This window comes from Mesorhizobium sp. WSM1293, assembly GCF_000513875.1.
Classification (GTDB): domain Bacteria; phylum Pseudomonadota; class Alphaproteobacteria; order Rhizobiales; family Rhizobiaceae; genus Mesorhizobium; species Mesorhizobium ciceri.
Window position 1 is genome coordinate 344,342 of sequence record NZ_AZUV01000005.1, and the last position, 57,671, is coordinate 402,012.

Consider the following 57,671-nt stretch of genomic DNA (forward strand, 5'->3'; position numbering starts at 1 on the left):
AGCGCCGGATGAAGACCGATTGAATGAGGACACGATCTGCGAGTCGGGCTGGACGCCATCATTGGCGGCCGTGACCTGCTTGGAGGTCACCGCGAGGAAATTCGAGCCGGAGAAGGTGGCCGCATCGGCAAAGGACTTCATCTGCGTTTGAAGCGCCTTGATCTCGGTCTGGGTCTTCGCCTTGGCGGCATCCGTCTGGCCGACCATGGACAACACCTTGGTCTTGATCTGGCCGATCGTCGTCAGCACGTTGGTGATGCCGGTGTAGGCGGCATCGACTTTCGAGGCGCCGAGGCCGAGTGCATCCTGCACCGTCGACAGGGCCGAATTGTCCGAGCGCATGGTGGTGGCGATCGACCAATAGGCGGCGTTGTCCGAAGCCTGCGAGACCCGATAGCCGGTCGATATGCGGGCCTGTGTCTGTTCGAGCGACTTGTTGGTGGCGCTGAGGCTTTGAAGTGCGGTTAACGCCGAGGCGTTGGTCATGATGCTCGCCAAGAAAGTCGCTCCTTCTCAAAAGCCGACATGCTCAGACATGCCGGATGGGCCTGTTCAACGATTGGCATCGTGCCGGTCGGACCGATTCGCCAACTGTCGTAAGCTATTGGTTAACCATAACTAGCGCGGCATGGTTAACAGCCTGTTAAAAGCTGGCTTTTGAGAGTTAAGGATCGAGGATTGTGCGGGGCTGGAGCAAACGCAAATAGGGCCGCGCTTTTGGCGCGGCCCGAATTTCTAGTGCGAACCGTGGTTGAGCGGAGGCGATCAGCCGCGGAAGAGCGACAGGATCGACTGCGAGGAACCGTTGGCGATCGACAGCGCCTGCACGCCGAGCTGCTGCTGGACCTGCAGGGCCTGCAGACGGGTCGATTCCTTGTTCATGTCGGCATCGACGAGCTGGCCGACGCCGCGGTCGATGGAGTCCATCAGGTCCGAGGTGAAGGTCTTCTGCAGGTCGATACTGCTCTTGGCGGCGCCGAGCGTGGTGGCCGAGTTGGTCATATCGGCGAGCGCGGAGTCGATGACGGTCAGCATCTGCTTGATCTGCGAATCGCTGGCAGCCGTGCCACCCGAGAAGATGGAAAGCGAGGCGGCCGAATAGGTGTCGGTGGCCAGTGCAGCCGCCCCTAGAGCTGTCTGCGTGCCGGAGACCGCTGCGGCCACACTGCCGTCGCTGCCGAGGCGGTACGTGTCAAGGATGCCCTTCGCGAGGCCCGAGGTGGTACCAGCTTCATAGAGCTTGATGCTTTCCACCTTGACGTCGATGGTCGAGATCGAAGATGCGCCGGCCGCGTCACGGTTGAAGGCCGAAAGGATCTTCACATCGGCAGCCGTCGTGGCGGTTGAGCCGCTGTCTACGGACAGCATGTTGGTGCCGGAGAAGGTGGCGCCGTCGGCGTAGGACTTCATCTGCGCCTGAAGAGCGGTGATTTCGGTCTGGGTCTTTTCCTTCGAGGCGTCCGTCTGGCCGTAGGAAGCCAGCAGCTTTGCCTTGATCTGGTTGATGGTGGAGATCGCGCTGTTCATGCCGGTATAGGCGGTGTCGACCTTCGAGGCGCCGAGGCCGAGAGCGTCCGAAACGGTGGACATTGCCTGGTTGTCGGAGCGCATCGTGGTGGCGATCGACCAGTAAGCGGCGTTGTCCGAGGCCTGCGAGACGCGATAACCGGTCGAGATGCGGGCCTGGGTGTCCTGGAGGGATTTGCTGGTGGCGTTAAGGCTCTGCAGAGCCGTCAACGCGGCGGAGTTCGTCATGATGCTGGACATGGTACTCGTACCTTGGTTTTTACAGGTGTTTTTTTGACATACCGGGCCTCCCGGTATGACGGTGCGGCATCATGCCAATGATCTCTGAAATCGATCACCCGCCATCTGCGAGCGAATATGCGGGCAAGTCCCTACCAAAGGGCTAAACCGGACGGTTAATCGAAAATATATTGCTGGAATTTCGAGCCGGCGCGGCAGAGTCAGTTGAAGGAGCGCACCAGGCTGCCGACAAGCAGGTTCCAGCCGTCGATCAGGACGAAGAACAGGATCTTGAACGGCAGCGACACCACCGTGGGCGGCAGCATCATCATGCCCATCGCCATCGTGATGGTGGCGACGATCAGGTCGATGACCAGGAATGGCAGCACGATCAGGAAGCCGATTTCGAAGCCGCGCCGGATCTCCGAGATCATGAAGGCGGGCACCAGGATGCGCAGGTCGACGGTGTCGCGCGAAACGGTCTGGCCGCGCTCGCGGGCGAGATCGGCGAAGAGGTCGAAATCCTTGTCACGCACATTGTGCAGCATGAAGGTGCGGAACGGATCGGAAATCTTGTCGAAGGCTTCGGTCTGGGTGATCTGGTTGTCCATCAGCGGCTTGACGCCGGTGTTCCAGGCCTGATCGAAGGTCGGCGCCATGACATAGAAGGTCATGAACAGCGACAGCGAAATCAGGATGAGGTTTGCCGGTGTCGACTGCAGGCCGATGCCGGCGCGCAGGATCGAGAAGGCGATGACGAAGCGGGTGAAGCTGGTCACCATGATCAGCAGGCCCGGCGCGACCGACAGAACAGTCAGCAGGCCGAACATCTGGATGATGTAGCCGACGGTGGTGCCGTCAGCCTTGCCGATGCCGCCGAGATCGAGCTGCTGAGCCGCCGCGATGGAGGTGGCGGCGGCGATCATGGCGGTGGCGAGAAGGAACTTTCTCATTCGAGCAGCAATGTCCTGATGAGTACCTGTTTGGCGTGACCCTGGCTGCGGATCGCGGCGCGTTCTTCGAGGTCGGCCTTCAGGTGCTGGTAGCCGCTGGCTCCCTCGATCTGATGCATCTTCAAGGTGCGCACCAGGGCCAGGAGATCTTGGTGGATGTCATCCGACATTGCCTGTGGCTGCGGCGCGTCATAGACGACGGACACCTCCATCCTGATCCAGGTGCCGGCAGGCGAGGCGATGTTGGTGGTGATCGGCGCCAGCACGACAAGCATCGGGCCCAGGCCTGGTTGCTCGGCTGCGGCGGGCTGCATGATCTTACCTTCGTTCTCAGGCGCGACCGGTACCGAGGCCGGTGCGCCGACGCCCTTGAGATAACCGCCGGACATCCAACCCACGCCAATGGCGGCCGCCGTCACAAGCAGCAGCATGCCGGCCTGAATGACAGGGGAGGGACCCTTGCGCGGCTGAACCTGTTCAATATTTGCCACGGCGCCCTGCCCCGATCCTAGAACGGAAGAACCTGGTCGAGGATCTGCTGGCCGTAGGCAGGTTGCTGGACCTCGGTGATGCGACCGCGTCCGCCGTAGGAGATGCGGGCCTCGGCGATGCGTTCGTAGGGGATGGTGTTTTCGGCGCCGATATCGGCCGGCCGCACGATGCCGGCGAGCGTCAGCACCCTGAGCTCGGCATTGACGCGCACTTCCTGCGATCCGGTGATCATCAGATTGCCGTTGGGCAGCACATCGGTGACGATCGCCGCGACATTGAGTTCAAGCGTTTCCGAGCGCTTGATCTCGCCGTCAGCCGTCGTGTCGGTGGTGGAGCTGAGAGCCCCGGCGCCCTTGCCGGCGGTGCTCCACTTGTCCCACTGCGCGCTGAGGTCATAACCGAGCTTGCGATTGGCGGTGCGGCTCCTGTCGTTCTGGTTCTTGAAGTTGGCGCGATCGTTGATCTTGATCTTGACCGTCAGGATGTCGCCCTGGGACAGCGCCCGCGGGTCGGTGAACAGCCGGCTCTGGCGGTCGTCCCACAACGAGAATTTCTTGACCGGCACTGGCGGCGTTTGCGGATATCGATAGAGCGAGCCGGTGCTGCCGCCATCGATGCCGGAGCCGACCGGGGACAGGGCCGGCTCTCTGCCGACCTCCTTGAGGTTGGTTCCGCAACCGGACAGCATGGCAACCGCGCACAGGACAAGCATCTTCCGGATCATGACGGATCTACCCTTCGGGCTGCGCTGGCCATAATGCCGGTGAGCGTTGCCGCCGCCTTCTGGTCCATTTCGTTGAGGATGACGCTCGCCTTGCGTGAATCGAGCTTCATCAATATAGCCGCAGCCAGGTCGGCGTTGACGATGGCCAGCCGCTCGGCGGCGGCGTCGGGTTTCATACCGGCGTAGATCTGGACGACGCCGTCCTCGGCCCGGGCCAGGAAAACCTCGCGCCGCTTCAGCCAGGTCTCGTATTCAGCTTTCTTTGCATCAAGAGCTTTCATGCGCTCGTCAATGCCAGCCTGGAGCTGCTTCAGTTCCTGCGCCTGCAGGACATAGCGGCGGTCGCGGGCGGCGTCGGCGATGTTTGAGCAGAAGCGCTCGATCTCGCTTTGGTCCGGCGCCTTTTCCCGTGTCAGTTGCTGCGGCGCCGCCGCCACCTGTGCTCCCGGCAGGACCTGGCGGACCGTCTCCTCGCCGCGCGCGGTGCCGCCGGCAAAGGGCAGAGCCGCGAGAAAAGCGGTCGCAAGCAGGATCGCGGCTTTGCGGTGTCTGTCGTGGCGTGGGAAGGAGCGCTTCATCGGCATCGCCTATTGCAGAACCAGGTCGGCCTGCAGGGCCCCGGCCGACTTGATGCCCTGCAGAATGGCGATGATGCCGTCCGGCTTGACGCCGAGGCGGTTGAGGCCGGAAACGAGGGTCTGGAGATCGGGCCCGTCAAGCACGGCAACGCGGGCGTCGGGCCGGCTGGCGTCGATGGCGGTGAACGGTTCGATCGCGGTCTCGCCCTTGGAGAAGGGTTCGGGCTGGACGACGCGCGGCGCTTCGGTGATGCGCACGGTGAGCGTGCCGTGGCTGATGGCGACCCTTGAGATCTTGACGTCATTGCCGATGACGATGGTGCCGGTGCGCTCGTCGATCACGACACGGGCCGGCGTGTCGGATTCGACCACCAAATTCTCGATTTCGGCATAGAAGCGCGCCGCCGAGACACCCTTCGGCCTTCTGATCTGGACGGTGCGCGAATCGCGCTCGGCCGCCACCCGCATGCCGAAGCGCTGGCCGGTGTAGTCGTTGATGGCGTCCGCGATGCGGATAGCGGTCGAGAAATCGGGATTGCGCAGCTGCAGCGTCAGGATCGCCTGATCGTCGAATTCGGCTTGGACGGCACGCTCGACGATGGCGCCGTTGGGCACGCGGCCGGCGGTCGGCACGCCTTGCGTCAGCTGCTCGGCCTGTCCTTGCGCGGTAAAGCCGGACACGATGACCGAGCCCTGGCCGACGGCATAGATTTCGCCGTCCGCCGCCTTCAGCGGCGTCATGATCAGCGTGCCGCCGGAAAGCGAGGTCGCGTCGCCCATCGAGGAGACGTCGATGTCGATGCGGGCGCCCGACTGCACGTAGGGCGGCATGTTGGCGGTGACGATGACGGCGGCGACATTCTTGGCGCGCGCGCTGCCGCCTTCGGTGGCGATGCCGAGGTTTTCGAGCATCGCGCGGATCGACTGTTCGGTGAATGGCGAGTTGCGCAGGCTGTCGCCCGATCCGGCAAGGCCGATGACCAGGCCGTAGCCGACGAGCTGATTGTCGCGCGAACTCTGCAGCTGGGCGATGTCCTTGATACGCGAGGCGACCTGGCCCGGCGGCAGCGAACTCGGCCCGGTCGAAACCCGGAACATGCGGCTTGTGGTGGCCGGATCATATTCGGGATCGTTGTAGACGCCGCCATTCTTGGCGGCGAGCTCGCGCTTGGCCTTCGGCGTCAGGCCGTCGGCCAGCGCCGGCTGCAGGCCAAGCACGGCTGCCAGGATCAAGGTAAGCCCGCGCATCATGAAGCGCTGACCTGGATGGTTCCATCCGCCATCACCGTGCCGGACAGGATTTTGCCGCTGTCGATGTTGCGAACCTTGACGAGGTCGCCCGCGGCTCCTGGTTGCAGCGTCACGGCGGTCGCCGAGATCGTCAGGCCGCCGGCGATGAAGAAGATCTGCACGGAGGCACCCTGTTCGACCAGCCAGGCCTCGCGGATGGCGGCGGAGGGAATGTAGCGGCCGGGCAGCAAGGTGCGCTTGGCGACCTTGCCATCCAGTTCCTCGGCCCGTGTGGCGACCGCCTCCGGCTTGTGCTTGCCGACGACAAGGGTGACCTGTTTCAGGGCAGCCAGGTTGATGGTCTCGCCGGGATAGATAACCCGGCTCGGAATAAGCACCACCTCGCCGCCAGCTTGATTGCTGGCGATCCGGGTGGCGGCCGACTGGTTGGCCGATTCCTGGGCAAAAGCCGGCATCGTGCCGGTCACCAGCGCAAGGACGAGCGCGGTGCGGCGGAATGCAGACAGGAGGCCGGGCGTCGACATCATGCGTTACCTGATGTTCTTGGAGACCACGGAGGCCATGTCGTCGGCGGCCTGGATGACCTTGGAGTTCATCTCATAGGCGCGCTGCGCCGAGATCAGCTCGGTGATTTCCTTGACCGGGTCGACGTTGGAGGCTTCGAGATAGCCCTGCTGGATGGTGGCAAAACCGGGATCGCCAGGCACGCCGACATTCGCGGGCCCCGAAGCCGTGGTTTCCTGGAACAGATTGTCGCCGAGCGGCGCCAGGCCGGCCTCGTTGGCGAAATTGGCGATCTGAAGCTGACCGAGGTTCTGCAGGTCGGTCTGCCCGTCGATGCGGGCGAAGACCTGGCCGGTCTTGTTGACGATGACCTCGACGGCATCAACGGGAACATTGATTGCCGGAATGACCGCAGCGCCGTCGACCGTCACCAACTGGCCGGTGGCGTTGGTGTTGAGAGCGCCGGCGCGGCTGTAGAGCGTGCCGCCGTCGGCACCCTCGATCTGGAACCAGCCCCTGCCGGTCAGCGCCAGGTCGAAACTGTTGCCGGTGCTGGTCAGTTCGCCCTGGGTGTGCACGTTGCGCACCGCCGTCGTCTTGACGCCGAGGCCGATCGAGACGCCCTCCGGCACCAGCGAGGCGTTGGAGCGGTTGGGCACGCCTTGCGTGCGGTCGACCTGATAGAGCAGGTCGGAGAATTCGGCACGGGCGCGCTTGTAGCCGGTGGTATTTATGTTGGCGATGTTGTTGGCGATGACTTCCAGATTTGTCTGCTGGGCATTCATGCCGGTGGCGGCGATGGCGAGTGCTTTCATGGCGGAATTCCTCAGATGCCCATTCGACTGACTTCGAGATAGGCGGAGACCACCTTGTCGCGTATGGCGACTGCGGTCTGAAGCGCCTGCTGCGCGCTCATCACGGCGTCGACCACCTGGCGGGTGTCGGCATCGCCCTTGAGCGCCTGCATCGATACCTGCTCGGCATTCCGCATCGTGTCGACGGTCTTGGAGGCTGCCTGGCTCAGCGCCTCGGCAAAGGAGGTGCCGACATTGCCACCGGCCGACGGTGTCGCGCCGCCCTGGAGCAGGCTTGTGGCGGCGTCATCGCCGCCGATCGACGGCTTGAACTGAAGGGCTCCGATACCGCTGATCATTACTGGTTCCTCATCAGGTCGATGGTCATGGAAATCAGGTCGCGGGCCTGCTTGACCACCTGAAGGTTGGCCTCGTAGGAGCGATTGGCCTCGGTCATGTCAGCCATTTCGATCAGCACGTTGACGTTGGGCATCTTGACGTAGCCCTTCTCGTCGGCGGCCTCGTTGCCGGGCTGGAACTCGACTGGAAAGTCACTGGGATCTCGATCGATCGAGTTCACTGCAACCGTTGAACTGCCGGAGGCCCGGTCGAGCTCGGAGACGAAGCTGATGGTCTTGCGGCGATAAGGGTCGGAGCCGGGCGCGGTGCCCGTCGACTGGGCGTTGGCGAGGTTTTCGGAAACCACGCGCAGGCGTTCCGACTGGGCGCCGAGGCCCGATGCTGCGACTTTGAGGGCTGCGGTCAGTGCGTCCATGGTCAGCTCTTCACCGCCATCATCATCATCGAATGGAACGCCTTGACAATCGCCGTGTTGAGCTCGAAGGACCGGCGCACCTCGCCGGCCTTCAGCAGTTGGTCTTCCAGCACGACCGAGTTCTTGGACGGCATGACAACGCCGTCATCTTCCTGCGGCTTGATGGTGAAGCCGGCATTGGTCGCTGCATTGCCGAGATGGCCGGCCTGGGTGGCCTGCAGCGATACGGCGGCGCGGTCGAGCACCTTTTCAAATGGCTCGACGTCGTTTGCCGTATAGCCTGGCGTGTTGGCATTGGCGATGTTGCCGGCGACGGCCGACTGGCGCACGGCCAGCCATTGCGCTTGCTTGGCGGCGAGGTCGAAAAGGGAAACGGGCTCCATGGGAATCTCCGAGCAGGTACCCAGAGACTAGGCCGCCAGTCTTGCGCGGGCCTTGCGGATGGCCGGAAGCCGGAGATCGTTTATCGGGACAGTTCGATCACCTGGTCGGCACTGGTGACCATGACCCATTTGCCGTTGCGCTGCTCGATGGAGGATACCTTGCTGGAATCCGGCAGTATCGAGCCGCGCTGGACCATCCAGAGGCCAGCGTCGTCCTGGATCATGGCGCGGCCGTTGGCGACATGAACCATGCGGAATTTCGCCGCGTCGGCCGGAAACGGTTGCTCGTCGGATGCGGCTGCGGGATCGGCATCATCCCGCACCGTCCCCGTGGCAAGAAGATCGAGATTGGCCGCGGGAACGTCCTTTGCCGTCAGCGGCGCGCTGCGTTCGGCGACCACGCCGCCGCCCGCTCGCCCGGAATTAGAGCCTGTGCCGCCGAACTTCATCGCCTGGACGCCAAACTGGTCCTGGTTGAAGAAGATATACCAGGGGAACAGGGCGCAGATCAGGCCGAGCGCGATGCCGAGCGCGGCAATGACGAAATCGCTGCGTCGGTCGGACTTCTTCTCCAGTCGGGGAAACGGCGCCTTTGGCGGCTGCGGCCATTCGGTGCGCGGGAACAGGCCGTCGATCAGCGATTCCCGGCTGACCTGCGTCATCTCGGCAGCCACCGCATGGGGAGCCCGGGACAGAGCGGGTTCGACGGGCCTGGCCAGATCAGGATCGGCTTTGCCAGCCCGTGGCAGGATTGGCTTGACGGCTCTGGCCAGAACGGCCTCGGCTTTGGCCGCGATGGCACGGGCGGCCTTTGCTTTGGCAGTTCTCGCCGTGTCAGCCTCTGCCTGCTGCGCGGCATTGGCCTCGGCGATCATGTCGCGCAGGATGCGCTCGGTGTATTCGCGTTCAGTCTCCGGCATCGGCGTTCAGCTTGCTCTTGAGGTGGCGGGCGAGATCGGAGAACGGGTCGGCTGAGGGGCGATCCTTCGGCCCTTGCGTCAGCGCTTCATAGATCAGCGGCACCTGGCGCACGGCGATGTCGAGTTCGGCATCGACGCCGCCCTGATAGGCCCCGAGCAAGCGGATATCGCGTGTGTCCTCGAAGCGCGAGATCATCGACTTCAGCCTTGTCACCAGCGCGCGCTGTTCGACGCTCCAGGCCTTTCCGGCCAACCGCGATATGGACGACAGCGGGTTGACGGGGGGATAGCGACCCTGTTCGGCGATCGTGCGGTCGAGCACGACATGGCCGTCGAGGATGCCGCGCACGGAATCGGCGACCGGGTCGTTGTGATCGTCGCCGTCGACCAGTACGGAAATGATGGCGGTGATGGATCCCTTGCCTTCCGTACCCGGCCCGGCGCGTTCGAGCAGCTTGGGCAATTCGGTGAACACCGAGGCCGGATAACCGCGGGCGACCGGCGGCTCGCCGGTTCCCGTCGCCACCTCACGCAAGGCATGAGCGAAGCGGGTGATCGAATCCAGCACCAGCAAAACGCGATGCCCCTGGTCGCGAAAATGCTCGGCGACGCGCATGGCGGTGTCCGGCGCACGCCGGCGCATCATGGCGCTTTCGTCGCTGGTGGCGACGACGGCGATGGTCTTGGCCATGCTGTCGCCGATCGTGTCCTCGAGGAATTCACGGACTTCCCGGCCGCGTTCGCCGATGAGCGCCACCACGACGGTATCGAATGCGTCGGCTCCGGCGAGCATGGCGAGCAGCGTCGACTTGCCGACGCCGGAGCCGGCAAAGATGCCGAGGCGCTGGCCGAAGCAGAGCGGCGTGAAGATATCGATGACCTTGACGCCGGTCATGAAGGCAGTGCCGACGCGTTGCCGCGCCATGGCGCCCGGCGTCGTCTGGGCGCCGCGCGATGTGTCGTCTCCCCGGGCGAGCGGCGGGCCGCCATCGATCGCCCTGGTGAGTGCGTCGATGGTGCGGCCGCGCCATGAGGCATGCGGTGCCACCACAAGCGGACCGCGGCGGAACACGGCATCACCGATGCCGGAATCGGCGCTGCGTTCGAAGGGTGCCACGACGGCCTCGTCGCGGCCGATCTTGACGATCTCGCCGCGGCGCGCACCGGCATGGCCGGGCTGCTCGACGATGTCACCCAGCCTGGCGAAGCCGGAAAGGCCGTGCACCTTGTAGTGCGTGGGCGTGACTTCGATGACGCGGCCGCCGCGCTTGAGCAGTGCCTCGGCGTCGGCGAAACGCCGCCAGACCCGTTCCAGGGCGGCAAGCCGGTCTTCCGGTGCCGGCTGGAGTTGTCTTTCGAGTGCCCGCAGGGATGGCTGGTCGAGCGACATGGACTATTTCGAGCCGAGCGTCTTGATCGCCTCGTCGGTGGACGAGTCGGTCTGGCGCATCAGGGCGGCCGTGTTCTCGAAGGCGCGCTGGACCATGATCAACCTGGTGATCTCCAGCACCGGATTGACATTGGACTCTTCGAGAAAACCTTGGGCAACGCCGATATCGGAGCGATCGGTGACAGGCTCCGGGGTGCGTGCCGGAACAATGCCGGAATTGCCATAGCGGACGAAGTTCGCGCCTGGATCGAAATTGTAGAGGCCGATCGATCCGACAAGCTGATCGTTCTGGCGCAACGAACCATCGGCCCCGGCCTTGGGCGGACCGTTGCGGGGGTCAAGCTGGATCGGCGAGCCGCCGGCATCGAGCACCGGGTGGCCTTCGATCGACATCAGTTCGCCGTTCTCGTTCATTGAAAAACGGCCGTCGCGGGTCATGACGGTGCCGACCGGCGTCTCTATGGCGAACCAGGCATCGCCCTGGATGGCGAAATCGAAGGGATTTCCGGTCTCGCTCAAAGCACCGTGGGCGCCGGAAAGGTAGGTCTTGCCCGGGGAGGCGAATGACACCGATTTCTGCCCGGTGCCAGAGACGACGTCCTCGAACTTCACGCCGGTGGCGCGAAAGCCGATCGTGGAGGCGTTGGCGACGTTGTCGGCGATGGTGTCGAGGCGCCGCTCGAGCGCGATCTGCGATGAAAGAGCGACGTACAGGCTGTCCCGCATGATGGTCTCAGAACCTCAGTTTCTGCATGGCCATCATCAGGTCGGTGGAGATGCCGACGGTGAGTGGCTGGGCAAACAGCACGCTGACCGAGGTGACGGCCGATGAAGTCGGGTTGTTGATCTCGTACATACTGGTGAAGCGCGTCAGGAACTTGCCGAGTTTCTCGGGGTCGGAGAAATCCGAGATGTCGAGTTTCTGCTCGAACAGCTGCGCCTGCTTGTCGACATCGGCGGTGGCGAAGGAATCGGGCAGGCCGAGCACGGTGCGCACGACACTGGCAAGCGCAGTGTCGGCCAGCACGTCATACCAACTGGTGATGGTTGGGGCCTTGCGATCGAAATAAAGCGCCAGCCGCACGCCCTGGTTGGTCTGGCCGGCATCCTCTTCGAGGGTCTGGCGCATGTATTTGTCGACGGTCGGCTGCTGCGCCGGATTGATGGTGGTGGCCGCTTCGCCATATTGTTCGAAGTTGAAGGCGGCGGCCAGCCCGGCATAGGCCTTGTTGGTCATCTTGTTGGCGACGCTGTCGGCGTCGCGAATGCCACCGGCAAGAACGTTGCGGATGAGGTCCTTGCTTTCCGTCGCCGGGTCCAGTCCGTAGGCCGAGAGCACGTAGTTGTACAATCGGCTGTTGGCCATCAGGTCGTCGATGGATTTCACGTTCGTGACGTTGGCAAGGTAGTACGCGGTCTCCGACTTGATGTAGTCCGCATTCGGCGCGATCAGGCCAAGCGCCGACTCCGTCGTATAGATTTTCGGGGTGTCTTTCTGCACTTCGTCGCGCGACGTTGTCTGATCGCCATATTGGGCAAAGTTGAAGGCCGTGACGAAGTTGGCGTACCGTTTATCCGTCAGCTTGTTTGCTGGGCTGTCGGGGTCGCTGACGCCGCCCTCGAGCATTGTGCGGATCTGCTGCGGCGTTTCGGTTGACGCATCAAGTCCGTAGGAAGCCATGGCGAAGGTGAGCAGGCGCTTGTCCGCCATGAGGTTGTCGATCGACGTCACCTTGGAAATGTTTGCCGCGTAATAGTCGGCCTCGCCCTTGATATATTGCGCGCTTGGCTCGACCAATGTCAGTCCGGCTCCGGCCATGTATCCTTTCGGCACCGCCTGCTGGACATCGTCGCGCATGGTCGTCTGATCGCCATACTGGGCGAAGTCGAAGGCTGCGACGAATTTGGCGTAGCTCTTGTCGGGCAGTTTGTTGGCAGGACTGTCGGGATCGCTGACGCCACCTTCGAGCATCGCCTTGACGGTTGCGGCAGGTTCGGTTGCGGCGTCGAGTCCGAAAGCGGCCATCGCATATGTCAGCAGGCGGCTGTCGCCCATCAGGTCGTCGACCGATTTAACCTTGGCGATGTTGGTGACGTAGTAGGCGGTTTCGCTCTGGTAGTAAGGGAGCCCCTTCTGCGAGGCGCCGATCTGGACTTGCAGCGCATAGTTGCTGGTCACCAGTTGCTGCGCCTTGTTGTAGACAGTCGTACTGGTGCCGTTGGCCGCGAAATTGAAGGCCTTGACGAATTCGGCGTAACGCTTGTCGGTCAGCTTGTTGGCGAAGCTGTTGGGATCGGAGACGCCTTCCTTGAGTGCCTTGACCATGAAGGCCTTGGCGTAAGCCATGTCCTCGAGCCCGTAGGCCTTCATGGCATATTTGAACAAACGGTCATTCTTGACGAAATCATCGATCGATTTCACCTTGGTGATGTTGTCCAGATAATATTTGGTGTCGCGATCAACCACGGGCTGCTGCTCGATCCTGTCGATCGACTTTGAAATGTCCCTGGTGATGAGCTGGTAGCTGGTAAAGGTATTAAGCAAAGAGGTGCCTCCGGCCGAAGCTATGTCCGGACAATACCCCTACTTCCTTGCGCGAAACTGAATCGTCTCCGACGCCTTCGATTCAAGCCTCACACAAGGCACGGGGGCTATCCCTAGCTCCTGATGTGAAATGCGGAAGGACCTGTCGTGGGCATTCTGATTGGACTGGTGGTAACGCTCGGCTGCGTCCTTGGCGGCTTCATGGCCATGGGCGGCCATCTTCACGTGCTGATCCAGCCCTGGGAGGCAGTGATCATCTGTGGTGCGGCTTTTGGCACCTTCCTCGTCGCCAATCCGATGAAGACGGTCAAGGATACCGGCAAGGGCATTCTCGAAGCCTTCAAGCAGGCGGTGCCGAAGGAACAGGACTATCTCGAAACGCTCGGCGTGCTGCACTCGCTGATGCGCGAGCTGCGCTCGAAATCCCGCAGCGAGGTCGAGGCGCATATCGACAATCCGGAAGAGTCGGCGATTTTCCAGGCGTTCCCAACCGTGCTGCATAACCACGATCTGACGCATTTCATCTGCGACTACTGCCGCATCATCATCATCGGCAATGCCCGCTCGCACGAGATCGAGGCGCTGATGGACGAAGAAATCCAGACCATCAGGTCCGACAAGATGAAGGCCTATCACGCGATGGTGGCGGTGGGCGATGGCCTGCCGGCGCTCGGCATCGTCGCCGCCGTGCTCGGCGTGGTCAAGGCGATGGGCGCGCTCGACCAGTCGCCGGAAATTCTCGGCGGTTTGATTGGTGCCGCACTTGTCGGAACGTTCCTCGGCATCTTCCTGTCCTATTCGGTGGTCGGACCGGTCGCCACCAAGATCAAGACAGTGCGCGAGAAGAAGAACCGCCTCTATATCATCGTCAAGCAGACGCTGTTGGCCTACATGAACGGCGCGCTGCCGCAGGTGGCGATCGAGTTCGGCCGCAAGACCATCTCGTCCTATGAACGGCCGACGATCGACGCGGTCGAGCAGAGCACGATGAATACCGGCACCGTCGAAAAGAAGGCCGCCTGAACGATGCGCGACAGATCGGTCCCGGCACTGTCATGACCAGCCTGGGCAGTCCAGCGGAAGCGCGCTCGCTGATCATCGAGCGTCTGGTCGGCGACAGCGGCGAGGCCGCGCAGGTCATCGACGCAGGCCGCGCCATGGCCGAACGCGCCGTGCCGCTGCTGCAGAAAAGCCTGACCAGCGAGTTTGGCGTTCCGGTCGTCGTCGATCTCAAAGCGATCGAGGTCAGCCGCGTTCCCGAGGCGCGTTCGCGTGCCGGCGACACGTTTGCGATGACCGTGATCGGCTCGTCGGCGTCCTCCGATGCGATGACCCTGGTAATCGATGCTCCGGCGATCGCCATCATGGTCTGCACGCTGTTCGGCGGCGACCCGGATCTGCCGGCATCGCCGATCGAACGCGATCTGTCGCAAATCGAAATCGATGTTTCGACCATGCTGTTCCAGCAGGTCGCACAGGCCCTCAACGGATCGGGAAAGCGTTCGCTCGACCTGCGCCTGCCCGCGCCGCGGGCAATGTCGGGCACCGAGGCGAAGCGGTACGTGCTGCGCGATGGCGCGGCAATCCGCATCGTGCTTGGCATCTCGACGCCGGCCGACAGTGGCACCGTGACGGTGACGATGCCGCAGCGCGTCGTGCTGGCCAGCCGCGACGGAGCCGTGCCTGTCAGCGACGACGATCACGGCCCCAGCTGGCGCGCCCGCTTTTCGGAAGAGGTGATGCGCTCCACCGTGGCGCTCGAGGCCACGATGCCGCTGGCGCGGCTGACGCTCGGCGACCTCGCCGGTTTCGAAATCGGCGACGTCATCGAATTCGAGGAAACGGCCCAGTCCCAGGCGCGTCTCAGCGCACGGGGCAAGACGCTGTTCGTATGCGAGTTCGGCAAACTGGGACAGAATTACACCGTCCGGATCAGGCAACCTTACGATGCCGGGCAGGACTTTATCGACGGGCTGATGCCGGCTGCCGCCGGACGCGCCTGAGCATTTGGAGACGATCATGGCCAAAACCAAGGCGGAAGCCGACCTCGACCAGCCGGACGAGCAACTCGACCGTGCCATCGAAGAGTTGCGCGGGGTCCTGCATGAAGAGGAGCAACGTCCCGATGCGGCGTTCAGGGCGGCCTCATCGGCCAATTCGAGCGTGATCATGAACATCCCCGTCGATGTCCAGATCATCCTCGGCAGCACCGAGATGCCGGTCTCCGATCTGATGGCGCTGCAAAAAGGGTCGACCGTGGCGCTCAATCGCCGCATCGGCGAACCTGTCGACGTCGTGGTCAACGGCCGCAAGATCGCGCGCGGCGAGATCACCGTTCTGGAAAGCGATCCGTCGCGCTTCGGCATCAGGCTGACCGAAATCATCGCCGGCACGAAGGGCGCCTAGACATGGTTTGCGGGGCTTGCCGGTGGCAGCGGAGGCGAGTGGCATGACGACGCCGGTGACCTTGACCCGCGCGCAGAAGGCGGCCGCCATACTTGTGGCGATGGGCAAGCCGTCGGCCAGCCGCCTGCTGAAATTCTTCAAGCAGGAAGAACTGAAGGCCCTGATCGAGGGCGCCCGGCTGCTGCGGACGATTCCGCAAAGCGATCTTGAGCGCATTGTCGCTGAGTTCGAGGCCGAATTCACCGAAGGGGCGGGATTGCTCGATTCCGCCGACAGGATGGACACCATCCTCAACGAATCGCTCTCGCCCGAAGAGATGAGCGCGATCATGGGCGACAGGAAATTCGAGGTCGCACCGGAAGGCCCGCCGCCGATCTGGCCCGAGCTCGAAAAGCTCGAGCCGGCGCGGCTTGGCGCCTTCCTGGCCGGTGAGCATCCGCAGACAGCGGCCATGGTGTTGTCGAAGCTGGCGCCGCAGGTGGCGGCGAGCGTGCTGCTGACACTGACCAAGCCGATGCGTGGAGAAATCATCAAGCGCATGGTGACGATGGCCAATGTTCCCGACGCTGCCGCCAGGATCGTCGAAAACCGGTTGCGCACCAGTGTGCTGGCCGAAACCTCGACCAAAGACACCTCGGCCGGGCAGGCGCGTGTCGCCAGCGTCCTCAACGAACTCGACAAGCCGCTGCTCGAGGAGGTGATGCAGGATCTGGAAGCCGCCGGCACGCCTGATCTCGACGGCGTGCGAGCCCGGCTGTTTGCTTTCGACGATCTGCCGCTGCTCACCCAGAAAGCGCGGGTGCTGCTGTTCGACGGGCTGTCGACGGAGCTGGTCACGCTGGCCTTGCGTGGCACGTCGGCCGCCCTTGCAGAATCGGTGCTGTCGGCCATCGGCGCCCGCTCGCGGCGCATGATCGAAGCCGAGCTCGGGCAGGGCTCGGACGGGATCCCCCTCGCCGATATCATGGCGGCCCGCAAGACGATCGTTACGACGACGATCCGGCTGTCGCGCGAAGGCGCCTTCGAACTCCCCTCGACCCAAGACGCCGCCTAGGACCGCGCCATGGCTGACGCGGTCGACAAGGATTCGAAAACCGAAGAGGCGACGGAAAAGAAGATCCGCGACACCATCGAACAGGGCAAGCTGCCCCATTCGCGGGAGACAGCGCTCTTTGCCTCGTTCGTTGCCATACTGGTGTTCACCGTCTTCTACGCCAAGGATGCGATCATCGATCTCGGCATGTTCCTGTCGATGTTCCTGGAGAAGCCGGAAGCCTGGCCAATGGACACCGAGACCGACGTCATCGCGCTTTACAAGATCGTCCTGCTCGAGGTCGGCCGCGCCGTCCTGAGCTTGATGGTGCTGCTGACCGTCGCCGGCGTCGGCGCCTCGGTGTTCCAGAACATGCCGCAATTCGTAGGCGAGCGGGTCCGGCCGCAACTCTCGCGCATTTCGATCGCCAAGGGTTGGAACAGGCTGTTCGGCATCCAGGGTTGGGTCGAGTTCCTGAAGTCACTCGGCAAGGTCGGGTTTGCCATCGTCGTGCTGAGCTTCACCCTGTCGGAAGACCACCGCAAGCTGCTCGCAGGCATGATCACCAATCCGGTCGCCTTCGGTCTCGTCATCCGCGGCATCGCCGTCGACATCCTGGTGGCGATCGTCTTCGTCATGGGGCTGATCGCGGCAGTCGACATCGTCTGGTCGCGCTTCCACTGGAAGCAGGATCTGCGCATGAGCAAGCAGGAGGTCAAGGACGAGTTCAAACAGTCCGAGGGCGACCCGATCGTCAAGTCGCGGCTGCGCTCCCTGGCGCGCGACCGGGCGCGCAAACGGATGATGACGGCTGTGCCGCGCGCGACGCTGATCATCGCCAACCCGACGCACTTCTCGATCGCGCTGAAATATGTGCGCGACGAGGACTCGGCGCCCATGGTGCTGGCCAAGGGCCAGGATCTGGTGGCGCTCAAGATCCGCGAGATCGCGCGGGAACACAACATCCCGGTCTTCGAGGACGTGGCGCTCGCCCGCTCCATGTACAAGCAAGTTTCGGTCGATAATGTGATCCCGTCACAATTCTACCAGGCCGTCGCCGAACTGGTGCGGATCGTCTACTCGAAAAAGGCTGAGCGCAGACAGATTTCATGAACCGGCAACCGCACGCAAAATCCCGCGAGATCATCGTCGCCAGCGCCATCGAGCAGGTGGTGGGCGAACTGAGGCTGATCGATGTCGCCGACTACATCGCCTTTATCCGGCTGGAGCATTTCGCATGCCTGTCGGACCTGGTCGATTCAGCGGTTGAGTTGTTCTTCATGCCGGGCACTCTGCGGCTCGGCCATGGTGGTGAGGCGCATGTCGACTGGAGCGGCAGCCCGCGCATCGTGCTCGATCTGGAACTGAGGCCGCCCGGCGTCACCGTCTATTTCCAGCTGACGCTGAGCGAGCTCGGCGCGTCGGTGGCGGTCAACTACGTATCGTTCGAGAAGCCGGGCGAAGACCCGGAGCGCAACACGGCGCTGCTCGAAGCGGTGATCGAAGAGGCGCGTATCCGCAAGGTCGAGCCGCTGGCCTATCGCTGACCGTCGGTCGCGTTCGAAGCGCTGCCGAATTCCCCTATTCGATCAAGCCCAGCCGCAGCGCCTTGGCAACGGCCTGGTTGCGATTGACGGCGTTGAGCTTCTGGGTCGATTGGGTCAGATACTGGTTGGCGGTGTGCACCGACAGTTTCAGGAGTCGCGCGATCTCCTCGCTGGTGTTGCCGTTGGCGGTCAGCTTCAGGCATTCGAGTTCGCGCTTGGAGATTGCACGCATGCGGCCGGCATCGCCCGGACGGATGCGGGCGACGGCGGCGAACAGCGAAAAGCAGCGGGCGTGTATTTCGTAGAGCGCATCCTGCTGCAAGGTCATCTCCGAGCCCAGGAACACGACAAGACCGCATTGGCCGCGGTCGGCGTGCACGGGAAAAGCGATGCCGCTGGTTCCGGGCACCAGCGCCGCCATCCGCTCGGTCCAGGCGAAATCGCCAAACAGCTCCGCCGTGGCAGGGACGCCGTCATCCGTCCACCAGCGCGGTTCGGTCGAGATGCGGGTGTGGCGCACGATCTCCTCGCCGTTGGCGCCTGAGATGAACTTGGTCGCCACGGCAATGCCGGGATAATCGGAATCGAAGCATGGCACGAGCCGCGCCCGCTCGGGCGAGGGGCTTACGAAGAAGAGGCCGAAAGCCGAGGCATTCATGTCAACGGCGATCCAGCGGCAGCGGCGCACGGCATCGGGAATGGTGACCGCGTGATGGGTTTCGGAGCCAAGGGTGAAGGCCCCGAACGGGTTGCGCTGCTCGTTGAAAAGGGCTTCGGCCGTTTCCTTGATATCGGCGTGTTTCAAATGATGCCGCTCCTGATCGCCGTGGCGATGGCCATCGCGCGGTTGCTGGCCGCGAATTTCTGGATGGCGTGGGTGATGTAGCTGTTGACGGTGTTGGAGGAGACGCCAAGGATGACGGCGACCTCGTCGGTGGTCTTGCCTTCGGAAACCCAGAACAGGCATTCGCGCTCGCGATCCGACAACGGGTCCTGCATGGCGGCGGCGGCAATCAGTTGCGGGATGTGCGAGAGCGCGTAGCAGCATTTCAGCTGCGCGCGCATCAGCGCCGGCTGGTCGATGCTGCCGGCGGTCGCCGCAGAGAACAGGGCAAACAGGCGCTGGCGGCCGACATTGAGGCGCAGCGAATAGATTTCGGCATGGCCGAGCACGTCGAGAAGGCGGGCTTCCTCGCCGGTGACCAATCCGTCTGCTTCTGGTGCCCGAGATGCCACCAGCGGCTGTGGGCGGATGCCTGGCGCGACGGTGAGCGCGCCTTGCGCAAGCCCGGCGATCAATCGCTTGCCGATCAGCTCGATGGCATCGAAAATCCAGTTGGAGGAGACGATGCGCGCATCGTTGCGGTCCTGGTCGTGGACGATGGCGACCAACATGTAGCTGTCGGCGCCGATCTCGGCGGTCAGTTGCATGAAAAAGCTGGTGAGATCGCCGCGCGACGTCAGGCGCGAGCCCAATGTGTCGGATTGAAGACGTGCGGCGGGACTGCTCATTCTTGTTGCTTTTGGCCGGAATCGTTTCTGCTGTCCGGATACTGGAAGCCAGCCGCCGAACCCGAATACGCATTACTTTGACGAAGACACACGCGTGGCGCAGGGCTGCACCGAACCAAATCCCGAATCCATTCAGGGAACGCGAAGCCGTCCGCGTCTGGTGCCGGAAAAGCTCCGGAACAAAAGACTTTGGGTGGTCGCCGCGCCCCCCAGGACCGGCTGATTCGGGTCTAATCTACCCGCAGTTGAATCTGACATCAAACGCGATTTGACAAAATCGAATCCGGTGGACTCATGTGCGACTCACAAGTCGGTTTTCGCGCCCTGGACAGAAGACCGGGACGCAGAAGTCTTCGCCGGCCACCTCGGCGGCTGGTCGATTTCGCCAGGCTCGGGAGCATTGGACAGACGGGCGCGCCGGTTGCTGTGCCGAAGGCTGGGGCCTTGGCCCGATAGTGGGAGCCCGGCGATGTTGCCGCCCGGTCCCGGTGGTCCTTTGCTTATGCCTGTCGTTGTCCCAAAACCGCCAGATGCTCCTGGACGACAGGCATTTACCGATCCTCGAACCCGGTCAGCACGCCGACCGCGTTGATGCCGATCTCCTCGACGGCATAGCCGCCTTCCATGATGAACAGCGTCGGCAGGCCGAGCCTGGCGATGCGGCGGCCGATCTTGGGATAATCAGACGTCTTCAGCTTGAACTGGCTGATCGGGTCCTTCTCGAACGTATCGACGCCCAGCGAGACGATGACGACATCCGGTGCATAAGCGGCGAGCCTGCCGCAGGCATCCTCGAGCGAGGCGTCCCAGGCATCCCAGTCGGTGCCGAAGGGCATCGGATAGTTGATGTTGAAGCCTTCGCCGGCACCCGCGCCACGTTCGTCGGCATGGCCGAGGAAGAACGGGTACTCGACCATCGGATCGCCATGCAGATTGAGCACCTGGACGTCGGCACGGTCGTAGAAGATCTCCTGCGTACCGTTGCCGTGATGGTAGTCGACATCGAGGATCGAGATGCGTTTGGCGCCGTGGTCGCGGAACCATTGCGCGGCGACGGCGGCGTTGTTGATGTAGCAATAGCCGCCCATGAAGCCAGCCCCGGCATGGTGGCCGGGTGGACGGCAGAGCGCGAAGGCGGAAGCCTCGCCATCCTTGAGCAGGCCGGCGGCGGTCAGCGCTACGTCGTAGGAAGACTTGATCGCGGCCCACGTGCCTTCGACGAAAGTGGCGCCGGCATCGAAGGAATAATAGCCGAGCAGCGCGTCGACGCGCTTTGGCGGCACGTCGCCGCGCAGGCCGCGCGTCGGCCAGGTGAAGGGCATCGCCGTGCCTGTGAGGCCTGCTTCCAGCCATTGCGGCCAGACCGTCGGGAGAAAGTCGATATAGTCTGATTTGTGGATGCGCTTGGCGGCGGCGAGGTCATGTTCGTGCGGCGCGATGATGGGACCCAGTTTCTCGCTTTCGACCCGTGCCTTGATGAATTCGGCCCTCGATGGCTTTTCGAAACCCGGCACGATGGCTGATGTGACCAATTCCATTTGACCGGCATGGCCGGCGTGAAGGGGGGAGAAAACAGTCTTCATAAATTCCTCTCGAAGTGCGAAATCAGTCAAGATTCAAGATTGAGATAAGGGCTCACCAGAGCGAGCCACATTCTTTCCACATCGTCCTCGATGAGGTCGTATGTCTTGCGGTCTCTTTTCAGCCCGACAAGCCGGCAGGCGTGCCCGACGTCCATCATCAGCACGCCGAGCCGGCTGGCGATCTTGTCTTCAAGCGCCGGGTTCACATGCTGCAGCCATGCGGCGTAGAGCGCGATGATCTGCTCGTCATATTCGTTCTGGATCGGCCTGAGGTCGGCGTTGCCTGAAATGGCCTCGATCACCGGCATCAGGCTGGCGTTTTCGAGGTAGAGTCTGGACGTGTCGATGAAGAGCTTGCGCACTTCCTGCCGAAACTCTTCACGGTTGGTGGGCGGGGCGACCTTGATACGCTTGGCGATCACCTCGGGAAAGGATGACAGCCAGCGCCGGGCGAGGTCCAGAAGAATGGCTTCCTTGTTGGGAAAGTATTGGTAGATCGAACCAACCGACAAGCCTGCGCGCTGCGCAATGGCGAGCGTCGTCGGCGTTTTGGTTCCTTGCTCCCGCGTCAAGACCAGCGCTGCGTCGAGAATCCGGTCGACCACCTTGCTGGAGCGTTGTTGCCGCGGCTGTTTGCGCGGTTCGAGCGCTATCCTGGTTTTGCGGTCGAGACTGCGCTTCACCGTCCGATGTCCTCGTTCCCCGCCCGGTCTCAACATGGTGGGAGCTTGCTGTCCACGATACATTCCAGATTCGGTATGTTGACAAACGCGAATAATCAGTCGCATTCTTTATCCACGCTGCCTCTTGGGATGACAAGGGGAATTTCCAAGACAGCGCGCTGGCATTCTTTTTCGTCCCATGGCGCCGCTCCGGTGGAGTGGCAGGTCGTTGGCCAAGAGGTTGTCGGTCTCAGTCAGTCGTCAAAAGCGCGGAGTCGCGATGTCTGTCACAGGTGCAGGTCACAATGCGGATCTGATCGTCATCAATGGTCGTGTACTGACCATCGACGACGACAATCCCACCGCCGAGGCCGTCGCCGTCAAGGACGGCGCAATCATCGCCATCGGCAGCCGCGCCTCCATCGAAGAGTTCAAGGGACCGGCCACCAAGGTAATCGATGCCAAGGGCGGCTCCGTCCTGCCGGGTTTTATTGAAGCCCACATGCATCTGTTCTCGGGCGGGGCTGAACTTGCCCACCTTCAACTCACCGGTATCCATGGCTTCGAGGCGCTGCAGAAGGCGATCCGCGACTATGCGCCTACCCGGCCCGACGCGAAGATGCTGGTCGGCCAAGGCGTCGACTACACCGTGCTCGGCAGCGAGCGCGTGACGCGCCATCACCTCGACGCCATTTTGCCCGATCGTCCGTTCTGCATGGCGGCGCCCGACCATCACACCATGTGGGCCAACACCAAGGCGTTGGAAATGGCCGGCATCCTGCAGGGGCGCACGCTCGGCCCTGGCAATGAGATTGTCATGGGTGACGATGGACTGGCCGCCGGCGAATTGCGCGAAGGCGAGGCCTTTGGCCCGGTGCTCGACCTTGCCGGCGAAAGTCGGGTGCGGCTGGGGCTGTCGACCGGCGGCGAGCCGGACCCGATGCCGACGGCGGCCGAGCGGGACGCCGATCGCGACATCATGCGGCGCGGGCTCGCCTGGTGCGCCCGCCACGGCATCACCTCGATCCAGAACATGGACGGCAATCTCTATCAGCTTGAGCTGCTGGCCGAGATCGAAGCCGAGGAAGGCTTGCCCTGCCGCGTCAAGATCCCGTTCCACTACAAGAATTTCATGACGCTCGACATGCTCGACAAGGCATCTGATATGGCCGAAAGCTACAACAGCGAATGGCTGTCGTCGGGCATGGTCAAGGTGTTCTACGACGGGGTGCTCGATTCCTGGACAGCTGTCATGGTCGAGCCATACGCCGACCGGCCCGACTGGGTGGGCGAGCCGCTGTTCACGCCGCAACAATTCATCGATCTGGCCGTCGCGGCCGACAGGCGCGGGCTGCAGATCGCCGTGCACTCGATCGGCGACGGCGCGGTGCGCGCGGTGCTGGACGGTTATGAGGCGGCGCAGAAGGCGAACGGCAAGCGCGACAGCCGTCACCGGGTCGAGCACATCGAGGTCACCACCACATCGGATGTGCCGCGTTTCGCAGAACTCGGCGTCATTGCTTCCATGCAACCGCCGCATCCGCCCGGCGCCATGGATTTTCCGCTGGAGCCGACGGTGTCGCGCATCGGGCCGGCACGCTGGCCGCTGAGCTATGCCTGGCGGACCTTGAAGGATGCCGGCGCGCATGTCGTCTTCGCATCCGATTGGCCGGTGTCGCCGATCGATCCGATCCTGGGCATTCAGGCGGCAGTGTTGCGCAAACCATGGGCAGAAAGCGACCCGGACCAGAGTTTCTCGCTGCATGAAGCGATCGCCGGTTACACGATCGAGGGCGCCTACGCCGAATTCGCCGAGCACCGCAAGGGTACGCTGAGATCGGGCTACATGGCCGATCTGGTGGTTTTGTCGATGGATATCGAGAACACCGCCCCGGCCGATCTGCACAAGGTGCGGCCGGTGACGACGATTTGCGGCGGCAAGATCACCTATCAGGCCTGACTATGGCATGGGGCTTGCCGGCCTCAATGACTGACTGAACTGTGACCCAATGCCGGGCTTGCCAACCCACCGGCCATGTGGTCACATCGAACAGGGGAAGAGCTCCGCCAGCAAGAGCGGGGTCAACAGTGAGGCGTAATCGTGCCGGACAAACCGGATCGGAATGCGATTGAAGTAGTAAACGTCAGCAAAATTTTCGGATCAGGTGAGGGGCAGGTGGCTGCCCTCGACACGGTCTCGGTATCTATCCGCGAGAACGAATTCTTCACGTTGCTGGGGCCATCCGGCTGCGGCAAGACGACGTTGCTCAGGCTGATCGCCGGCTTCGATTTTCCAACCGCCGGTGAAATCCTGCTCTACGGCCAGGACATCGCGCCGCTGCCACCCTTCAAACGGCCGGTCAACACCGTTTTCCAATCCTATGCGCTGTTCCCGCACATGACGGTCGCCGACAATATCGGCTTTGGCCTGGAAATGCTGGGTAAGCCGAGGGCCGAGATCAAGGCGCGCGTCGCCGAGATGCTGAAGCTGGTCAAGATGGAGGCACTCGCCGGTCGTCGCACCAGCCAGATCTCCGGCGGCCAGCAGCAGCGCGTGGCCTTGGCCCGCGCCTTGGCACCGCAGCCGAAGGTGCTTTTGCTCGACGAGCCACTGTCGGCGCTCGACTACAAGCTGCGCAAGGAGATGCAGATCGAGTTGAAGCGGCTGCAGCACGAGACCGGCATCACCTTCATCTTCGTCACCCACGACCAGGAAGAAGCGCTGACCATGTCCGACCGCATCGCGGTCATGTCATCGGGCAAGATCCTCCAGGTCGGTTCGCCCTGGGATATCTACGACAAGCCGGCCGAACGCTTCGTCGCCGACTTTATCGGTGAAACCAACTTCCTGACGGCCGCCATCAGCGAGATGGCCAACGGCAAGGCGCGCGCCACGCTCAAGTCCGGTGCGACCATCGAGGCGACCGTGGCCCAGGGTTTCCAGCCCAAGCCCAATGCCACGGTCGTGGTTCGGCCTGAACACGCCAAGCTGACCAAGGCCAAGGGCGAACTGTCGGGGAGGGTCGATAATATCGTCTATTTCGGCACCGACACCCACATCCATGTTCATCTCGACAGCGGCGAACTCTTCACCGTACGCCAGCAGAATACGCGCAGCGCGGGCTGCGGTTTCGAGAAGGGCGACGCGGTCGGCATCCTCATCGGCAGCGATGCCGCCCAGGTCCTGAAGGACTGACGATGGCGACCGCGGAAGAAGTCGCCAAGGCAGCGGAGCGGCGCGATGTCCGCGACCGCTGGCTTTTGTCAGCGCCAGCGCTGCTGGTCATTTTCCTCGCCGCGACCGGCCCTTTGCTGATCGTGCTCGTCTACTCGTTCCTGACGCCAGGCTCCTATGGCGACGTGAAGTGGCAGTTCTCGCCGGAAGCCTGGATAGCGGTGTTTCTGGAACGCGATATCTTCGACGACACGCTTTCGATCGCCGCCGCCCACGTCACCATCTTCCTGCGCTCGATCAAGCTCTCGGTGGTGACGACGATCGCCACCTTGGTGCTTGGTTTCCCGACCGCCTATTTCATGGCGACGCGCAGCGAAAAGACCCGCGATCTCTGGCTGTTCCTGATCACCATTCCGTTCTGGACCAACCTTTTGATCCGCACCTTCGCGGTGCTGCAGATCATCCGCAACGAAGGCATCATCAACACGATGCTGCTCAAGCTCGGCATCATCTCGGCGCCGATCCAGATCCTCTATACCGACACGGCGATCCTGATCGGCATGGCCTATGTCTACCTGCCGCTGATGGTGCTGCCGATCTACGCCAGCATGGAAAAGCTGGATTTCCGGCTGGTCGAGGCGGGCTACGACCTTTACGCCACGCGCTTCCAGGTGCTGCGGCGGATTATCTTTCCGATGGTCAAGCCGGGCGTCATCGCCGGCTCCATCCTGGTCTTCATTCCAGCGCTTGGCGCCTATGTGACGCCGAGCGTGCTTGGCGGCGGCAAGAACATGATGCTGTCCAACCTGATCGAATTGCAGTTCGGGCAGGGCCGCAACTGGCCACTCGGCTCGGCGCTGTCGATCGCCGTCATGATCATCGTCATGGTGGCGCTGCTTGCCTATGTGCGCAATGCCGGCAAGTCGGGGGTGCGTCATGGCTAAGAACTTTTCCATCAAGCACCAGCCAGGATTCAGCGCGATCGCCGCGACCTGCTTTATCGTGCTGTATCTGCCGATCATCGTGCTGGTCATCTATGCCTTCAACGCGGCGAGCTCGACCTCCGAATGGGGCGGCTTTTCGCTGAAATGGTTCCAGTCGGCATGGCAGAACACGCAGGTCGTCGATGCCACGCTGCGTTCCTTCCAGATCGGCTCCATCGCGGCGGTGCTCTCCACGATCTTTGCCACCATGGCGGCGCTCGCCACCACCCGCACCGCGTCCTATCCCGGCCTCACCTTCAAGTATGCGGCGATCAACCAGCCGCTGATGGTGCCCGAGATCGTCACCGGGGTGGCGCTGCTGATCTTCTTCTCGCGCATCAAGATCTTCACCGGTTATTCCGGCATCGGCTATCTGGTCGCCGCGCACACGGCGTTCTGCATTCCCTTTGCCTATTTGCCGATCCGGGCGCGGCTTGAGAATATGGACCTGACGCTGGAGCGTGCCGCAGCCGACCTCTACGCGACGCCCTGGAAGACGTTCCGGCGCATCACGTTGCCGCTTCTGTGGCCCGGCATCCTGGCCGGGCTGATGCTGGCCTTCGTCATCTCGCTCGACGACGTCGTCATCACCGAGTTCGTCAAATCGGGCGGCCAGGACACGCTGCCCACCTACATGCTCGGCCAGATCCGCCGCGGCATCACACCCGAGATCAACGCGATATCGACCGCCTTCCTGCTGCTCTCGGTTGCCATCGTCACGTTGTTTTTCTTCGTCAGCAGGAAACGAGACTGAACCGAAAAATGGGAGTTAAAACCATGAACTGGAAGACAACAGCAACCGCCATGGGGTTGGCGTTGCTCGCCTCGACGGGCCTGGCCCGCGCCGACGGCGTGCTCAACATCTACAATTGGGGCAACTACACCAGCCCCGACGTGATCAAGAAGTTCGAGGCCAAATACAACGTCAAGGTGACCATCACCGATTACGATTCCAACGACACCGCGCTGGCCAAGGTTCGCCAGGGCGGCACCGGCTTCGACATCGCGGTGCCGTCGCAGACCTATGTGCCGATCTGGATCAAGGAAGGTCTCCTGCTCGAGACCGATCCGGGCAAGATGGAGAACTTCAAGAACGTCGCGCCGGAATGGGCCAATCCCGAGTTCGATCCGGGCCGCAAATATTCGGTGCCGTGGGCCTGGGGCACGATCGGCGTCGTCGTCAACACCGATGCCTACAAGGGTCCGGCCGACAGCTGGGGCATCGTCTTCAACACGCCGGACGAGCTGAAGGGCAAGGTCAACGTCGTTCCGGAGATGGGCGACGTCATCTTCGCGGCGATCAAATATGTCGGCGGCCAGCAGTGCACCGACGACAAGGCGGTGCTGAAGAAGGTGCGCGACCTCCTGGTGGCGGCCAAGCCGAACTGGATCGCGATGGAATACAACACCATCGAGAAGATGGGCGCCGGCGATTTCAAGGCGACCAGCGACTGGAACGGCTCGGCACTGCGCCAGCGGCTGGCCAATCCGGCCATCCACTACAACTATCCGAAGGAAGGCTTCGGCCTGTGGAGCGACAACGTCGTCGTTCTGAAGGAAGCCAAGAACGTCGACAATGCCAAGCTGTTCCAGAACTTCATCATGGATCCGGAAAACGCGGCGGGCCTCTCGGCCTTCCACCGCTATGCCAACGCCATCACCGGCTCGGACAAATACATGCCGGCGGACATGAAGGATGCGCCGGAAGTCGTCATTCCGGCCGATGCCAAGCCGAAAGGCGAATTCCAGAAGATGTGCCCGCCGGAAACGCAGGAACTCTACACCAAGATCTGGACCGAACTGCAGAAGTAATCGCTGCATGAGAGACCCGGCGGCACATGCCGCCGGGTCTTTTCTTTTCCGGGAATGGCCTTTCATGGACTCCTATCGCAACAGCGATCCGCGGCCGCCGATCATGCAGGGCTCGCCGCCCGCCATGGTGCCGCCGAAGCTCGACTGGGACCGGCCGCCGTGGAACCGCTGGGCGTTCCAGCACATCCGTGAAATTCTGCCGACCGCCGAAGTCTGGCGCGGCAACGGCCATCGCCGCCGTCTCGAACGCGCCGAGGTCGATCTTGACGGGCTGGCGGTCGAGGACAGCGAGGGCAAGCCGACGACACTCGCCGGGCTGCTCGACGAGACCTATACGGACGGTTTTCTGGTGCTCAAGGACGGCAAGATAGCCTATGAGCGCTATTTCAACGGCATGGGTGAGCGCACGCTGCACCTGTCGCAGTCGATGGCCAAGTCCGTCACCGGTTCGGTATTCGGCATACTGGTCGGGCGCCGCCTGATCGATCCGGCCAGGCCGGTCACGGATTATTTGCCGGAGCTCGGCGCCACCGGCTGGGCCGGCGCCAATGTGCAGCATGTGCTCGACATGACGAGCGGCGTGCGTTTCTCCGAGGAATATACCGACCGCTATTCCGACATCGGCCAGGTCGATGTCGCCACCGGCTGGAAGCCGGTGCCGCCGGGCAGCGATCCGGATTTTCGCTGGCCCTCGCACATGTTCGAGCTGATCCTGGGCTTGAAGGACACGATCCGCCCGCACGGGGCTCAATTCGAATACCGCTCGATCGAGACCGACGTGCTTGCTTTCATCATGGAGCGGGTGACAGGTAAACGGCTGCCGCAACTGGTTTCGGAAGAACTCTGGCAAAAGCTCGGTGCTGATGAAAGCGCCTGCTTCACCGTCGACAGCGCCGGCTATGCGGTGGCCGATGGCGGCTTCAATGCAACGTTGCGCGATTATGGCCGCTTCGGCCAATTGATCCTCGACAATGGTGGCGGCGTCGTGCCGGCCGGCTGGGTCGAGGACACGCGCAACGGCAGGCATGGGCCGGACTTCAGCCCCAGCCTGCCGGAGGGCAGCTATCGCAACCAGTTCTGGATCGAGGACCCGCGCTCGCGCCCACTGATGTGCCGCGGCGTGTTCGGTCAGATGATCCATATCGAGTGGAACACCGGAATGGTCGTGGTGAAGCTTTCGACCTGGCCGGATTTCGCCAATGGTGCCTATTCCATAGCGACGCTGAAAGCCGTGCACGCTATCGCCACGGCGCTTCGCTGAGCCCCACAAAGAAGAAACGACCCGGAAGGAAACGCCATGACCGGCAAAACCGTGTTCGAGACCCGCTATGGCTTCCGGCGCAACCAGGTCGTGCTCGCCAATTGGCGCGAGAACCCGTTCAACCGGTGGTCGTTCCAGAATCTCGGCGAACTGGTGCCGACCGCCCGGGTGGCGGCGACGTCGGGCGTTGTCGAAACCCCCGTGCGCGATATGGGCGGCCTGCTCGGCGAGAAGGTCGCGATCGCCGGCACACCGGAGACGGTGGCTGATTTTCTCGCACGTTCGAGCACCGACGCACTGACGGTGATGAAAGGCGGCAGGATCGTCGGCGACTGGTTCGCGCCGCATATGGATTTCGGCGCCCGCCACATCATCTTTTCGATCAGCAAGTCGCTGACCGCCATCATTGCCGGCATACTAGAAGGCGAGGGGGTGTTCGACCCGGAAGCGCCGGTGACGGCCTACATCCCCGAAGCCGCCGGCTCGGCCTATGGCGATGCGAGCGTGCGGCATGTGCTCGATATGAGCGTCAGTCTCGATTTCGAGGAAGCCTATCTCGATCCGGAAAGTGCTTTCGCCCGCTATCGCCGTGCCACGCTGTGGAATCCGGGCGGTGGCACGGAGAGCCTGCGCGAATTCATCCTGACCCTGCAACGCCTTGCAGAGCCGCATGGCCAGACCTTCCGCTACCGCTCGCCGAATTCCGACCTGCTCGGCCTGCTGCTCGAGCGTGCGTCGGGCCAGCGGTTCACCGACCTGATGCGCGAGAAGCTGTGGCTGCCGCTCGGCGCTGTCAGCGAAGCCTCGATCGGCGTCGACATGGAAGGCACGGCGCGCACGGCCGGCGGCATTTCGGTGACGCCGCGCGACCTGGCGCGTGTCGGCGAGATGATGCGGCAAGGTGGCATGGCCAATGGCCGCCGCATCGTACCGGAAGCCTGGGTGCGCGACACGACCAGCACTGGCGGCAGTGCGGACGCCTGGCAGCGCGGCGCGATGCTGCCACTGTTTCCCAAAGGCCGTTACCGGAACAAATGGTACCAGACTGGACACGAGAACGGCGCCTATTGCGGCATCGGTATTCATGGCCAGTGGCTGTATGTCGATCCCAGGACCGAAGTGGTGATCGCCAAGATGTCGTCGCAGCCGGAGCCTGTCGACGATCCGCTCGATATCGAGATCGTCGCGTTCTTCGAGGCGCTGAGCCGGCTGATCTAGGCGCGCCGCGATCGCCACATTGGCGCACGCTTTCCTGTGGACCGCCGGGCTGATCGAAGCGCGGCGGTTGGCGGGCCGGACGTCTGCGCCTATGGTCGCCGCTCTTTGGATGAGAGCAGGAACGACATGGCATCCGACATCAAGCGCATTGCAGCCATCATCGCGGCCGAGATCAGCGCGCGGCCCGAACAGGCGGCCGCGGCGATCGAACTGCTCGATGAGGGCGCGACAGTGCCGTTCGTGGCGCGCTACCGCAAGGAAGTCACCGGCGGGCTCGACGACACGCAATTGCGCGATCTTGCCGAACGCCTTGCCTATCTGCGCGAGCTCGACGCGCGCCGCGACACCATCCTTGGCTCGATCCGCGAACAGGGCAAGCTGACCGAGGAGCTTGAAGGCAAGATCGTCGCCGCCACCACCAAGGCGGAACTTGAGGACATCTACCTGCCCTACAAGCCCAAACGCCGGACCAAGGCCGAGATCGCCAGGGAGCGCGGGCTGGGGCCGCTGGCCGAAGCCATCTTGGCGAACCGCTCATTGGTGCCTGCCGAACTGGCGCTGGCCTATGTCAACGAAGAGGTGGCCGATACCAAGGCGGCGCTCGAGGGCGCGCGCGACATCCTGTCGGAACAATTCGCCGAGAATGCCGATCTGGTCGGCAAATTGCGCAGCTACATGAAGGAGCGCGCCTTCATGCGCGCCAGGGTGGTCGACGGCAAGCAGGAGGCCGGCGCGAAATTCTCCGATTATTTCGACCATGTCGAGCGTTGGGCAAATGTGCCGAGCCATCGCGCGCTGGCGATGCTGCGCGGCCGCAACGAGGAAGTGCTGTCGCTCGACATCGAGGTCGATGCCGATGACACCTCACCGGTGAAGCCGGTCGAGCGGATGATCGCCAATGCCTATGCCATCGGCGGCAGCCTTCCGGGTGACAGATGGCTGATGGAGGTGGCGGGCTGGACCTGGCGTATAAAACTGTCGCTGCATCTGACGCTCGATTTGATGCGCGATCTGCGCGAGCGGGCGGAGGAGGAAGCGATCCACGTCTTTGCCCGCAATCTCAAGGATCTACTGCTGGCCGCTCCCGCCGGCTCGCGCGCCACGATGGGGCTCGACCCCGGCATCCGCACCGGCGTCAAGGTGGCGGTGGTCGACGGCACTGGCAAGGTGCTGACAACGACGACGGTCTATCCATTTCCGCCCAGAAACGATGTGCGTGGCACGCAGGCGGAACTCGCCAAGCTCATCCGCCTGCACAAGGTCGAGCTGATTTCGATCGGCAACGGCACCGGCAGCCGCGAGACCGAAAAGCTGGTGGCCGACATGCTGTCCGACATGCCGGCGGACGGCGGGCCGAAGCCACTGAAAGTGATCGTCAGCGAGGCCGGCGCCTCTGTCTATTCGGCATCGGCAACGGCGGCGGCGGAATTCCCCGGTCTCGATGTGTCGTTGCGCGGCGCTGTCTCGATCGCCCGGCGGCTGCAGGATCCGCTGGCCGAACTGGTCAAGATCGAACCCAAATCGATCGGCGTCGGCCAGTACCAGCACGATGTCGACCAGTACCGGCTCGGCCGCTCGCTGGAAGCGGTGGTCGAGGACGCGGTCAATGCCGTCGGCGTCGATCTCAACACTGCCTCGGCGCCGCTTTTGGCGCGCGTTTCAGGTCTGGGCGCATCGCTGGCCGACGCGATCGTTGCGCATCGCGATGCGACCGGGCCCTTCGCCAGCCGGAAGGACCTGCTCAAGGTGCCGCGGCTCGGACCTCGGGCCTTCGAACAATCCGCCGGGTTCCTGCGCATTGCCAATGGCAGCGAGCCGCTCGACGCCTCGTCGGTGCATCCGGAGGCCTATGGCGTGGCGAAGAAGATCGTCGCTGCCTGCGGGCGCGATGTGCGGTCGTTGATGGGCGATAGCGCCGCGCTCAAGGCACTCGACCCACGCGTCTTCGTCGACGAGCGTTTCGGCTTGCCGACGGTGCGCGATATCCTGGCGGAGCTGGAAAAGCCCGGCCGCGACCCGCGCCCAGGCTTCAAGACGGCGACCTTCGCCGACGGCATCGACGACATCAAGGATCTGAAGCCCGGCATGCTGCTGGAAGGCACGGTCACCAACGTGGCCGCCTTCGGCGCCTTCGTCGATATCGGCGTGCATCAGGACGGGCTGGTGCATGTCTCGCAGCTGGCCGATCGGTTCATCAAGGATGCGCATGAGGTGGTCAAGGCCGGCGACGTGGTGAAGGTGCGCGTCGTCGATGTCGACATCAAGCGCAAGCGCATCGCGCTTTCCATGCGCAAGGATAGCGGCGAGGGGGGTGCTCCGCGCAGCGGACCGCGCGACAATGGTGGCGGCAGGCCGGCACCACGTTCGCCGGCACCCCAGCAACGCCAGCCGGAGCGGCCGGCACAGCAAGGAGCGTTCGGCGCCGCGCTGGCGGATGCGCTGAAGCGAAAGTAGCTACCACGCCAGAACGGCCGGTTCCTTCTCGACCTGACCGAGCAGCCAGTCGCGAAAACTGGCGACCGGCGGATGGCCGCGCTTGTCGTGCGGGACGACGAGATAGTAGGCACTGCGGCTTTGCATGGGCTGGCCTGGCGCCGGCACCAGCTGGCCGCGCTGCAATTCGCCTGCAATAAGGATCAACGGCAGCAGCGCCACACCGAGCCCCGCCATGCAGGCTTGGGCGGCGGTGCCGAACTGTTCGAACTGCATGCCGGGTCCGGTCGGCGCGCTCAGGCCCTGATGCTCGAACCATTCGGTCCAGGCGCCAGGACGCGTCGCCATGTGCAGCAGCGGCAGGCGGCCAATATCGGCCGGTGAGGCGATGGCGCGGCCGGCGAGGAATTCGGGCGACACGACCGGCGCCACGGTTTCGCGCACCAACAGTGTCGAGTCGGCCTCCGGCCAGTCCGGCAGGCCGTAGTGGATGGCGGCATCCAGCCTCTCCCTGGCGAAGTCGAAGCGACCGACGCGGGTGACGAAGTTGATGGTGATATCGGGATTGTTTTCGACGAAATCGGGGATCATCGGCATCAGCCAGCGCGTGCCGAAGGTCGGCAAAATGGCAAGGTTCAGCATGCCACTATGCCGATTGCTCATCAATCCAAGGGCTGCGTCACGCAATTGCCCAAGTGCTGAACGAACCGCCTCGGCGTAGATCTCGCCCGATGTCGACAGCCTGACATTGCGGCTGTCGCGTTCGAAGAGCCGGCGGCCGAACTGATCTTCCAGAAGTTTGATCTGGCGGCTGACCGCGCCCTGGGTCAGATCTAGCTCCTGGGCGGCGGCGGTGAAACTGCCCAGCCGGGCTACAGCCTCGAAGGCGGCAAGGGCGCTGATGTTGGGCAAAAGGCGGCGCTGGACACTCATGATCCATTCTTAATGCTCATTGATCGGTGAATCAATTTCGTTTGATTTTTTCGAGGCACAAGCCGATAGAACGGGCCAACATTTTGCTTCATGCGTGTCATCGTTTTGAGCGACATGCATTGGTTTGGGAGAACGTCATGGCCGCCGACAAGAACGCATTCGTCTGGGAAGACCCGTTCCTGATCGAGGGCCAGCTTTCGGAAGACGAGCGCATGGTGCGCGACGGGGCGGCCGCCTTCGCCGCCGACAGACTGGCGCTGCGGATCGAGGACGCCTACCTCAACGAGACCTTCGACACCGCGATCTTCCGTGAAATGGGCGAGGCCGGCCTGCTCGGCATCAACATCCCTGAAGAATTCGGCGGGCTTGGCGCGAACTACGTCACCTATGGGCTGGTCGCACGCGAAGTGGAGCGCGTCGATTCCGGCTATCGGTCGATGATGTCAGTGCAGTCGTCGCTGGTGATGTATCCGATCTATGCCTATGGCTCGGACGAACAGCGCAAGAAGTACCTGCCCAAGCTCGCCAGCGGCGAGTGGATCGGCTGTTTCGGCCTGACCGAGCCGGATGCAGGCTCCGACCCGGGCGGTATGAAGACGCGCGCCGAGAGGACCGCCAACGGCTACAAGCTGTCCGGTTCGAAGATGTGGATTTCCAACGCGCCCGTCGCCGATGTGTTCGTCGTCTGGGCGAAGCTGAAGGGGGAGAACGGCAAGGACGAGATCCGTGGCTTCGTGCTGGAAAAGGGCATGAAAGGGCTTTCGGCGCCGAAGATCGGCGGCAAGCTGTCGCTGCGGGCGTCGATCACCGGCGAAGTGGTGATGGAAGGCGTCGAGGTCGGCGAGGACGCGCTGCTGCCCAACGCAAAGGGCCTTGGCGGACCGTTCGGATGCCTCAACCGGGCTCGCTTCGGCATTTCCTGGGGCTCGATGGGCGCCGCCGAGGATTGCTGGCACCGCGCCCGCCAATACGGTCTCGACCGCAAGCAGTTCGGCAAGCCGCTGGCCGGCACGCAGCTCTACCAGAAGAAGCTTGCCGACATGCAGACCGAAATTGCGCTGGGATTGCAGGCGTCCTTGCGCGTCGGGCGGCTGCTGGATGAAGGCAAGATGGCGCCGGAAATGATCTCGATCGTCAAGCGCAACAATTGCGGCAAGGCGCTGGACATCGCCCGCCAGGCCCGCGACATGCATGGCGGCAACGGCATCCAGATCGGCTACCACGTCATGCGCCATGCGCAGAACCTGGAGACGGTCAACACCTATGAAGGCACGCATGACGTGCATGCGCTGATCCTGGGAAGGGCGCAGACGGGGTTGCAGGCATTTTTCTGAGCCGGCAACCGTTGCTTAAATTAGGTGCACCGCAACATCTCTGCTTGGAGAATGGTCGCCAGATGTGTCAGGGTTCAGCGAAATCGTTTGAAACGCTGAAATCCGGGGCCCCATGGCAATTCTGGCAGCCGTCTACCACCTGACCCATTACAAATACGACCGGCCGGTGGTTCTCGGGCCCCAGATCATCCGGCTGCAGCCGGCGCCGCATTCCCGTACCAAGGTGCTGAGCCATTCGCTCAAGGTCGAGCCGGCGAACCACTTCGTCAATCTGCAGCAGGATCCTTACGGCAATTTCCTCGCCCGCTTCGTCTTTCCGGAGCCAGTGACGGAGTTGAAGATCGAGGTTGACCTCGTCGCCGACATGACGGTCTATAATCCGTTCGATTTCTTCGTCGAGCCGTCGGCCGAGGCGTTTCCGTTCGAGTATCCGGAAGAAATACGCGACGATCTCGCCATCTATCGCACTCCGGAGCCGGCGGGACCGCTGCTGTCGGCGCTGCTGAAGACCATCGATCGCAGCGCTGCCAACACCGTCAATTTCCTGGTCGATCTCAACGCGCGGCTGCAGCGCGAGATCGCCTATATCGTGCGCATGGAAACCGGTGTGTTCTCGCCGGAAGAGACCTTGGCCGCGAAAAAGGGATCGTGCCGGGATTCGAGCTGGCTGCTGGTGCAGATCCTGCGCAATCTCGGCATCGCGGCGCGCTTCGTTTCCGGCTATCTGGTCCAGTTGAAGCCCGATCTGGTGGCGCTGGACGGTCCAGCCGGAACCGCCGTCGACTTCACCGATCTGCATGCGTGGTGCGAGGTCTATCTTCCCGGCGCCGGCTGGATCGGCTTCGATCCGACCTCGGGCCTGCTCACCGGCGAGAGCCATGTGCCGCTGGCCGCCACGCCGCATTTCCGCAACGCGGCCCCGATTTCCGGCATGGCGAGCTTCGCCAATGTCGAATTCGGCTTCGAGATGCGGGTCGACCGCATCGCCGAACATCCGCGCATCACCAAGCCATTTTCGGACGAAAGCTGGCAGGCGCTCGACGCTCTGGGCAACAAGGTCGATAAAGCACGTGCCGCCGGCGACGTGCGGCTGACGATGGGCGGCGAGCCGACTTTCGTGTCGATCGACGATTTCGAGTCGGCCGAATGGAACACCGCCGCCGTCGGTCCCACCAAGCGCGAAAAGGCGGACGAACTGATCCGTAAACTGCGCGAGCGCTTTGCGCCGGGCGGCTTTCTCCATTACGGCCAGGGCAAATGGTACCCGGGCGAAAGCCTGCCGCGCTGGACCTTTTCGCTCTACTGGCGTGCCGACGGCCAGCCGGTGTGGAGCGATCCGTCGCTGATCGCACGCGAAAAGAGCGAGGCCGATATCGGCCCGAAGCAGGCCGAAAGCCTGCTCACCGCGATTGCCGGCGAGCTCGGCATCGACAAAGCCATGGTCAGCGAAGCCTATGAGGATCCGGCCGAATGGCTGCTCAAGGAAGGCAAGCTGCCCGACAATGTCGATCCGTCCAACTCCAGGCTGGAGGATCCGGAAGAACGCAGCCGCATGGCGAAAGTGTTCGAGCGCGGGCTGACCAAACCGTCCGGCTATGTGCTCCCCGTCCAGCGCTGGAACAGCCAGGCATCGGATCCGCGCTGGCGTTCGGAAAAATGGAAGACGCGGCGTGGCCGGCTGTTCCTGGTGCCAGGCGATTCACCGGTCGGCTACCGGCTGCCGCTCGGCACGTTGCCCTATGTGCCGCCGGAGCAATTCCCTTATATCGTGCCGGTCGATCCGTCACTGCCACGCGGCCCGCTGCCCGCGCGTGAAGCCATACTGGCCGGACCGGCTCCAGCCGAACTGGAAGGCGCCGACGAGATGGCGCGCCGCCAGCAGGCGGCATCGTTCACCGCTGCGACCGGCCAGCAGGAGCGGGTCGAGCAGGAGATCACCGAGATCGGCGGCGCGGTGCGCACCGCACTTTCGGTCGAACCGCGCGATGGCCAGCTTTGCGTGTTCATGCCGCCGGTCGAGGCGCTGGAAGACTATCTCGAACTGGTCGCGGCGGCCGAGAACGCGGCGAAGGCGATAGGCCTTCCCGTGCACATCGAAGGCTATGGCCCGCCGCACGATCCGCGCCTCAACGTCATCCGCGTCGCGCCTGACCCAGGCGTCATCGAGGTCAACATCCATCCTGCTTCCAACTGGCAGGATTGCGTGGCGACGACGACGGCGATCTACGAGGAGGCGCGGCAGACACGGCTTGGCGCAGACAAGTTCATGATCGATGGCCGCCACACCGGCACCGGCGGCGGCAACCATGTCGTGGTCGGCGGTGCGACACCCAATGACAGCCCGTTCCTGCGAAGGCCGGACCTGCTGAAGAGCCTGGTGCTGCAATGGCAGCGCCATCCGTCGCTGTCCTACCTGTTCTCCGGCCTGTTCATCGGGCCGACCAGCCAGGCGCCACGCTTCGACGAAGCGCGTCACGACTCGCTCTACGAGCTTGAGATCGCTATGGCGCAGGTGCCGCATCCAGACCAGGGCAACGCACCCTTGCCATGGCTGGTCGACCGGCTGTTCCGCAATTTGTTGACCGACGTCACCGGGAATACGCATCGTTCGGAAATCTGCATCGACAAGCTGTTCTCGCCCGACGGACCGACCGGCCGGCTGGGGCTGGTCGAATTCCGCGGCTTCGAGATGCCGCCCAATGCGCGCATGAGCCTCGCGCAGCAACTTTTGGTCCGCGCCATCATTGCCCGTGCCTGGAAGAGCCCGCTCGACGGCCGTTTCGTGCGTTGGGGCACATCGCTGCATGACCGCTTCATGCTGCCGCATCATGTCTGGGCCGATTTCCTCGACGTGCTCGACGACCTCAAGCTCAACGGTTTTGAGTTCCGTCCCGAATGGTTCGACGCCCAGCTCGAATTCCGCTTCCCGTTCTGCGGCGAGGTTCAGCATGCCGGCATCAAGCTGGAACTGCGCCAGGCGCTGGAGCCGTGGCATGTGATGGGCGAGCAAGGCGCGATCGGCGGCACCGTGCGCTTCGTCGATTCCTCGGTCGAACGGCTGCAGGTCAAGACCGAAGGGCTGAACCCGGAGCGCCACGCAGTCGTCTGCAACGGCCGCATCGTGCCGATGAAGGTCACTGACAATCGCGAAGTGGCGGTGGCAGGCGTGCGCTTCAAGGCCTGGCAGCCGGCATCGGGCCTGCATCCGGCGCTGCCCGTCAACACGCCGCTGGTCTTCGACATCTATGACCGATGGTCGGGCCGTGCGGTCGGCGGCTGCGTCTACCATGTCGCCCATCCCGGCGGGCGCAATTACGACACCTTTCCGGTCAATGGCAACGAGGCGGAAGCCCGGCGGCTCGCCCGCTTCGAACCGCGTGGCCATACGCCATCCGCCTATGTGATCCGTGAAGAACAACCGGCGGAAGATTTCCCGATGACCCTTGACCTTCGGCGGCCGGCAAGACTCTGATCAGCAATGGCAAAGGGGAATCACAAGAGGGGACGCGGCAAGCCGCAGACCCACAGCCTGCTGGAGCACTACCAGCCTATCGACGGCGTCGTCGACGAGATGGTCGATGCATCGGGCAATCCTCGCCCGGCCTGGAAGCATTTTGTCGAGGCGCTCGAGGAACTCGGTGCTGAAAAGCTCGGCCAGCGCTTTGCCCGCGCCGACCAGTATCTGCGCGATGCCGGCGTTTATTACCGCGTCTATGACAAGGCCGGCGCCAATGAACGCGAATGGCCGCTGGCGCATGTCCCGGTTCTCATCGAAGAGAGCGAGTGGGCGGCGATCAGCGCCGGCCTCGTGCAGCGCGCCGAACTGTTCGAGGAAACCATCGCCGATATATACGGGCCGAACCGGCTGGTCGAAAAAGGCATCCTGCCGGCGGGATTGATCGCCGCCAGCCCCGAATATTTGCGGCCTGTCGTCGGCACCAAGCCGGCCGGCGGCCACTTCCTGCATTTCTGCGCCTTCGAGCTCGGCCGTGGACCTGACGGCCAGTGGTGGGTGCTTGGCGATCGCACGCAGGCGCCGTCCGGCGCCGGTTTCGCACTGGAAAACCGCGTCGCCACCACACGCGCGCTGTCCGACATCTATGGCGAGATGCATGTGCACCGCCTTGCCGGCTTTTTCCGCCGTTTTCGCGACGCGCTGATCGGCATGGCCAAGGAGACCGACGGCCGCGTCGCCATCCTCACGCCGGGGCCGCTCAACGAAACCTATTACGAACACGCCTACATCGCCCGCTACCTTGGCATCATGCTGCTCGAAGGCGAGGATTTGACCGTTTCAGGCGGCCGGCTCATGGTACGCACGGTTTCCGGCCTGATGCCGATCAGCGTGTTGTGGCGGCGGCTCGATGCCGCCTTCGCCGATCCGCTCGAACTGCGCCCGGATTCGCAGATCGGCACGCCGGGCCTGGTCGAGGCGATCCGCCAGGGCGCGGTTGCTACCGTCAATGCGCTTGGCTCCGGCCTGATGGAGACGCGTGCGCTGCTCGCCTTCCTGCCCAAGATTTCACGGGCCTTGCGGGGCGAGGAATTGCTGCTGCCAAGCGTCGCGACATGGTGGTGCGGGCAAGCAACCGAACGCGCGCATGTGCTGGCCAACATCGATCGCATGGTGATCGGCCCGGCGCTGTCGACGAGACTTGCCTTCGAGGATGACGATTCAACGAAGCTCGGTTCGGCGCTGTCGGCCGGAGAGCGGGCGGAGCTGGTGGCGCGCATCGAACGCGATGGCGGCGATTTTGTCGGCCAGGAAGCGGTGACGCTTTCGACGACGCCCGTCTATGTCGGCGGGTGGCTGGAGCCGCGGCCAGCGAGCCTGCGCGTCTACCTGGCGCGAACGCCGGAGGGCTGGACGGTGATGCCGGGCGGTTTTGCCCGCATCGGCCTGTCGCTCGACCCGACGGCGATCGCCATGCAGCGTGGCGGCCAGGCGGCGGATGTCTGGGTTGTCAGCGACAAACCGGTGGAGCGCGAGACGCTGCTGCCGCAGGAAGGCGACAGTTTCAGCCGCACTAGGCCCGGCAGCCTGCCCAGTCGCGCGGCGGAGAACCTGACCTGGCTCGGCCGCTATATCGAGCGCTCGGAGGACACGGTGCGCATCCTGCGCGCCTACCATGTGCGGCTCGCCGAAACGTCCGACCCGGACATGCCGCTGCTCGCCGACATCAGGGATTATCTCGAACCTTTCGGCATCGACGTCGAGACGGCGATCCCGTCAGGGCTGATCGGCACGCTGGATAGCGCGGTCTACAGCGCCGGGCAGATTCGCGACCGCTTCTCGCCCGATGGCTGGCTGGCGCTGAAGGACCTGTCGAAAACCATCCATCAGTTCGCAACGACGGTCGCGCCCGGCGACGACGCGACCCGGGCGATGACAGTCATCCTGCGTAAGCTCGCTGGCTTTTCCGGCCTGCTGCACGAGAACATGTACCGCTTCGCCGGTTGGCGCTTCCTCGAGATCGGCCGCCGGCTGGAGCGCGGCATCCAGATCTCCCGCACGCTGTCGCGGCTGACCAGCGCCAAGGCGCCGGACGGCGCGCTCGACATGATGCTGGAGATCGGCGACAGCGTGATGACCCATCGCCGCCAATATCCGGTGCAGGCCGGCCGGCACACGGTGATCGACCTGCTGGCGCTCGATCCGCTTAACCCGCGCTCCATCCTGTTCCAGCTCGAAAGGCTGAAGGCCGAAATCGGCCTGTTGCCGTCGCTCGGCGGGGAGGGGCAAATGTCGCCGGCGGCGAAGGAAATCCTGCAGCTCAACACCCAGATCGCCATCAAGGAGCCTTCGGATATGACGGCAAAGGCGCTGGACGAGCTCGCCCACGAAATCGGCGGCCTCTACAACAGCCTCGCCAAAGCCTATTTCGGATAAATCATGCTCTACGATATCAGGCTTCATCTCCACTATGATTACGCTTCCGCTGCCGGCGGCGGTCGTCATCAGGTGCGTGTGCTGCCGTCGACGATATCAGGCGTGCAGCGCGTCATCGCCGCATCACTGTCCTTTGCGCCGGCGCCTAACGAGCGTTCCGACTTTTCCGATTTCTTCGGCAACAACGTCACCTCGATCGCCTTTCGCGATGCGCATGATGCGCTCGATATCAGGATGAGCGCCCGCGTGTCGGTGTCTCGGCCCGAGCCCGGGCTCGACGTGTCGCCCGATATCGCCCGGCTCAGGCAGGAGCTCGCCGCGGTGCGGTCTCTGGCACCTGATGCACCGCACCATTTCCTGACGGCCAGCACCCATGCCGGCATCGACGATGCGATCACCGCCTACGCACGCAGCAGCATCGCCGGTTCCGCCGCCAGCACGGCCATGAACCTGTGCCATCGCATTCATCGTGATTTCACCTATGACGGCGAGGCGACGACGGTGCGGACCCGGGCCAGCGATGCCTTCAGGCTGAAGCGCGGTGTCTGCCAGGACTTTTCGCATATCATGATCGCCGGCCTGCGCGGGCTCGGCATTCCCGCTGGCTATGTCAGCGGCTTCCTGCGCACCATCCCGCCGAAGGGCAAGCCCCGGCTGGAAGGCGCCGATGCCATGCATGCCTGGGTCAAGGTCTGGTGCGGGCGCGACGCAGGCTGGCAGGAATTCGATCCAACCAACGGCATGCGGGCCAGCAACGACCATATCACCGTCGGCTACGGCCGCGACTATTCGGACGTAGCGCCGATCGTCGGCGTGCTCAAGACCACGGGGGGACAGGTCGGCGAGCAGGCTGTCGATGTCATTCCGGTTGTGCTCGAGAAAGCCTGAAGGCAGGCTCGACACCGTTTTCGGACGGCGCGTGGAACCAGCGGTCGGCCAGTGGCTTATCTACGGAATTCGCGTGGAGCCGACATGTTGCAGAAATCCGGAATGTCGCCCGGCCGACCGGCTGGCGAGGACGCTGTATCGCCAGATGGCGTGTTCAAAAACGGGGCACAAAGCTCGGCCGATCATGCGTCGCTTAGTTATGTCAGCGATGCCGAGCCTGGTATCCGGCGGCTGAAGACAGGCAAGGGGTTTTCCTACAAGGGACCGGACGGACGGACGGTTTCGGACGCCACCAAAGCCCGCATCGAGGCGATCGTCATTCCGCCGGCCTGGACGGATGTGTGGATTTCGCCCGACGCGGACGGCCATATCCAGGCAACCGGCAGGGACCAGCGGGGACGCAAGCAATATCGTTATCATCCGCAATGGGCCGAAGAGCGCGATGGTGCCAAATATTCGAGCCTTGTCGCATTCGCCGAGAGCCTGCCGGACCTGCGGCACAGGGTCGACAGCGATCTGCGCCGTCGTGGCTTGCCGTTCGAGCGTGTCGTCGCCGCGGTCGTCTGGCTGCTCGACAACACGATGATCCGCGTCGGCAATGCCGCCTACGCCCGCGACAACAAGAGTTTCGGGCTGACCACGTTGCGCGACCGGCATGTCGATATTGTCGGTTCAAGCCTGCGCTTTGCCTTCAAGGGCAAGTCGGGCAAGGAGTGGAAGCTGAAGCTGGCCGACCGCCGCATCGCCAGGATTGTGCGTGGCGCGCAGGACCTGCCAGGCCAGAAGCTGTTCCAGTATCTCGATGAGGACGGCGACAGGCGGCCGGTCCGCTCCGAGGACGTCAACCGCTATATCCGTGAGGCGGTCGGTGACGCCTTCAGTTCGAAGCATTTCCGCACCTGGGGCGGCACCATTCACGCCGCGTCACTGTTTGCGCAAACGGAACTGCCGCAAAGCCAGACGCAGCGAAACAGGGCGATGAACAGCGTCATCGACAAGGTTGCCGAACGGCTGGGCAATACGCGTGCCGTCTGCCGCAAATGCTATATCCATCCGCGGGTCTTCGAAGCATGGTCCGAGGGACGGTTGCTGGATGAAATGGCGCAGGCCAACAAGCGCAAACGGGCGATTGCCGGTCTCGATGACGAGGAAGCTCTCGTGCTGCGATGGCTGAAGCTGGGAGAAAGCTGACCGACGCGGCCGACGGTGGCCAAATCCGTCACATCTGGATTTTTTTATCGACGTCATGTCGGGATCGGTCTTACTGTTTCGTCCTTTGACAGAGAAAAGGACCAGCCATGCTCTACGCAATCCTCTGCTATGCCTCCGAAGATGTCGTCTGCTCCTGGAGCAAGGCACAGGACGACGAGGTCATGGCCAATCTCCTCGACGTTCAGGACAAGTACGCCAAGGCTGGTCGGCTCGGCCCGGTGGCACGGCTTCTGCCGACCACGGCCGCGACGACGTTGAGGAAGGTCAAAGGCGAATCGGTCGTCATCGACGGGCCGTTCGCCGAGACCAAGGAACAGTTTCTCGGCTTCTACACGCTCGAATGCGCCGATCTCGACGAGGCGGTGGAGTTCGCCCGCGAGCTTTCCGAGGTCAACCCGAGCGGCGGCTCCTATGAAATCCGGCCGGTTTCGGTCTTCAACCCAACAACGGTTTCCGCATGACCGAAATGGCCTGGATCAGCTCCGCGATCAGCGCCGCCCGCCCGCAGGCGATGGGCGCGCTGCTGCGTTATTTCCGCGATCTCGATACGGCGGAGGAAGCTTTCCAGGACGCGTGCCTCAGGGCGTTGAAGAACTGGCCGCAGAACGGGCCGCCGCGCGACCCGGCGGCCTGGCTGATCTTCGTCGGCCGCAACAGCGGCATCGATGCGGTGCGCAAGCGCGCCAAGCAGGCGCCGATGCCGGAGGAAGACCAGGTTTCCGATCTGGAAGACGCCGAGAGCGATATCGCCGAGCGGCTGGACGGGGCGCACTACCGCGACGACATATTGCGGCTGCTGTTCATCTGCTGCCATCCCGATCTGCCGGCAACGCAGCAGATCGCGGTGGCGCTGCGCATTGTCTCCGGTCTCACGGTCAAGCAGATCGCGCGCGCCTTCCTGGTTGGCGAAAGCGCCATGGAGCAGCGCATCACTCGCGCCAAGGCGCGCATTGCGGACGCCGGCGTGCCGTTCGAGACGCCTGGCGCGGTCGAGCGCTCGGAACGGCTCGCCGCCGTCGCCGCCATGGTCTACCTGGTCTTCAACGAGGGCTATTCGACCAACAGCGGCGAGGCGCCGGCGCGCGCGCCGCTGTGCGAGGAGGCGATCCGGCTGGCACGGCTGTTGCTGCGGCTGTTCCAAACCGAGCCGGAGATCATGGGGCTGACGGCGCTGTTGCTTCTGCAGCATGCGCGCGCACCGGCCCGTTTCGACGAGAGTGGCGAGATCGTGCTGCTCGAAGACCAGGATCGCAGCCTGTGGAGCCGCAAGATGATCGATGAGGGGCTGGCACTGGTCGACAAGGCGCTGCGCCATCGCAAGCCCGGCCCTTACCAGGTGCAGGCGGCGATTGCCGCGCTGCATGCGCGGGCCGAAAAGGCCGAGGATACGGACTGGAACGAGATCGACCTGCTCTACCGCTTGCTGGAGCAGATGCAGCCGTCGCCGGTGGTCACGCTCAACCGGGCCGTCGCGGTCTCGAAGGTGCGTGGACCGGGGGAGGCGCTGGCCATGATCGAGCCGCTGGAAGAACGGCTTTCCGGCTATTTCCACTTTTTCGGGCTCAAGGGGGGCCTCTTGATGCAGCTCGACCGGGGCGACGAGGCGCGCGTCGCCTTCGACCGGGCCATAGCGCTTGCGAACACGGCGGCAGAGGCTGCCCATATCCGCATGCATATCGACCGGTTGATCAAGGACGGTGCGGTGCGCCCGCCGGCGAAAAAGGCAAACTGAGCGTCACCTCCCCATCTGGCTCAATCGTGTAGTTTGGGCTTGGACCATGCCGGGGTGGCGATTTTCCCCTGAAACGAGTAATGCCACGCCATGACTGCGCCTGAAGTGCCTTTCGGCACACGGGCGACACGGCGAAGGCTTAACCCAGCGCCATATGATGGCGACGGGATCTGAAAGGAACCAGAATGACGATAGGCAAGGAAACGACCGAACTGCTGGCGAAACTGGGCGTGGCCAAGGAAGCGCTCGTCGGCGGCGACCTGATCGTGCGCAGCCCGGTGACGGGCGAGCAGATCGCGGCGCTGAAGACGATCTCACCGGCTGACGCGGCCAAGGTGATCGATGCCGCGCACAAGGCCTTCCAGGCCTGGCGCATGGTGCCGGGCCCGCGGCGTGGCGAACTGGTGCGGCTGCTCGGCGAGGAACTGCGCGCGCACAAGGCCGAGCTTGGCCGGCTGGTTTCGATCGAGGTCGGCAAGATCCCGTCCGAGGGGCTCGGCGAAGTGCAGGAGATGATCGACATCTGCGATTTCGCCGTAGGCCTATCCCGGCAATTGTACGGCCTGACCATCGCCACCGAGCGCCCGGGCCATCGGATGATGGAAACCTGGCATCCGCTCGGCGTCGTCGGCGTCATTTCCGCCTTCAATTTCCCGGTCGCTGTGTGGTCCTGGAATGCCGCCCTGGCGCTGGTTTGCGGCGACGCGGTGGTGTGGAAGCCGTCGGAAAAGACGCCGCTGACCGCACTTGCCTGCGAGGCCATCTTCAAGCGTGCGGTCAAGCGCTTCGGCGCGGACGCACCTGATGGCCTGGCGCCGGTGCTGATCGGTGACCGCGCCGTCGGCGAGATCCTGGTCGACCACCCCAAGGTGCCGCTGGTTTCGGCGACCGGCTCGACCCGCATGGGCCGCGACGTCGGCCCGCGGCTGGCCAAGCGCTTTGCCCGCGCAGTGCTCGAACTCGGCGGCAACAATGCCGGCATCGTCTGCCCGAGCGCCGATCTCGACATGGCGCTGCGCGCGATTGCCTTTGGAGCAATGGGCACGGCCGGCCAGCGCTGCACGACGCTGCGGCGCCTGTTCGTGCATGACAGCGTCTACGACGCCCTGGTTCCGCGCCTCAAGAAGGCCTACGAGAGTGTGTCTGTCGGCAATCCGCTGGAGACCTCCTCGCTGGTCGGGCCGCTGATCGACAAGGCGGCATACGAGGCCATGCAGAAGGCGCTGAAGGAAGCCGCCGCCCATGGCGGCAAGGTGACCGGCGGCACGCGGGTCGAGAACGGTCATCCGGATGCCTATTACGTGCACCCGGCGCTGGTCGAGATGCCCAAGCAGGTGGCCCCTGTCACGGAAGAGACCTTCGCGCCGATCCTCTATGTGATGAAATATTCGGATTTCGACGCCGTGCTCGACGAGCACAATGCCGTGGGCGCAGGCCTCTCGTCGTCGATCTTCACCCGCGACCTGCAGGAATCCGAGCGTTTCCTGGGTGTCGACGGATCGGATTGCGGCATTGCCAATGTCAACATCGGTACGTCGGGCGCCGAGATCGGCGGTGCCTTTGGCGGCGAAAAGGAAACCGGCGGCGGCCGCGAGAGCGGCTCCGACGCATGGAAGGCCTATATGCGGCGCGCCACCAACACGGTGAACTATTCCAAGGCGCTGCCGCTCGCCCAGGGCGTGTCGTTCGACATCGACTGAGAACTTCGGGATTTTGATCGCCCGCATTGAAAGGCATCCCCGTTACGGGGATGCCGCACCGATCAGCTTCCAGCCGGCGGAAAACAGGCATTGAAAGCGGTGTCGACGATGGCCAGTTTGGCCGCCTGGACTGTCATGTATTCCTGGTAGAATGTATTCGACACCCACATCACCGAATGGCCGCGCTGGCCGAGCCAGCCGATGCTGCCGAGATTCTCGGCAGCGCGCAGCTTGCGGGCCAGATGGGTCCGCGAGAGCTTGAGCCATTTGGCGAAATCTCCGATCGAAACCACGCTGGTCGGAATCTGGTCCAAGCCGGCGTGATCGGGGTCGATGCCCGACATCAGCCAGTCCATGACGATGCCGCCATTGTTGAGCCAGATGAACAGGGAAAAGGTCTGGTTGGGTTCGCGCACCGGCTTGGAGGCAAGCAGGCCGTCCGCCACCAGAGGCTGCAGCCCGGCAACCATCTCGGGGTGTTCGAGGAACCTGGCCAAGCGGTCAGCGCCGTCGAGGCGATCCAGCGTCCGCAGATGGGCAAGGACCCAGCCGGTAAAGGTCTGCACGGTTGCCGCCGTCGGCTGCAAAGGGTGCGTACGGCCGTCGCCACCCGACACATACTCGGCGATGTGGTAGTGCAGCATCTCCTTGATGAAAGCGTCCGCCGTGTTGCGGCTGGCGACCGCATGCTGGTGCACGAACTCGATGAACCGCGATACCGTCAGTTCCTTGCGGCGGTCGTGCGGATCGCGCCTGAAATGCATGGCGAGGCCGACATGACCCATCAGCCAACGCTGCTGCGTGGCGAAAATGGAAGCCAGGCGAGGGCTCTCCTCATAGATTCGGATCAGCGCCAGGGACTGTTCCTGAACGTAGCGATGCAACGCCGGATGGCCGGCAATATCTTCCAATTTCAGCGCCATCCTCCTGGTGTTCCGGTTCAACTCAAAAAGCCGAGTTGCGCTCCACATTTTTCAGCCTTCCACGGCTGTGTCCAGAGGCACCAAATGCGAAGAGCAAGCCTAACCCGAACACGGGTCGGGCAACGACCGGTCCATGGTGGGATCGGCTAGCCGATTGCCATGCCCTGGGAAGCGCGCCGGTGATCTGCGGCTTGACGGGGATGGTGGAGAGTGAGTTACCGTGCCAAGCGCAATCGCGACAAGATCAGCCAGGTAATCCAGCTGCGCGAACCGCGCCGCGCGTCAGTCGTCTGCAGGGGCGTTTCCAACTGGTCGATGGCGGCATCTCTCGCCACCATACGCGATGAAACCGGCCGGCTTTCGCCGGCCGGTTGGTTCGATCAGGATCAGCCGCAGACGCGAACCTCTTCGATCACCCTGTGGTGGTGGCGCCAGTGCTTGACCAGTTCGATATGGCAGCGATGATGCCGGTGGTGGCGGCGATATTCGCCGTACCGGTATTCGCCATCGTCATACTGAACGTTCCGGTCGCCATCATACTGATTGTCGGAATAGCGATCGCGGTGATGACGGCGAATAACGATCCCACTGTCGGAATCGTCGTCCGGCAAATATCGATCGTCGTCGGACTGGATGGTCACGCTTGCCGCTCGCGTCGGCGCAGTGATCGCCGCTGTCGCGGCCAATGCCAACAGGGAAGCCAGAATCAACTTCTTCATCTCGTCCTCCTACACGTTCAAGACATGGTAACTCGCGGAAGAACTGGGCGTTCCGACTAATTTTACACTCTTTGCGACGCGGGAGACATCAAGGCGTTATCGTCCACCCGCTCCAGTCGCACGAAGGCCGTCAGCGGCAGGTGGTCGGAGGCAACGCGTGAAAGCGGCGTGTCATGCGCGTCGATGGCGGCAATCATGCCATGCCGGTTGGCCATGATCCGGTCGAGCGCCAGCAGCGGCAGGTTCGACGGGAAGGTGGGGACCGCCGGCGGCTGCGGGCCGAACGTCGCGTGCAGCGTGTTGAGAGCGGAGCGGTTGCCGAGCCGCCATTCGTTGAGGTCGCCGAGCAGCAGGGTCGGTCTTTCGTCCGGGCTGTTCATCAGGTCGAGCACGACGCGCGCCTGCTGGGAGCGGGAGCGGCGCAGCAGGCCAAGATGGGCGGCGATGATGCGCAGCGTCCGGCTTCCATCGAGGTCGATCTCCGCCACCACCGCGCCGCGCGGCTCCAGCCCCGGAAGCTTGATCTGGTGCACGTCGCGAACGACGCCCTTCTTGAACAGCAAGACGTTGCCATGCCAGCCATGGCCCTTGCCGGTAGCGGAAATCGGCACCGGAACCAGTCCGGTTTCCCGTTCGAGCCGCGGCAGGTCGAGAAGACCATCACGGTCGCCGAAGCGGTTGTCGGCTTCCTGCAGGGCAATGACATCCGGATCGATTTCGCGGATGACGCGGATGGTCCGGTCCGGATCGAACTTCCTGTCGACGCCGATGCATTTATGGACATTGTAGGAGGCAACCAGCGTGCCGGTGGTGGCTGTCGTCTTGAGTGCGGCGGCGTTAGCTTTCTGCATCCGGCGGTCACGAAGGGACAGAAGCATGCTTGCCGGGAGGCTGCGTCCAATTCTGTGCATCTGTGCTGCTCGTTCTCGCTGGCTTCAATTCAGAAGCCGGATACAGTCAAAATAGGCAATTTCGGCGTATGTTCCATGACAGACGAGTTCCTCAAGCGCACCTCCGCCTTAGAGATAGGGTGAACCGAGCCACAATGCCCGGTCGAACAGCCTGATAAGGAACGGCCGGGCTCGCAAGGCTTCCAGTGTTACCGGCACGGCGGAGGCAATCGCCGACCCGATCCGCGCCTCGATCTCGCTGGCAAAGCCGGCATCGAGCACCTCCAAGTCGATCTCGAAATTGAGCCGCAGCGATCGGGCGTCAAGATTGGAAGAGCCGACATAGGCCCACACGCCGTCGATCGAAAGCAGCTTCGAATGGTCGAATGGTCCCTCGGTTCGCCAGACACGGCAATAGTGTTTGAGCACCTGATCGAACTGCGCCATCATCGCGCGGTCGACGAGGAAAAGATTGTTCACCGCCGGCACCACGATGTCGATCTCGACCCCGCGCCTGCCGGCGGTGATCAGGGCGCTGATCAGTTCCCGATCCGGCAGGAAATAGGGCGACATCACGCGTATGGACTTGCGGGCGACCGAGAACGCACCGATCAGCAGCTTGTGGTTGGTCTCGTTGCTGGCATCCGGGCCGGAAGCGACTGCCCGCACCATCATCGGTGCGCCTGGCGACGGCGACAGCGGGGCAATGCGCCAGGCGTCGCCCTTCAGCGCCTCGTTGGTGGCGAAGCGCCAGTCTTCGGCGGCGACCGAAAAGAGGTCGGCGACGATCGGGCCGGTCACCCGGAAATGTGTGTCCCTGGCGCTGTTGGAGCCGGCGAATTCGGCGGAGAAGCCTTTTCGGATGTTCATGCCGCCGGTGAAGGCGGCGATGCCGTCGACCACCAGGATCTTCCGGTGGGTCCTCAGATTGGCGTAGGGCAGGCGCAGGCCCATGACGATGTTGCCGTTGAAGACGTCGGCGGGGATGTTGGCCTCGCGCAAATGCCCCAGGATGCTCGGCACCGAGTAGCGGGCGCCGACGGCATCGATCAGCACGCGGACGGTGACGCCGCGCCGGACGGCGCCGGCCAGCGCCTCGACGAAGAGCAGGCCGACGGCGTCATTGTCGAAAATATAGGTCTCGAGCAGGACGCTGCGCTCGGCGCCGTCGATCGCCGCGCACATGGCGGCATAGGCCTCGTCGCCGGTCTCCAGCACATCGATTGCGTTTCCAGGGTTGAGCGCGCGCCGCGCCACCCTGTCGCCGAGTGTCCGCAAGCCCGTGAACCGTTGCCCGTATCGCTCGACGATCAGGGCCTCTTCGACAGCGACGTCGCGCTCATGCTTGGCGGACACCACGCCGTCGGCAAACGGGCGCTGGGCGGTGATCGTGGCACGGCGGATGCGATTGATGCCGGCGACGGCGTAGATCAGCACGCCGAGGATCGGGGACAGCACCATCACGCCGACCCAGCCGGTGGCGGCGCGCACATCTTCCTTGGTCATGACGGCATGGACGATGCCGACCGTCGCCATCACCACGGAGATGATCGCCAGAATTTGCGGCCAGTGAGTCGCCAGGGTCGCCAACATGCCGAGACTATCCAGCGAGCGGTTGCAGAAGGCAATGCGGCCGGTCCTGCCGCGCATTCGCCGGATGGTGGCATGCGGCCCTGGCCGAAGGTTTCGACCAGCCGCAGAGATTGATGGGTAGAAGCTTCCCGACGGACCTGTTCAGAAGGACAAACCTGACCTAGCGGAAGCATAGAGCCTGGCATCATCCTGTTCTGCTCAGAGCCTCCGAAGCCTCTTATGCTTTGGTGCGACCTCTATTGTATATCAGGATGAATGAACTTAATGATATGAACACTTTGATTGATGGCGAGGGGGGCGCCTAACGATGAAATTCAACTTCGATGAACCTCCCGGCGATGACGTAGTTGCCGACACGTCGGCAGAATGCCAACGCCAATTGCTGCCTCTCGTCCGCGAGATCGTCCAGGCGGCCGTCGCTGCCGGATGGAGCGAGGAGGACGTTCTTCTGGGGTTTGTCGAACTTGCATGGGATTTGTATGAGAATCGTCGCGACGATCTGCAATGACCGGTAGCCATCTGGTAGCTCTGCATTGCTGGCTCTGTCGCGGCTTTTGCGTCGGCAGCTTTTCGCGATAGGAATTTTTTCTTGACACGGTGATCTCAGCTAAGGTATATATTCGTGCATGGTGCTGATTTGCGCCAGTGACCCGCCGAGCAGGCGGGTTTTTCGTTTGATGCTCCGTCAGCCAATGCGCCGAAGGGTCCAAAGGGACCTGTTGACCCGTAGTCGCGACCTAAAGGCCTGGGTTCCTCGCCCCGAGGGGCTTTTATCCCGAACAAAATTTTTTGTTTGCGTACGGGTGTTATTCACTATCCGCAGCATGTGCGTTACGTTGGATCCGGGTCGGGCTAAGGGGGATTTCAGGCGGCAGACAAGCGGCTGAGGCCAGGCAATGGAAAATACGGACGATGCTCGGGAAGGCGGCAATTCCCAGGGCGTCAATCGAGAACGGACAGCTCGATATGTCCTGGACATAATTCCTGAAAGCGCAGGCCCCTGGAGGCCCACCGCGGCGCGGAGTGTCATAGACTCCGCTCGCGATCCCGTCTCGCAGACATTCCCGGCCAAAGAGCATTCCACTGGAATTGCGCTGCGGCCCGCACGCCGATCGAGAGCCTTGCTCGGCAGCGACCGGATCACGCGGTGCAATACGCCGACCGGATGTCGCGTCGTCAATCCGGCGGGTGTGGACAGCAAGCCGGCCTGGTCCCTGACCCGGGAGAACGCCGTCGTTTCCATCGCTCCCGAAGCGCTGGCGCAATTGGCCGTGCATGAATTCGATCTCGCCGAACTCGATCCGCCTGCTTTCGGCACGGTCGACCCGGCCGATCTGCTGCGCACCCACCCAGGCCGCAACAGGCGCCTTGCGGCGTTTTCCAGAATACATCTTGGAACGCTCTCATGAATGGGGTTGGCGATGCCGGTCGGCTTCGATCAATCACGAATTGTTTTTCAGGGGAACGCGGAAGGAAGCCTAGGGTTGAACCTCATCCGGGACGAATCAGGAGGCCAAGAAATGCCGGGTGAGGATGGTGTCCCCGGACCGGTTTCCGGACCCAATTCGCGACAACCGACGCTCAACGCAAAAGGCAGGCTTTCCGTCCGCGCCGCGAGCCGCGTGCGGCAATTCCTGGACGAGAACTTTACGCGCAAGCTGGCGCTTGCCGAGATGGCCGCGGTTTGCGGTCTTTCACCCTATCATTTTGTGCGGGCTTTCTCGAGGACGTTCGGGATGCCGCCGCATCAGTACGTCCTCGGTCTGCGGCTGGATTTCGCTGAAAGGTTGCTTGCCGACAGCGGCATGACGATCGCCGACATCGCTCACTCCAGCGGATTTTCGAGCCAGAGCCATTTTACCACCGTGATGAAGAAATACCGGCAGATGACGCCGCTGCAGGCGCGGATGGGAAAGCTTAGCGCCAAGTTTAGATGAGACGGCGCTTAGGGAATTGCTTGATTACTTGATTCTAAAGCATTGGCAGGGGTAACGAGCCGTTAACCTATGCCGATTTGCTCGCCTCTTTTCTCACAAGACAGCAATATCGTGAAATACCGCACGCAGGAATCATGTCTTCCTGCGATGGAGCGGAATTGTCAGACATTTCGTGCCGGCCAGCGGAGAGGGACTATGACCGACAACCAGATTTCGAACGGCCAGATTTCGAGCGGTTCGTTTGTTCGGCGTCGCACAGCGCATTTCGCGGGGCAGTGGATCGCGGGGGCCGATCATGGTTCGCGCTCGGTTCGCCGCCGCCTGATGGCCGTGCTGCGCATGGCGCATCGTGCGCTTGGTATGGGGTGCAAGCGTCTGGGGCTGGGAACGCTGGGGGTCGGCGGCAGCGTGCGTTCGGCCTTGGCCTCCTCCGTCAGCCTGGCGAGCATCGTCGGCGGCCTGGCGGCGATCGCCGCGCTCAGCCTCGCCACGCCGGCCCAGGCACAATACCAGGCCGGCGGCGGGTCCGCGACAGGCGGCAACGCCGTCGCCATCGGTAACGGTGCCACGACGAATGGCAATAACGCCGTAGCGTTGGGCACCTCCAACAGTGCAACGGGCGACGCTTCGATCGCCATCGGCTATTCGATGAGTGTCAATGGCCTCAACGCCATCGGCATAGGTGTCTTTGCAAGCGCGACCGGCATTAACGCGCTCGCTGTGGGCGGAAACGCCCATGCTAACGCCGGCGGGGCAAGCGCCTTTGGCGTCAACAGCACCGCAAATGGGGCGAACGCGACTGCCATCGGCTCCACGGCTACTGCTGGCGCCGCCGCGACGGCCGTTGGCGTATCGAGCCAAGCGACCGGCGGCAATTCCGTCGCTGTCGGCAGCGTGAGCCAGGCTTCGGGGAACAGTTCGACCGCCCTCGGCACGGGAACCGTCGCCAACAGCTTTGGTACCGCGGTTGGATCGACCAGCCAAGCAACCGGCGGCAACGCGACCGCAATGGGAGCGGGTAGTAACGCAAGCGGCGGCAATTCGATAGCGCTGGGAGTGGTCAGCCAGGCAACCGGCGGCAATTCTCTCGCCGCCGGGAACGGCGCCAACGCCAGCGGAGTCTCGGGCGTCGCCGTCGGCAACGCTGCTAAGGCGACTGGCAACAGCTCAACGGCACTCGGGGTGCAAGCGCTGGCGATCGGCGACAGCACGGTTGCTGTCGGTCAGGGCGCCGGCGCCGGGTCAACCACCGGAAATGCCAGCTCGGTCGCGGTGGGCGTCGCGGCAGGCACGCTCGTCAGCGGCGGACAGAATACCGCTGTCGGCGGCGGCGTCCCAAGCGTCTTGAGAGGCGCCGGCTCCGGCGTCACGGGGCAGCGCAATGTCGCCCTCGGCACTGGTGACGGCGCCGTTGCCTATGACGCAACGCTCTCCGCCTCCGCGGGCAATCTGGTCACCGGCAACGACAACATCGCGATCGGAACCAATGCCGGTATTGGTGTCGCCGCCAGCAACACCGCGTCGATCGGCCACAACGCTCAAGCCAGCCAGACCAACGCCGCAGCCATTGGCACGGGATCCATCGCCAGCGGCGTGAATTCCATCTATCTGGGCGCACGCTCCGCTGCCGGAACGGGGGCTCTCGCTCAGAGCGCGATCGCTATCGGCGTGGACGTGACGGCAAACGTGGCTGATGCCACGGCGATCGGCCGTACAAGCGTGGCATCGGCCCAGTTCGCCGTCGCAATCGGGGTAAATTCCCGTGCGACGGGGACAAGCTCGTCAACGCTCGGCCCCAACGCACTCGCCTCTGGCAATTTCGCATTGGCTTTCGGCAATGCCGCTCTGTCGAGTGGGATCGGCTCGGTCGCGATTGGGTCGGGTGCCCAGGGCACGGATGTTGGCGCCGTGGCGCTCGGCAATGGCTCCCGTGCGACCCTCGCGCGCGCAACGGCGCTGGGCGTTAGCGCATCGGCGAGTGGCGCGAGCGCGCTGGCGATGGGCGATACCGCGAACGCGAGTGCCCAGAACGCGATCGCCGCCGGAACGAACGCGGTCGCAAACTCCGCCGATGCCGTCGCCATCGGCACCAGGGCGAATGCAAGCGGCGGCAAGGCTGTCGCCATCGGCGCCGACAATGTTGCCTATGGCGACGGCGCCGTCTCCATCGGCGATCCCAGCTATGCCAGCGGTACCGGCGCCTTCACCGGCGGCGCCAACAACATCGCCAACAGCGACGGCACGGCAACCGCCACCGCGGCCAATATGGCCAACGGCGCCGTCGCCATCGGCAACAGCAACAAGGCGATCGGGCAAGGCTCGGTGGCGCTGGGCAACGGCTCGACGGCGGGCGCAGCCGGCCTCGCCGGGAACGTCGCACTGGGCGATGGCGCGACAGCGGCGGCAAGCTCCGGCGATGTCGCGCTTGGTTCGGGCTCGGTCACCACTACGGCGGTCGGCACGGCCAGCGGTGTGGTCAACGGAACGACCTACGCCTTCCAGGGCACCAATCCGACCTCTACGGTCAGCATCGGTGCACCCGGCGCCGAACGCACCATCACCAACGTCGCTGCTGGGCGGATCAGTTCAACATCGACCGACGCGATCAATGGCTCGCAGCTCGCCGCCACCAACCAGGCGGTGGACGCCATCGGCGCCGTCGTCAACAATCTCAACGTCGGCGGCGGCATCAAATATTTCCACGCCAACTCGACGGCGGCGGACTCCTCGGCCACTGGTACGGACTCGGTCGCCATCGGACCCGTCGCGACCGCGACGGGGACGAACGCCATCGCGGCCGGCGTCAATTCGAGCGCCTCCGACGCCAACGCCTCGGCCATCGGCAGTGGCGCCGTCGCGTCGGCGCTCGACGCAACGGCACTGGGGTACATCTCCAAGGCCTCGGGCCAATACAGCACCGCCATTGGCGCCAACGCCACCGCCACAGCCACTTCCAGCACGGCGATCGGCCAGAACTCGCTTGCGGCTGGCGTTCAGGCGACTGCTGTTGGTGTAGGCGCCAATGCCGTCGCCCAGAACGCGCTCGCGCTGGGCGCCGGCTCTGCTGCTGGCAATGCGGGCGACGTGGCGCTCGGCTCAGGCAGTGTCACCGACGTCGCCGTCGGCACGCCCAGCACCGTGATCAATGGCACCACCTACGCCTTCCAGGGCACCAACCCGACCTCGACGGTCAGCGTCGGCGCGGTCGGCGCCGAACGCACCATCACCAACGTCGCCGCCGGACGGATCAGTTCGACGTCGACCGATGCCATCAACGGTTCGCAGCTCGCCGCCACCAACCAGGCCGTCGACGCCATCGGCACCACGCTCAGCACCATCGGCGGTTCCGTCACCAATCTCGGCAACACGTTCAACAACATCGCCGGCGACACCTCGACGGCCTATACCGATGCCAACGGCATAGGCATCCGCTACGCCCGCACCAACGAGGCCGGGCTGGCGCAGACCGATTCCTTCGCCCAAGGCGTCGGGTCCACAGCGGTCGGTTACAATGCGACCGCGACCGGCATCAGCGCGCTGTCGCTCGGCCGCGACAGCAAGGCCAGCATCGACGGCAGCGTGGCGCTGGGCTCGGGTTCGATCTCCGATCGCGCGATCGCTCCGGCCACCGGCCAGATCGCGGCCGGTCCGTCCAACTTCATCCAGTACAACACGAGCGACAGGACGCTGCTCGGCGCCGTTTCGGTCGGCGATGTCAACTCCTACCGGCAGATCACCAACGTGGCCGACGGCACGCAGGACCAAGACGCAGTGACGGTGCGCCAGCTCGCCGGCGCCATCGCTGCCGTATCGGTTACCTCGACGAAATACTTCCACGCCAATTCGGCGGCGGGCGACTCGCTCGCGGTCGGCGCGGAATCGGTCGCGGTCGGCCCGACGACTGTCGTCAACGGCGACAATGGCATCGGCATCGGCAATGGCGCCATCGTCGACCTGACAGCGCCCGGCGGAACGGCCATCGGCCAGAACGCCCATGTGTTGCTGGCCGACGGCCTGGCGCTCGGCACCAATTCGCTGGCGTCCGGTGTCCAGTCGGTGGCGCTCGGCGCCGGCGCCCAGAGCACCTTCATCAACAGCGTGGCGCTCGGTGCGCAATCCATCACCACGGTCGGCGCGCAGGCCGGCTACACGGCCTTCGCGCTCGCCGGTCCGCAGACCTCGGTCGGCGAGGTGTCGATCGGCGCCGCCGGGGCCGAACGCAAGCTGACCAATGTCGCGGCGGGCTCGGCCGACACCGACGGCGTCAACGTCTCGCAGTTGCGCGGCGTGACGAAAAACGTCACCGACCTGTTCGGCGGCGTTACCACGATCAATCCCGACGGCTCGATCACCGGCCCGACCTACACTATCCAGGGCAACAACTACTCGACCGTCTATGACGGCCTGACGGCCGTCGACAATGCCCTGACCACCATCAGCAATGGCGGCGGCATCAAATACTTCCACGCCAATTCGACGCTGGCCGACAGCATCGCCGGCGGCACCAACGCGGTGGCGATCGGGCCGGAAAGCGTGGCGAGCGGCGCCGAGAGCGTGGCTGCGGGCCATGGCTCGACGGCTACCGGGGCGGGCGCCGTCGCGCTCGGCCAGGGTGCGCAGGCCAACAACGCCAACGATGTGGCGCTCGGCTCCGGCTCGGTGACGCAGACAGCCGTCGGCACCTCCAGCACCGTAATCGGCGGCAAGACCTACACCTTCGCCGGAACGACTCCGACCGGAACCGTCAGCGTCGGCGATGCCGGCGCCGAGCGGACGATCACCAATGTCGCCGCCGGGCGCGTCGATGCCGGCAGCACGGATGCGATCAACGGCTCGCAGCTCTACGCCACCAACACGGCGATCGAGGATTTGAAAGCCGGCGTCGGAAACCTCACCCAGAACGCGGTGACCTATGACGCCCCGGGCGGCGTCAAGTCGAACACCATCACGCTGCAGGGTGGCGACGTCAACGCGCCGGTCGTCATCTCCAATGTCGGCCCCGGCGTCAAAGGGACCGATGCGGTCAATGTCGACCAGATGAACCAGGGCCTGACCGCCGGCAAGAGCTATACGGACAACCGCGTGGCTTACGCTATCGATACGTCCAACGACTACACCGACAAGGTAGCCGCCACGACCCTGCAGCAGGCCAACGACTATACCGACCAGAAGCTCGGCCAACTCAATTCGGACATCAACGGCATCCGCGACGAGGCCCGGCAGGCGGCCGCGATAGGCCT

The 57,671-nt window shown here is 63.6% G+C and carries 51 protein-coding genes (2 of these 51 running past the window's edge); 26 read left to right on the forward strand and 25 right to left on the reverse strand.

Features of this window, described 5'->3' with window-relative positions:
* The 16 genes from M729_RS0109550 to M729_RS0109625 all read right to left on the reverse strand — a co-directional run.
* Nucleotides 1–498, reverse strand: partial view of a flagellin gene (locus tag M729_RS0109550; protein WP_027161432.1) — the 5' portion only. The gene continues 567 nt to the left of window position 1, outside the view; 498 of the gene's 1,065 nt are visible here — the first part of the coding sequence; the start codon lies at nt 496–498; its stop codon lies off the left edge, out of view.
* Between the two features lie 267 nt (nt 499–765).
* Nucleotides 766–1,767, reverse strand: coding sequence for a flagellin (locus M729_RS0109555; protein ID WP_013529788.1), 1,002 nt, complete (start codon nt 1,765–1,767; stop codon nt 766–768).
* Between the two features lie 200 nt (nt 1,768–1,967).
* On the reverse strand, nt 1,968–2,699 hold the full coding sequence (fliP, locus tag M729_RS0109560; RefSeq protein WP_013529789.1) for a flagellar type III secretion system pore protein FliP: 732 nt from the start codon (nt 2,697–2,699) through the stop codon (nt 1,968–1,970).
* Nucleotides 2,696–3,190 (reverse strand): flagellar basal body-associated FliL family protein, encoded by a 495-nt coding sequence (locus M729_RS0109565; protein ID WP_013529790.1) that lies wholly within the window; start codon nt 3,188–3,190, stop codon nt 2,696–2,698. The genes fliP and M729_RS0109565 overlap by 4 nt, the downstream gene beginning before the upstream one ends.
* Nucleotides 3,191–3,207: 17 nt before the next feature.
* Nucleotides 3,208–3,915 (reverse strand): flagellar basal body L-ring protein FlgH, encoded by a 708-nt coding sequence (flgH, locus tag M729_RS0109570; RefSeq protein ID WP_027161433.1) that lies wholly within the window; start codon nt 3,913–3,915, stop codon nt 3,208–3,210.
* Nucleotides 3,912–4,499, reverse strand: coding sequence for a MotE family protein (locus M729_RS0109575; RefSeq protein WP_032808152.1), 588 nt, complete (start codon nt 4,497–4,499; stop codon nt 3,912–3,914). Before M729_RS0109575 ends, flgH begins: the two co-directional genes overlap by 4 nt.
* A 3-nt stretch (nt 4,500–4,502) precedes the next feature.
* Nucleotides 4,503–5,744, reverse strand: coding sequence for a flagellar basal body P-ring protein FlgI (locus M729_RS0109580; protein ID WP_013529793.1), 1,242 nt, complete (start codon nt 5,742–5,744; stop codon nt 4,503–4,505).
* Complete coding sequence (flgA, locus tag M729_RS0109585; RefSeq protein WP_027161435.1) at nt 5,741–6,271, reverse strand: flagellar basal body P-ring formation chaperone FlgA; 531 nt, start codon at nt 6,269–6,271, stop codon at nt 5,741–5,743. Before flgA ends, M729_RS0109580 begins: the two co-directional genes overlap by 4 nt.
* Before the next feature lie 3 nt (nt 6,272–6,274).
* A complete protein-coding gene (gene flgG / locus M729_RS0109590; protein ID WP_013529795.1) occupies nt 6,275–7,063 on the reverse strand; it encodes a flagellar basal-body rod protein FlgG in 789 nt (262 codons plus the stop codon).
* A gap of 11 nt (nt 7,064–7,074) precedes the next feature.
* Nucleotides 7,075–7,401 (reverse strand): flagellar hook-basal body complex protein FliE, encoded by a 327-nt coding sequence (locus M729_RS0109595; RefSeq protein ID WP_027161436.1) that lies wholly within the window; start codon nt 7,399–7,401, stop codon nt 7,075–7,077.
* Entirely contained in the window at nt 7,401–7,817 is a 417-nt protein-coding gene (flgC, locus tag M729_RS0109600) for a flagellar basal body rod protein FlgC (RefSeq protein WP_013529797.1), read from the reverse strand. Before flgC ends, M729_RS0109595 begins: the two co-directional genes overlap by 1 nt.
* A 2-nt stretch (nt 7,818–7,819) precedes the next feature.
* Nucleotides 7,820–8,200, reverse strand: coding sequence for a flagellar basal body rod protein FlgB (flgB, locus tag M729_RS0109605; protein ID WP_013529798.1), 381 nt, complete (start codon nt 8,198–8,200; stop codon nt 7,820–7,822).
* Nucleotides 8,201–8,280: 80 nt separating this feature from the next.
* Nucleotides 8,281–9,120 carry a hypothetical protein gene (locus M729_RS0109610; RefSeq protein WP_027161437.1) on the reverse strand — a complete coding sequence of 280 codons (840 nt, stop codon included), beginning with the start codon at nt 9,118–9,120 and terminating at the stop codon, nt 8,281–8,283.
* Complete coding sequence (gene fliI / locus M729_RS0109615; protein WP_024502685.1) at nt 9,107–10,510, reverse strand: flagellar protein export ATPase FliI; 1,404 nt, start codon at nt 10,508–10,510, stop codon at nt 9,107–9,109. Before fliI ends, M729_RS0109610 begins: the two co-directional genes overlap by 14 nt.
* 3 nt (nt 10,511–10,513) lie before the next feature.
* Nucleotides 10,514–11,236: a flagellar basal-body rod protein FlgF gene (gene flgF / locus M729_RS0109620; protein ID WP_013529801.1), complete on the reverse strand. Its 723-nt coding sequence runs from the start codon at nt 11,234–11,236 to the stop codon at nt 10,514–10,516.
* 7 nt (nt 11,237–11,243) lie between these two features.
* On the reverse strand, nt 11,244–13,055 hold the full coding sequence (locus M729_RS0109625) for a DUF1217 domain-containing protein (protein ID WP_027161438.1): 1,812 nt from the start codon (nt 13,053–13,055) through the stop codon (nt 11,244–11,246).
* Nucleotides 13,056–13,202: 147 nt separating this feature from the next.
* Between M729_RS0109625 and motA the strand changes: the two genes are divergently transcribed.
* From motA to M729_RS0109655, 6 genes are read left to right on the forward strand one after another with little or no spacing between them, the layout of a single operon-like run.
* Nucleotides 13,203–14,078: a flagellar motor stator protein MotA gene (motA, locus tag M729_RS0109630; protein ID WP_013529803.1), complete on the forward strand. Its 876-nt coding sequence runs from the start codon at nt 13,203–13,205 to the stop codon at nt 14,076–14,078.
* Nucleotides 14,079–14,110: 32 nt separating this feature from the next.
* Nucleotides 14,111–15,058 (forward strand): FliM/FliN family flagellar motor switch protein, encoded by a 948-nt coding sequence (locus M729_RS0109635; RefSeq protein ID WP_027161439.1) that lies wholly within the window; start codon nt 14,111–14,113, stop codon nt 15,056–15,058.
* 16 nt (nt 15,059–15,074) lie between these two features.
* Nucleotides 15,075–15,461, forward strand: coding sequence for a flagellar motor switch protein FliN (gene fliN / locus M729_RS0109640; RefSeq protein ID WP_023809994.1), 387 nt, complete (start codon nt 15,075–15,077; stop codon nt 15,459–15,461).
* A 43-nt stretch (nt 15,462–15,504) separates the two neighbouring features.
* A complete protein-coding gene (locus M729_RS0109645; protein WP_013529806.1) occupies nt 15,505–16,515 on the forward strand; it encodes a flagellar motor switch protein FliG in 1,011 nt (336 codons plus the stop codon).
* 9 nt (nt 16,516–16,524) lie between these two features.
* Nucleotides 16,525–17,607, forward strand: coding sequence for a flagellar biosynthesis protein FlhB (flhB, locus tag M729_RS0109650; protein WP_027161440.1), 1,083 nt, complete (start codon nt 16,525–16,527; stop codon nt 17,605–17,607).
* Nucleotides 17,604–18,041, forward strand: a complete 438-nt coding sequence (locus M729_RS0109655) for a hypothetical protein (protein ID WP_024502682.1) — start codon at nt 17,604–17,606, stop codon at nt 18,039–18,041. The genes flhB and M729_RS0109655 overlap by 4 nt, the downstream gene beginning before the upstream one ends.
* Before the next feature lie 34 nt (nt 18,042–18,075).
* Here the strand turns inward: M729_RS0109655 and M729_RS0109660 are convergent, their stop codons facing one another.
* The 4 genes from M729_RS0109660 to M729_RS0109675 form a co-directional block, all read right to left on the reverse strand.
* Nucleotides 18,076–18,846: a helix-turn-helix transcriptional regulator gene (locus tag M729_RS0109660; RefSeq protein ID WP_027161441.1), complete on the reverse strand. Its 771-nt coding sequence runs from the start codon at nt 18,844–18,846 to the stop codon at nt 18,076–18,078.
* A complete protein-coding gene (locus M729_RS0109665) occupies nt 18,843–19,553 on the reverse strand; it encodes a helix-turn-helix transcriptional regulator (protein WP_013529810.1) in 711 nt (236 codons plus the stop codon). The genes M729_RS0109660 and M729_RS0109665 overlap by 4 nt, the downstream gene beginning before the upstream one ends.
* A gap of 551 nt (nt 19,554–20,104) precedes the next feature.
* A complete protein-coding gene (locus M729_RS0109670) occupies nt 20,105–21,136 on the reverse strand; it encodes a histone deacetylase family protein (RefSeq protein WP_027161442.1) in 1,032 nt (343 codons plus the stop codon).
* Nucleotides 21,137–21,162: 26 nt separating this feature from the next.
* Nucleotides 21,163–21,924, reverse strand: a complete 762-nt coding sequence (locus tag M729_RS0109675; protein ID WP_244506862.1) for a TetR/AcrR family transcriptional regulator — start codon at nt 21,922–21,924, stop codon at nt 21,163–21,165.
* Between the two features lie 154 nt (nt 21,925–22,078).
* On the opposite strand from M729_RS0109675, the gene M729_RS0109680 reads away from it, so the two are divergent.
* The 8 genes from M729_RS0109680 (at nt 22,079) to M729_RS0109715 (ending at nt 32,701) form a co-directional block, all read left to right on the forward strand.
* The gene (locus M729_RS0109680; protein ID WP_027161443.1) at nt 22,079–23,758 is read left to right on the forward strand and encodes an amidohydrolase; all 1,680 of its coding nucleotides are present in this window, start codon (nt 22,079–22,081) and stop codon (nt 23,756–23,758) included.
* Between the two features lie 141 nt (nt 23,759–23,899).
* Nucleotides 23,900–24,994, forward strand: coding sequence for an ABC transporter ATP-binding protein (locus tag M729_RS0109685; protein WP_027161444.1), 1,095 nt, complete (start codon nt 23,900–23,902; stop codon nt 24,992–24,994).
* A 2-nt stretch (nt 24,995–24,996) separates the two neighbouring features.
* Nucleotides 24,997–25,917 (forward strand): ABC transporter permease, encoded by a 921-nt coding sequence (locus tag M729_RS0109690; RefSeq protein ID WP_013529815.1) that lies wholly within the window; start codon nt 24,997–24,999, stop codon nt 25,915–25,917.
* Entirely contained in the window at nt 25,910–26,710 is an 801-nt protein-coding gene (locus tag M729_RS0109695; RefSeq protein WP_013529816.1) for an ABC transporter permease, read from the forward strand. The genes M729_RS0109690 and M729_RS0109695 overlap by 8 nt, the downstream gene beginning before the upstream one ends.
* A gap of 23 nt (nt 26,711–26,733) precedes the next feature.
* Nucleotides 26,734–27,768: an extracellular solute-binding protein gene (locus M729_RS0109700; RefSeq protein WP_027161445.1), complete on the forward strand. Its 1,035-nt coding sequence runs from the start codon at nt 26,734–26,736 to the stop codon at nt 27,766–27,768.
* A 64-nt stretch (nt 27,769–27,832) separates the two neighbouring features.
* Complete coding sequence (locus M729_RS0109705; protein WP_027161446.1) at nt 27,833–29,029, forward strand: serine hydrolase; 1,197 nt, start codon at nt 27,833–27,835, stop codon at nt 29,027–29,029.
* A gap of 36 nt (nt 29,030–29,065) precedes the next feature.
* Complete coding sequence (locus M729_RS0109710) at nt 29,066–30,247, forward strand: serine hydrolase (RefSeq protein WP_027161447.1); 1,182 nt, start codon at nt 29,066–29,068, stop codon at nt 30,245–30,247.
* 126 nt (nt 30,248–30,373) lie between these two features.
* Nucleotides 30,374–32,701, forward strand: coding sequence for a Tex family protein (locus M729_RS0109715; RefSeq protein ID WP_027161448.1), 2,328 nt, complete (start codon nt 30,374–30,376; stop codon nt 32,699–32,701).
* On the opposite strand, the gene M729_RS0109720 is transcribed toward M729_RS0109715, so the two are convergent.
* The gene (locus M729_RS0109720; RefSeq protein WP_027161449.1) at nt 32,702–33,613 is read right to left on the reverse strand and encodes a LysR family transcriptional regulator; all 912 of its coding nucleotides are present in this window, start codon (nt 33,611–33,613) and stop codon (nt 32,702–32,704) included. It lies immediately after the preceding gene.
* A gap of 137 nt (nt 33,614–33,750) precedes the next feature.
* On the opposite strand from M729_RS0109720, the gene M729_RS0109725 reads away from it, so the two are divergent.
* From M729_RS0109725 to M729_RS0109760, 8 genes are all read left to right on the forward strand, one after another.
* Nucleotides 33,751–34,947 (forward strand): acyl-CoA dehydrogenase, encoded by a 1,197-nt coding sequence (locus tag M729_RS0109725; protein ID WP_027161450.1) that lies wholly within the window; start codon nt 33,751–33,753, stop codon nt 34,945–34,947.
* Between the two features lie 112 nt (nt 34,948–35,059).
* The gene (locus M729_RS0109730; protein ID WP_027161451.1) at nt 35,060–38,419 is read left to right on the forward strand and encodes a transglutaminase family protein; all 3,360 of its coding nucleotides are present in this window, start codon (nt 35,060–35,062) and stop codon (nt 38,417–38,419) included.
* A 6-nt stretch (nt 38,420–38,425) separates the two neighbouring features.
* On the forward strand, nt 38,426–40,837 hold the full coding sequence (locus M729_RS0109735) for a circularly permuted type 2 ATP-grasp protein (protein ID WP_027161452.1): 2,412 nt from the start codon (nt 38,426–38,428) through the stop codon (nt 40,835–40,837).
* A 3-nt stretch (nt 40,838–40,840) separates the two neighbouring features.
* Nucleotides 40,841–41,725: a transglutaminase family protein gene (locus M729_RS0109740; protein WP_013529827.1), complete on the forward strand. Its 885-nt coding sequence runs from the start codon at nt 40,841–40,843 to the stop codon at nt 41,723–41,725.
* An 84-nt stretch (nt 41,726–41,809) separates the two neighbouring features.
* A complete protein-coding gene (locus M729_RS0109745) occupies nt 41,810–42,916 on the forward strand; it encodes a DNA topoisomerase IB (protein ID WP_024502667.1) in 1,107 nt (368 codons plus the stop codon).
* Between the two features lie 107 nt (nt 42,917–43,023).
* Nucleotides 43,024–43,398 carry a YciI family protein gene (locus tag M729_RS0109750; protein WP_013529829.1) on the forward strand — a complete coding sequence of 125 codons (375 nt, stop codon included), beginning with the start codon at nt 43,024–43,026 and terminating at the stop codon, nt 43,396–43,398.
* Entirely contained in the window at nt 43,395–44,669 is a 1,275-nt protein-coding gene (locus M729_RS0109755; RefSeq protein WP_013529830.1) for an RNA polymerase sigma factor, read from the forward strand. The genes M729_RS0109750 and M729_RS0109755 overlap by 4 nt, the downstream gene beginning before the upstream one ends.
* A 185-nt stretch (nt 44,670–44,854) precedes the next feature.
* Nucleotides 44,855–46,369, forward strand: coding sequence for an aldehyde dehydrogenase family protein (locus M729_RS0109760; protein ID WP_027161453.1), 1,515 nt, complete (start codon nt 44,855–44,857; stop codon nt 46,367–46,369).
* A 62-nt stretch (nt 46,370–46,431) separates the two neighbouring features.
* Here the strand turns inward: M729_RS0109760 and M729_RS0109765 are convergent, their stop codons facing one another.
* The 4 genes from M729_RS0109765 to M729_RS0109785 form a co-directional block, all read right to left on the reverse strand.
* Nucleotides 46,432–47,292, reverse strand: a complete 861-nt coding sequence (locus M729_RS0109765; RefSeq protein ID WP_024502664.1) for a hypothetical protein — start codon at nt 47,290–47,292, stop codon at nt 46,432–46,434.
* Nucleotides 47,293–47,678: 386 nt separating this feature from the next.
* A complete protein-coding gene (locus tag M729_RS0109775; RefSeq protein WP_024502663.1) occupies nt 47,679–48,011 on the reverse strand; it encodes a hypothetical protein in 333 nt (110 codons plus the stop codon).
* A 62-nt stretch (nt 48,012–48,073) separates the two neighbouring features.
* Entirely contained in the window at nt 48,074–48,922 is an 849-nt protein-coding gene (locus M729_RS0109780) for an endonuclease/exonuclease/phosphatase family protein (RefSeq protein ID WP_013529834.1), read from the reverse strand.
* A gap of 108 nt (nt 48,923–49,030) precedes the next feature.
* Nucleotides 49,031–50,494: a phosphatidylserine/phosphatidylglycerophosphate/cardiolipin synthase family protein gene (locus M729_RS0109785; RefSeq protein WP_024502662.1), complete on the reverse strand. Its 1,464-nt coding sequence runs from the start codon at nt 50,492–50,494 to the stop codon at nt 49,031–49,033.
* A 307-nt stretch (nt 50,495–50,801) separates the two neighbouring features.
* On the opposite strand from M729_RS0109785, the gene M729_RS0109790 reads away from it, so the two are divergent.
* The 4 genes from M729_RS0109790 to M729_RS0109805 form a co-directional block, all read left to right on the forward strand.
* Nucleotides 50,802–51,002: a hypothetical protein gene (locus M729_RS0109790; RefSeq protein WP_013529836.1), complete on the forward strand. Its 201-nt coding sequence runs from the start codon at nt 50,802–50,804 to the stop codon at nt 51,000–51,002.
* Between the two features lie 613 nt (nt 51,003–51,615).
* Nucleotides 51,616–51,903 (forward strand): hypothetical protein, encoded by a 288-nt coding sequence (locus M729_RS1000000138780; protein ID WP_024502660.1) that lies wholly within the window; start codon nt 51,616–51,618, stop codon nt 51,901–51,903.
* A 12-nt stretch (nt 51,904–51,915) separates the two neighbouring features.
* Nucleotides 51,916–52,431, forward strand: a complete 516-nt coding sequence (locus tag M729_RS0109800; protein ID WP_024502659.1) for an AraC family transcriptional regulator — start codon at nt 51,916–51,918, stop codon at nt 52,429–52,431.
* A gap of 195 nt (nt 52,432–52,626) precedes the next feature.
* On the forward strand, nt 52,627–57,671 hold the 5' portion of the coding sequence (locus M729_RS0109805; RefSeq protein ID WP_027161455.1) for a YadA-like family protein. 202 nt of this gene lie beyond the right edge of the window; the window shows 5,045 of its 5,247 coding nt (coding positions 1–5,045); the start codon lies at nt 52,627–52,629; the stop codon falls past the right edge of the window.

Bases quoted from the DNA above. Each gene is read 5' to 3' on its own strand.
- M729_RS0109555 (WP_013529788.1), bottom strand. From the start codon at position 1,767: ATGTCCAGCATCATGACGAACTCCGCCGCGTTGACGGCTCTGCAGAGC.
- fliP (WP_013529789.1), bottom strand. From the start codon at position 2,699: ATGAGAAAGTTCCTTCTCGCCACCGCCATGATCGCCGCCGCCACCTCC.
- flgH (WP_027161433.1), bottom strand. From the start codon at position 3,915: ATGATCCGGAAGATGCTTGTCCTGTGCGCGGTTGCCATGCTGTCCGGT.
- M729_RS0109575 (WP_032808152.1), bottom strand. From the start codon at position 4,499: ATGCCGATGAAGCGCTCCTTCCCACGCCACGACAGACACCGCAAAGCC.
- M729_RS0109580 (WP_013529793.1), bottom strand. From the start codon at position 5,744: ATGATGCGCGGGCTTACCTTGATCCTGGCAGCCGTGCTTGGCCTGCAG.
- flgA (WP_027161435.1), bottom strand. From the start codon at position 6,271: ATGATGTCGACGCCCGGCCTCCTGTCTGCATTCCGCCGCACCGCGCTC.
- flgG (WP_013529795.1), bottom strand. From the start codon at position 7,063: ATGAAAGCACTCGCCATCGCCGCCACCGGCATGAATGCCCAGCAGACA.
- M729_RS0109595 (WP_027161436.1), bottom strand. From the start codon at position 7,401: ATGATCAGCGGTATCGGAGCCCTTCAGTTCAAGCCGTCGATCGGCGGC.
- flgC (WP_013529797.1), bottom strand. From the start codon at position 7,817: ATGGACGCACTGACCGCAGCCCTCAAAGTCGCAGCATCGGGCCTCGGC.
- flgB (WP_013529798.1), bottom strand. From the start codon at position 8,200: ATGGAGCCCGTTTCCCTTTTCGACCTCGCCGCCAAGCAAGCGCAATGG.
- M729_RS0109610 (WP_027161437.1), bottom strand. From the start codon at position 9,120: ATGCCGGAGACTGAACGCGAATACACCGAGCGCATCCTGCGCGACATG.
- fliI (WP_024502685.1), bottom strand. From the start codon at position 10,510: ATGTCGCTCGACCAGCCATCCCTGCGGGCACTCGAAAGACAACTCCAG.
- flgF (WP_013529801.1), bottom strand. From the start codon at position 11,236: ATGCGGGACAGCCTGTACGTCGCTCTTTCATCGCAGATCGCGCTCGAG.
- M729_RS0109635 (WP_027161439.1), top strand. From the start codon at position 14,111: ATGACCAGCCTGGGCAGTCCAGCGGAAGCGCGCTCGCTGATCATCGAG.
- fliN (WP_023809994.1), top strand. From the start codon at position 15,075: ATGGCCAAAACCAAGGCGGAAGCCGACCTCGACCAGCCGGACGAGCAA.
- M729_RS0109645 (WP_013529806.1), top strand. From the start codon at position 15,505: ATGACGACGCCGGTGACCTTGACCCGCGCGCAGAAGGCGGCCGCCATA.
- flhB (WP_027161440.1), top strand. From the start codon at position 16,525: ATGGCTGACGCGGTCGACAAGGATTCGAAAACCGAAGAGGCGACGGAA.
- M729_RS0109655 (WP_024502682.1), top strand. From the start codon at position 17,604: ATGAACCGGCAACCGCACGCAAAATCCCGCGAGATCATCGTCGCCAGC.
- M729_RS0109665 (WP_013529810.1), bottom strand. From the start codon at position 19,553: ATGAGCAGTCCCGCCGCACGTCTTCAATCCGACACATTGGGCTCGCGC.
- M729_RS0109670 (WP_027161442.1), bottom strand. From the start codon at position 21,136: ATGAAGACTGTTTTCTCCCCCCTTCACGCCGGCCATGCCGGTCAAATG.
- M729_RS0109675 (WP_244506862.1), bottom strand. From the start codon at position 21,924: ATGCGACTGATTATTCGCGTTTGTCAACATACCGAATCTGGAATGTAT.
- M729_RS0109680 (WP_027161443.1), top strand. From the start codon at position 22,079: ATGTCTGTCACAGGTGCAGGTCACAATGCGGATCTGATCGTCATCAAT.
- M729_RS0109690 (WP_013529815.1), top strand. From the start codon at position 24,997: ATGGCGACCGCGGAAGAAGTCGCCAAGGCAGCGGAGCGGCGCGATGTC.
- M729_RS0109695 (WP_013529816.1), top strand. From the start codon at position 25,910: ATGGCTAAGAACTTTTCCATCAAGCACCAGCCAGGATTCAGCGCGATC.
- M729_RS0109700 (WP_027161445.1), top strand. From the start codon at position 26,734: ATGAACTGGAAGACAACAGCAACCGCCATGGGGTTGGCGTTGCTCGCC.
- M729_RS0109705 (WP_027161446.1), top strand. From the start codon at position 27,833: ATGGACTCCTATCGCAACAGCGATCCGCGGCCGCCGATCATGCAGGGC.
- M729_RS0109710 (WP_027161447.1), top strand. From the start codon at position 29,066: ATGACCGGCAAAACCGTGTTCGAGACCCGCTATGGCTTCCGGCGCAAC.
- M729_RS0109715 (WP_027161448.1), top strand. From the start codon at position 30,374: ATGGCATCCGACATCAAGCGCATTGCAGCCATCATCGCGGCCGAGATC.
- M729_RS0109720 (WP_027161449.1), bottom strand. From the start codon at position 33,613: ATGAGTGTCCAGCGCCGCCTTTTGCCCAACATCAGCGCCCTTGCCGCC.
- M729_RS0109725 (WP_027161450.1), top strand. From the start codon at position 33,751: ATGGCCGCCGACAAGAACGCATTCGTCTGGGAAGACCCGTTCCTGATC.
- M729_RS0109730 (WP_027161451.1), top strand. From the start codon at position 35,060: ATGGCAATTCTGGCAGCCGTCTACCACCTGACCCATTACAAATACGAC.
- M729_RS0109735 (WP_027161452.1), top strand. From the start codon at position 38,426: ATGGCAAAGGGGAATCACAAGAGGGGACGCGGCAAGCCGCAGACCCAC.
- M729_RS0109740 (WP_013529827.1), top strand. From the start codon at position 40,841: ATGCTCTACGATATCAGGCTTCATCTCCACTATGATTACGCTTCCGCT.
- M729_RS0109745 (WP_024502667.1), top strand. From the start codon at position 41,810: ATGTTGCAGAAATCCGGAATGTCGCCCGGCCGACCGGCTGGCGAGGAC.
- M729_RS0109750 (WP_013529829.1), top strand. From the start codon at position 43,024: ATGCTCTACGCAATCCTCTGCTATGCCTCCGAAGATGTCGTCTGCTCC.
- M729_RS0109755 (WP_013529830.1), top strand. From the start codon at position 43,395: ATGACCGAAATGGCCTGGATCAGCTCCGCGATCAGCGCCGCCCGCCCG.
- M729_RS0109760 (WP_027161453.1), top strand. From the start codon at position 44,855: ATGACGATAGGCAAGGAAACGACCGAACTGCTGGCGAAACTGGGCGTG.
- M729_RS0109765 (WP_024502664.1), bottom strand. From the start codon at position 47,292: ATGGCGCTGAAATTGGAAGATATTGCCGGCCATCCGGCGTTGCATCGC.
- M729_RS0109775 (WP_024502663.1), bottom strand. From the start codon at position 48,011: ATGAAGAAGTTGATTCTGGCTTCCCTGTTGGCATTGGCCGCGACAGCG.
- M729_RS0109780 (WP_013529834.1), bottom strand. From the start codon at position 48,922: ATGCACAGAATTGGACGCAGCCTCCCGGCAAGCATGCTTCTGTCCCTT.
- M729_RS0109785 (WP_024502662.1), bottom strand. From the start codon at position 50,494: ATGTTGGCGACCCTGGCGACTCACTGGCCGCAAATTCTGGCGATCATC.
- M729_RS0109790 (WP_013529836.1), top strand. From the start codon at position 50,802: ATGAAATTCAACTTCGATGAACCTCCCGGCGATGACGTAGTTGCCGAC.
- M729_RS0109800 (WP_024502659.1), top strand. From the start codon at position 51,916: ATGCCGGTCGGCTTCGATCAATCACGAATTGTTTTTCAGGGGAACGCG.